The organism is Nanhaiella sioensis, assembly GCF_046557775.1.
In the GTDB taxonomy this organism is placed as follows: Bacteria; Bacillota; Bacilli; order Bacillales; family SM2101; genus Nanhaiella; species Nanhaiella sioensis.
This window is the reverse complement of the sequence record NZ_JBKAEG010000001.1, coordinates 3391102-3448772: the sequence shown is the minus strand read 5'-3', so window position 1 is coordinate 3448772 and position 57671 is coordinate 3391102. Positions and strand designations below refer to the sequence as shown.

Genomic DNA, 57671 nt, shown 5'->3' with positions numbered 1-57671 from the left:
GCCGCCAAGAAACCACCTATAAGCCCTCCTATGTGTCCTGCATTATCAATTGATGGTACGCTAAACCCAAATAATAAATTGATGCCGATCACTATAAGTATATTCATACCCATTGTTCTAAAAAATAAGTTAGGATGTATAACTCCAAAAAATAACAAAGCACCAAAGCATCCAAAGATCGCCCCGGATGCTCCTGCTGATAGTGAGGAACTTAAGGCAAAGCTTAGCAAAGTTCCTGAAAAACCAGCAAACATATAAATGATAAAAAATCTCGTGCTACCAAATATTTTTTCAACTGCGGATCCTAAATAAAATAATGCTACGGTATTCATAAGCAAATGTAAGAAGCCAATATGTAAGAACATTGGAGTAAAAAATCTCCACCACTCACCTGCCAGAATTGATGGATTGTATTTTGCCCCAAACTTCATTAATACTTGAGAACTTTGACTCCCACCACTAAATTCCAATAAAAAAAACATTCCTAATTGAATCATAATAAAAATATATGTCCATCTTGGTTTCCCATACTGAAACAATTGTTGCTCTGTTTTGACCTTTTGTTGTGCAACTGTAAATACTTCTTTTTTTAGATTTTCTAACAACAATGGCTCTGTTAAAATCTTATCAGTGTCAACACGTGGATGAAATTGCAGTAAATGTGATATATCACTTAATCCCTGTTGAATATTCTCTGAATGAATAACAAATGAATGTACTTTCGTTTCACTATTCTTGCCAGCAACTAGGGGCTCTTTAGTTCGAAATTCCCAGTCATCAACAGGGGGGAAAGTTGATATGTACAAATTTACAACTTCTAAACCTCTTCTAATCGTTTTTCTACGTAAGCTATCGACTTTTTGTAGAACTACTTGCATGTCACGCTCGAGCCAATTACTCCAATCAAGGTCATGTCTCAATATTCTGATTACTCTCTTTTTCTTTCTTGTCGGCGGCTCCAGCCAAATTTCTTGGTGGTCATTTGAGACAGTTAGGATCCTATAATTTTCTTGAACTACTAATTGATTGATGATCCCCCAGTACAAAACGTCTTGCTTAGAATTCAATTGGTAATCTCCCCTCTGAATTGTTTGAATATTAGTCACTAAAGTAATCTTTCTAATAGGCTGTATTCGCATAGATTATTGTTAATCCCACACTAACAACAAAACTCGTATACAACTTGTTATGGTGCTATCTTATCTTCTCTAAAACGACATCCAAGGAATGATAGCAAACAAAGTTTACTTAAAGGTCCTTCTATAGTAGTTTCTATATATGAAGCAATTCGGAAAGTTCATCAATTTGGCTACAAGTTCCGTATATGCAATCAGCTGTAGAAGGCTGTTGATTTCTTGTATTAAAATAAATTGCATCCCAACCTGCTTGTTTAGCACCTAACACGTCTAGTTCCCATGAATCACCTATGTATAGTGCTTTTTTCACTTCCATATTCACAACGTTTTTCGCGTGATCAAAAATCTGCTGTTGTGGTTTTTCAACACCTACATCTTCTGAAACAATCACAAATTCCTTTGGGAATATTGTTTGCAAACCCATTTGTATAACCTTTCTATATTGTATATCCATTTTACCGTTTGTGATGACAACGAGTCGAAGTTGCTTTTGCACTAATTCTGATAAAATTCTCGTAATCCCATCTATTGGTACTGTATATTTACTAACTACCCGGTCAAATTCTTCTTGAAATTCGTCTGCCATGTTTTTTGTTACAAGTAGTCCAAGCTCATTAGCTGAATGAACGAAGCGCTTACGCCTGTATTCCTTTCTAGACATGCAATTATTTTCGTATAGAGGCCAATACATGTCACAATATTTTTTGAAAACAGGAAACCATATATCTGCTTCAATTTTGTTGTGAAGATGGTTTGTGTACATATATACTTCATAACAATGTATCATTGCTCTTTGAAACGTTCTTTCATAATGAACAATTGTATTATCCAAATCAAATCCAATTAAATCCCAATACATATGTACCCTCTTTTTTTGTCTTAGGATGTTCCCTCTTTGAGTGTCGCTTTTCGTATACAATAAGAAATTCCAAATACACAGGGCGGGTGTCATTTTTTAAAACCTGTTTTCGTATAGTTTGTTGTTTTACATATAAAAAAATAAACACGTGTACAACTAGATTTGCTGTTGTGTTGAACGTATTTTAAGAACGATAGCAACAAGGTTTACGAAAAGAACCTTTCTTACTAAGACGAATAATATTAAATATTCATCTAGCTGTTCTAATTAAGTAAAGGCTGTTGTTGAATTAATGGTAGCTTACTTTTCTAACGGTATTAATACCCCAAAAACCCCTTTTAGTTATTAGCTACATCAAATAGAAAGCTCTGTCTTTTTACCATTATATCTAGTAGTACATATATTAACAAATATAAGCCTTTCGAGTCTAACTAGACTCGAAAGGCTGTGTTAATAAATTGTTCTCTTATAAAAGGAATCTTCATTGTTAATCTGACAAACATTTTGCTAACAAAAGGAATCTGTAACAAAGCATCTGCTACCCTATAACGGTAGCGATACATACAAAACCCAAGTACGATGAGTATAATAAATCGAAAAAACCTTAGTTCCATATGTGCAACCTCCTTAGATATACCTTTTATCTTTTTAAGTCATTTTATCCATAGGATATCCAAAAGGTTATATGCTTAATTTAATCATGCACATTTAATTACAGAACAAGCCTTTATAAAGGGCAGTTTTCACATACCTTATTTCTTCTTTACTAATAAGGTTTACACACTTTAAAATACTAAATTTCTTGGCAGCCTTTCTACTATAAAACGATGACTGTTGTTTAAAGTGGACATCTTAATCCTCTAGGGCAGGAACATGAGCAACAAGGTTTACGGAAAGAGTCTTATTACAACAATTATCTAGGACCGACTATCTGCTCAATAATAGCTAATCTTCACAAAACTGAAAATAAAAAAAGGGGTCTCCCCCTTTTTATTGTACATATTTAATTTCCTAGCACTGGTCCCATAGTGTCCTTCAAGACTTTGACTGAATGTGAAAACTGTTCTTGTTCAGTTTTATCAAGTTTTAATTCTACGATTTCACGTATCCCTTGTCGATTAACGATTGCCGGAACTCCAATATAAACATCCTGCTCACCGTATTCCCCATTTAAGTAAGTAGATACAGTTAAAACAGAATTTTCATTTTGTAATATAGCTTTAGTAAGTCGAACTAAGCCCATTGCTATACCATAATAGGTCGCACCTTTGCGTTCAATAATTTGGTATGCGGCATCCCGGACATTAACGAATATTTCATCCAAATCTTCCTTACTAAATTCATTTTCATCATTTACTATATCTACAATAGATCTTCCACCGATATCTGCATGGCTCCACACTGGTAACTCTGTATCTCCATGCTCACCGATTATATAACCATGAACATTTCTTGCATCTACATTAAAATAATCACCAATTAAATATCTAAAACGTGCTGTATCTAAAATAGTCCCTGAACCAATAATACGTTCTTTTGGTAAACCAGAAAGTTTCCATGTTGCATACGTTAATATATCAACTGGGTTTGCAGCGACGATGAAAATTCCATCAAAACCACTAGCCATTACTTGATCAATAATTGTTTTATAAATTTTAACGTTCTTTCCTACAAGATCCAATCGAGTTTCACCTGGTCTTTGATTTGCACCAGCACATAAAACAACGATGTCAGCCTTTTGACAATCACTATAGTCACCAAACCATATTTTCGTAGGAGATGGCGCAAAAGCAACCCCATGGTTTAAATCCATTGCATCCCCTTCTGATTTTTCTTTATTTAAATCAATTAACACTAATTCTTCCGTTACCCCCTGATTAAGAAGAGCAAACGCATAGCTAGAACCTACTGCCCCAGTTCCTACTAGTACAACACGATTAACATTATTAGCCATAAATATATACCACCTTTCTTATATATCAAAAAATTTCTTTGAAAGCATTCTGCAAATAACTTCAACAGTTCTCAATCAACAAAATTTCTCAAAACAAAGTTGTTTCCTACACGAACGAAATATAAATATATCCGCAGATTTTAAACTATAATGATATTGATTATGGTGTTTACTTTGTTCCTACATTAATAAATATACACTAATTTCTAACGTTTGAAATACTATGTAAGCGTTATATATATTGCGATATTGTTACAATTTTATTCACTGATCAGAGAATGAAAATATTCATTATAACCTAGAGTAAAATGAGCCCACCCAATAAAGCCGAAATTGTGATAGCTAATAAATTAATCATGTCATTATTTAAAAAGTGGAAGCCTTTCAAATGATCGCAAGTTATACCACAATGTTCTGTTTTTTCAGTAACTAACGAGCACTTTGGGCATTGATATACAACTTGGACAGTTGCCCCGAGTAGTGTATCAATTAAGCTCCCAATAAATCCAAATAAACCAATGAATAGTATCAATAATATCGTCAATTCATTCCAAATCAAGGATGCAAGTATTGCAATAAAATAAGCACCACCTAACGAACTAACAGTACCTAATATTGTCATCGCTCCAGACGTTCCTGGGTCCACTCTCCTCATTGTGGTAATTAAGAAAGGCTTCTTCTTACTCAAAGTACCTAACTCTGAAGCCCACGTATCTGCGTTTGCCGCTGCAATAGATATTAGGAAAAGGTATAGCCAAATATTTACTGGGTCAAAATAATATAACAAACTAGCAAAGGCGGGCACACCCCCATTCGCCAAAACCTGTACCCAATCACGCTCATCACCTTTTGCCACTTTTTCTACTACGAATGCTTTTTTTTCCAGCTTGAACTTACTCCACAGACTTGAACTTACAAAAAAACTACCTAGTATAAATAGTCCTTTCCACCCAAACCCCAAAATAACAATTACCCCAATGATGATTGTTGCAATTGCACCAGATAAAGATAGCGATTTAAGTCTTTTACCGCTAAGAGCCGCTACAAATATGATTGCAAAATAAAATAAATAATTATCATTCATTACAAATAATTTCCTCTTCATTCGTTAGAATTCTTTGCACACGCTTGTCAAATGATTCAGTTGGTAAAGCCTGCACTATTTGAATAGCGAAGGCTAACGAAACTGTATTACCTATATAATTGACTAAATATCGATCATAATATCCCCCACCAAATCCCAGACGATCTCCAGTTTTTGTAAAACACAATCCTGGTACAATTAATAAATCTATATCATGAGATGCTGTCTCTTTTGTTTGTTCCTCTATAGGTTCCTGTAAGCCATAATAAACCATTTCCAGTTGATCAAAAGAGCTAATTTCCCTAAATGTCATCTTCTTCTTTTTCGGATGACATTTTGGTACTACTACTTTTTTATTATGCTTCCATGCTTTTTCTATAATTGGAATTGTATCAACTTCCGGCCTTTTAGATATAGTAATTCCAATTGTATTTGTATTTTTCCACAGACGATGTGAAAACAGGCGTTGAGCGATTAAATGAGACCAATCATGGTAGGTGTAGTCGTCTATTTTATGTAAAGACTTTTTCACTATATTACGCAGATGATACTTTTCTTCCATTATAATCACCTTCAGTATAAATTTCTTAGTACTTGCATTTCCATCATAAACGACAAATGAATGTAATTACATTGCAATTGCTGTATTGATAAAGAATAAAACGGATGGGGCCTATTCTTTAAGTGTAGCAAAAAATCAAATACTTCTAAATGATTTTGCAAAAGGTTGTTTTCAGATAGAAATAAACACGTCCACTACTAGACTAAGAATGCGTGGCCTATTCTAAGACGATGACAAACATATAAAATTCTTCTTGCGCTTCTAATTTTATAACATAGCAACAAAGCTTACGAAAAGTGCAAAAAAAGTATTAGTTTGCGATTATGAAATTAATTTAAGCGCTATACATCATTCGTAATTTCCATAAAGTAGATAAAAGTGTTATTAGGAAAATCATAAAAAGACACTAGAATTTCATATAGAATAATGGTATTATTGTATAGTCTGATTTAAAGCTTAATGTTTGGAGGGATATGAACATGCGTGTAAATATTACATTAGCTTGCACAGAATGTGGAGAGCGTAACTATATTTCTAAAAAAAATAAACGAAACAACCCAGATCGCCTTGAGCTTAAAAAATATTGCTCAAGAGATAAAAAATCAACTCTTCATCGTGAAACTAAGTAAGTAGTAGGAATACATTCCTACTGCTTTTTTTATTCTTACCTACTTAATTTGATTCACCTCATCAGGAAATATAGTAAGTCTCCTGTTAACTTTCTTCTACCAGCAAAATGTTTCATATTACTTTATGATGTATAATTCTTTTTTTTGACTTCTTTTGAAAAGGTTAATGCTTTTCATACTATCATATAAACACATATTTATTTAAGTTTCTTATCACCCTTTCTACTTGTGAAAACCAGGTGTCCAGATAAAAACTCATCTTACTATCATTAATACGAATATCAACAAACTTATCAAAAAGAGTCTTATCTTTTTTTACATTTTACAGCTAACTATTACAAAATTATGATATAACAGTATATAGAAATAGAATATTTTGGGGTGATTTGATGGATTATGCAATTGTTATTTTATTCTCTATTGCAATTATTTTACTTATTGTTTCATTTGTTAGTAAAGATAAAGTAGGTGACTTAGAAAAACAAATAGAACAATTATCCTTATCAGTTATGCAAGACAATTATCAAGTGAAAAAGAAACTAAAGATCTTGGAAGAAGAGCTTCTTGTCAACGAAAGTGTGTTACCCAATAACACTTTTCAACAACAAGAAAACAATACGCTACGAACAAAAGCAACGCATGACGCTAAACATGAACAAATTCAATCATTATTGAACCTTGGACAAACTGTTGACGAAATAGCTAAAGAGACTTCATTAACAATAGAAGAGGTTGGAATCATTGTTAATCACCTTAGCAGAATGAGAGGAAATCATGTTGAATAAACATAGTTTACGAGCATTTTCATCTGGTTTGATTACAGCTACTACTGTGTTAGGCTCCATTTACTTTATAACATCAGGCTCAGAACAAACTATCCTTGAAACGAGAAGAACAGCTGATCATGTTGTCCCAGACTCTGAAGAGCTTAAAGCTGAAATAAAGTTATTAAAGGATCAAGTAAAAGAACAAAGCTTGATCATACAAGAATATGAATCTAGCGAAAATGTTATTAGTGAAGATAATAATTCAACAAATCAACATGAACCTCAATCAGAACCTATCCGTATATACCATTTACAAGTTAACACTGGTATGACAAGCTCAGAAATTTCTTCAATACTAGAGGAAGCTAAAATTATATCAAACGGTAAGGAACTACAACAATACTTTATGGATCAAAAGCTTACCCGCCAAATTCAGGTTGGAAAGTTTGAGGTTAGCAGTAATATGACAATTGAAAATATTGTAAGTTTACTAACAGAAAAGACGATTACTGAATAATATGAACTTAACGTTAATAAACCAACCTGAATCATATATCAGGTTGGTTTATTTTTTCAGTCGTTTTTCGAAAAGTTCATCAAATCTTTTCTTATTCTTGCTCTATTTAATCATTTAACTCGTAACGTTTTCCTTTAACAATATAAAAGATATTTTCCGCAATATTCGTAGCATGATCTGCTATGCGTTCGATATAACGACAAACAAACGATAGCTGAGTTATTTGTGACATTTGTTCACTGTTAGTCTTCGTTAACTCGAGAAGCTCTCTAATATTCTCACCATATAACTGATCAACAAAGTCATCCATCTCTACAACTTTTTTCGCTAATAGTACATCTTCTGTTTCATAAGCTTGTATTGCAAGATTTAACATTTGTATAGCATGCTCCTGCATCTTTACGATCTTATCCAAGGATTTTATGTGCCTCTTTTCACCAATTCTAATCGTAGCTTTTGCTATATTAACTGCAAAATCAGCAATTCGTTCTACATCTGTAGATACTTTTATTGCTACTATAATTCTTCGTAAATCAATAGCTACAGGTTGTTGCTTTGTAATTAATAAAATAGCAAAATCATTTATTTCTTCGTCTAAGAGATCTATTGGTGTATCGTCATCAATGACCGTTAATGCCTGATCAATATTTTGAGTAGTGAGTGCTTCTATTGACTCGTTTAATGCTTGATCTGTAAGTTGACCTAGCTCTACTAATTTATCCTTTAGTACTTGTAAATCAAGTTCAAATGCTCCTCTTACAACCATGCTTTTCTCTCCAATCATATATGGATTACCTTATATTACGGTTAAAAGTCCTGGGAAAATCTTTATTTATACAAAACTGACTAATTCAAAGTTGCAATCGGCTTCCTTCATCATGAAATACGATTTCAGCGTATACTAATAGCTTCAAAAAAGTAAATTCTCCACCAGTGGTTCTTCTCTGTCATTTTTTGACCTATTTATCCAACGCTCTTTACCCGAAGCGACCAGTTATATAATCTTCAGTTCGTTTATCATTAGGAGTTGAAAATAGTTTATCAGTATTTGAAAACTCAATTACCTCACCGCTTAAGAAAAATGCGGTTTTCTCTGAAATACGAGCTGCCTGCTGCATATTATGTGTAACAATGATAATACTGTACTGTTGCTTTAACTCCTGTATAAGCTCTTCTACTTTTAAAGTAGAGATTGGATCTAATGCTGAAGTCGGTTCGTCCATTAAAATTACATCTGGTTCAATTGCTAAGCACCTTGCAATACAAAGACGTTGCTGCTGCCCGCCTGATAAACCATATGCATTTTCATGAAGGCGGTCTTTTACCTCATCCCAAATTGCCGCTCCTCTTAGACTTTTCTCTACAATTTCATCCAGCACCTTTTTATTTTTAATCCCATGTATCTTTGGACCATATACGATATTTTCGTAAATTGATTTTGGAAACGGATTTGGTTTTTGGAAAACCATCCCTACTTGTGTACGAAGCTCCTCGACCCGATAAGACTTGTCAAAAATATTCTTACCTCTGTATGAAATTTGTCCTGATGTCTTCACAATAGGAATAAGCTCAACCATTCTGTTCAGTGTTTTAATAAATGTCGACTTTCCACACCCAGATGGCCCAATGATTGCTGTTACTTCATTTTCTGCTATATCTAGGTCAATATTTTTTAATGCATGATCTTCTCCATACCATAAATTAAGATTCGACGTTTGGTAGACAATTTCCTTGTTAGCAGATGCCTTCGAACCCGCATCTATTACACTTTTACTATCTTGTTGTTTTACCGTTGTAATGTTCATTGAAAACCCTCCATCATCATTTTATTGTTCTCTATTTTTTAGGCTGCTTTCACTTTTCATAGCTAGAACTAATAACGTTTAAAATTATACCTACGTGGATAAATCCTCGTTTTTACTGTTGTAATTTAGTTAAGAGGACACCATAATTTTTCAAAAAATTGCCCTTTTTAATAACGTTTTTCAAATCTATTTCTAATAAATACAGCTATTGAATTCATAACAATTAAGACAACCAACAACACAATAATTCCGGCTGCAGCTACATGTTGAAAATCTTCTTGTGGCCTTCCAGTCCAGTTGTATATTTGTAATGGCATGGCAGTAAATGAGTCTAATAAATTATCTGGTAAGAACATAACAAAGGTTGGAATTCCAACAACTACTAATGGAGCAGTTTCTCCAATTGCACGAGAAAGCGCTAAAATACTACCTGTTAACATACCTGGGATGGCAGCAGGTAAAACTACTCTACGAATTGTTTGCCATTTCGTTGCCCCCATACCATAAGATGCTTCTCTTAATTCATTCGGCACAGCTTTTATCGCTTCTTGTGATGCAACAACGATAACTGGCAATATTAATAAGCTCATCGTCAACCCCGCAGCCAATACACTTGTGCCTAAATGTAAAGCTCTAACAAATACTGTTAATCCTAATAAACCAAAAACGATTGATGGTACTCCCGCTAAATTTGAAATATTTGTTTGAATAAAATCATTAAAACGATTTTTCTTCGCGTATTCCTCTAGATAAATTGCGGTTCCTATACCAATAATCATTGAAACAGGAGCAACGACAGCCATTAGCCAAATCGAGCCAATTAACGCTGCTTTAATTCCTGCCCGTTCTGCTCTTGGAGCAGCATTATTTTGTAAAAAGTCTAAATCTAACCAGCTTAATCCTTGAGTCAATACCCGATACAATAACATTGCTAACACAACTAATCCAAACATTGTTGCAGCATAAAAAAGAATTTTATACAAATTATTTTTCAGTAGTCTTCTTGACATTAAGCGTTGAACACGATCTTTATCAATTAACTTCATGTTAATATTCCTCCCTGAAGCGGCGTGAAATATAACGAGCAATCAAATTCATTATTAAAGTAAATACGAATAGGGTCATCCCTACTGCATAAACACTGTAATAAATCGTTGTTCCATAGCCCGCATCACCTAAACTCACTTGTACGATGTAAGCAGTCATCGTTTGTATCGATTGCGTAACGTCTAATGAAAATGTAGGTGTTGCACCACCTGCAACAGTTACAATCATCGTTTCACCAATCGCCCTAGAAATAGCTAAGACAAATGATGCAATGATACCAGATAAAGCTGCAGGAAGAACAACTTTGATTGCCACTTCAAACTTCGTTGCACCTAAAGCTAATGCTCCCTCACGAATTTTATTAGGAACCGAGCTCATCGCATCTTCAGATAATGAGGCAACCATTGGAATAATCATTATTCCAACAACGATACCTGGACTCAAGGCGTTAAAAATTGATAAACCAGGAATAATCTTTTGAAGTATAGGTGTTACAAACGTTAATGCAAAAAAACCATAAACAATTGTCGGGATCCCAGCTAGCACTTCAAGAATCGGTTTTATAATCTTTCTAGTCTTTTCTGAAGCATATTCACTCAAAAATATAGCTGAAGCAACACCGATCGGTATTGCCACAATCATTGCAATGACTGTAATTAGCAATGTACCTGAAATCAATGCACCTATACCATATGATGGATTACTAGATGAGAATGGTTTCCAAGCTGTTGACGTAAAAAAATCTACAATTGATACTCTATTAAAGAAAGTTATCGTCTCAAATATAAGGGTAAAGATAATCCCTACCGTAGTTAATACAGAGATAAGTGCAGTAATAAATAATATTTTTGGTACTAACTTTTCAGCCATGTTTGAAATGCCCTTTTTCTGTTTGTTTTCTTGGATCATCTCTTTGACTGAATATCTATCTATATTTGGTCTTTCGATAGCCACTAATGAAAACCCCTTTCCACCCATAACAGAGTGAGAAGCATCACCCACCGCTTCTCACTACATGTTCTTTCTTTATTTTTTGTGTTCTTCAATTTTTGCCAATTGCTCATCATATTGTTCTTGAGGTAAACGTACGTAACCAACTTCTTCAGCTGCTGTAGCTGCATTTTCTAATGTGTAATGAACAAAATCATATACTTGTGCTTCACCTAAAGATTCAACATTTACATATGTGAATAATGGACGTGATAAAGGTGTATATTCACCTGTTTCAATTGTGTCCCCATTAGGTTCAACCCCGTTAATTTTTACAGCAGTTAATTTATCTTGATTTTCTAGGTAATAAGCATATCCGAAGAACCCAATAGCATAATCATCACCAGAAACACCTGTGACAAGCGTGTTATCATCTTCTGATAACGTAATGTTATCTTCTTCAATTTGTTTTTCCTCTAAAATGACTTCATCAAAGTAATCATATGTTCCTGAATCTGTGCCTGGAGCATAAAATTCTATTTCTTCTGCTGGCCAATCAGGATTTATGTCAGACCATTTTTTTGTTTCAAGAGAATCGTTTTCTAACCAAATCTTTCGTAAATCTTCAACAGTTAAATCTTTTGCAAAGTCATTAGTTTTGTTTACTACAATTGTTAAGCCATCAAATGCAAGCTCTAATTCAATATATTTAATATTATTTTCTTTAGCTATATCCGCTTCTTCTTGCTTAATCGGACGTGAAGCATTGCTTAAATCCGTTTCCCCTACGACGAATTTTTTAAAGCCTCCTCCTGAACCAGATAATCCAACTGGAACCTCTACTTCTGGTTGCACACTATAATATTCGTATGCTACTGCTTCCATAATAGGAAATACAGTAGAAGAGCCGTCTATGATGACCGATCCTTGAAGTTTATCCCCAGCTTCAGATTGAGTGTTATCATCTGATGCTTCATCGGAGCCACAAGCTGCTGAAAAAGCCATCGTTGCTCCTAACATTGTTGATAATGCTAAAACTTTAAAGTTCTTCATCTTCATTATTCCCCCTAGGAAAAATTCGTTTGTTTTGTCTTACCGTTATTAGAATAACGCTTGACTATTAATGTGGTTTTAACCATTTGTTAAACTATTGTAAAGATCGAATATTATGCTGAGCTTTGTTGAATAATAATCTTCTTTTCGTAAAAATTATTGCTAATGATAGTAAGTTAGACAAGCTAGATGTATTTTTCTCGGATTGTCGTAGTTTTATAGAAGAATAGCTGTATGAATATAGGTGTTTTTCCTTCGGAGAGCAGCAAGTCGAGTGACTAGGCAGGATTTTAAGGATCAGTTTAATTTGTATTAACATAGCAACTGACCTTTTTTGTAAACGATGTGGTATTAATTTGAATATATATATAGAAGAAAAGCAGTCATAAATGATGATAGATACCTCTCATTGTGAAACCACAAAAAAAAGCACTCAAGGTTGAAGTGCTTTTTTTATAAAATGTAAACCTTTATTCATTTTCATTTTCAATTTCATTTTCAGCTTCAGTTGTTGTATCAATTACTTCCGACTCTGTATTAGTAGCTTCTTCCGTAGATTGCTGTGTTGTACCACTTGCCCTTTGTTGTTTGAGATCAAAATATGTGTCCAAGATCCTTTTACCAATATCTTTGTTTATTTGACTTTTACCTGTTGTATCAGCGTTTGGAACAACAACAGCAAATGAGACCTCAGGATTATCGAATGGAGCATATCCAATTAATGTTAAGTTATAAGCAAGTGTTTCTCCGTCTGGATATACCTCAGCTGTTCCTGTTTTTCCAGCAGGTTTGTAAGTACTCGCTCCGAAATGACCGAAGGCTGTTCCTCCAGTTTCCTGCATAACTTGACGAAACCCTTCTTGCACTTGTTCAATATATTCTGTCTTCATGTCAATCTTATTTAACACCAAAGGTTCAAATTCTTTTAATACAGGTCCCAACCCTTCTTGGTCGGGAGATGGCTCATGAATATCCTTCACAACTTGAGGCTTAATTCTATAACCACCATTGGCTATCGTTGACACATATTGTGTTAGCTGTAGAGGCGTATATGTATCATATTGTCCAATGGCCATGTCTAGCAGTAAACCTGAAGTTGTGTCTTGTCCCACATAACCAGTTCCTTCTCCTGGCAAATCAATTCCTGTTTTTATTCCTAATCCGAATTGGTTAAAATAGTAGCGAAATAAATCAAACGCTTCTGGATTTGAAGGTATAGGTTGGTTTCTTTGATATTCTCCACCTAATAATGAAATTGCAATTTTAAACATATATACGTTTGATGACCTTTTAAGAGCATAAAGATCATTAATCCGGCCCATTACCTCCCATGATTTTTTTGGGGGAGAACCTTTAATATATAATACCTCGTCTAATTTGCTCTCACCAGGATTAACAACACCTGTTTCATACCCAGTTAACAAAGTTGCGCCTTTCACTGTTGATCCCATTTCAAAAGCTTCTTGAAACGTCCCGATAGCATAATCCCAAAGCTCTACTTCACCTTGTTCATTTGTCGTATATTGCTTTCCTGCTAACGATAGCACTTCTCCAGTTGATGGATTCATCATAACAACAAAAGCACGGTCTAAAAATGCAGATCCTGGCTTGCTTTTGGCATTTAATAATTCTTCTTCAATAATTTTTTCAACAGCAATTTGCAAATCCATATCAATAGAAAGAACAAGATCTTTACCGTTTTCACCTTCAGTAATTACTTCCTGATCAAGTGGATTGCCTGCCTTGTCTGTAATATTTTTTACCTTCTCTTTTTGTCCATGTAACACTTCTTCGTATTGCTTCTCAATATAGCTTTTACCTACACGGTCATTACGACTATATTCTTTGGCGACATAATAGTCTTCTACTTCAGAAGGTAATCCTTCCTTTGAAGATGTAATATTTCCCAATACTGTTCGAAAGGTATCACCGTATGGGTATTCACGTAACCAATCTGTGGTCGTATCCACACCAGGCAATTGAGCTAAATGTTCACTTACAACTGCATACTCTTCTTCAGTAACTTCATCATTTTCATTTTCACTTCTACTTTTGACGATTTGTGGTGTGAGTGCATATCCACTGAATTCTCTATATATTGCTAAGACTTCTAACTCTTGTCCAGTTATTGTGGCAAGTTCCTCTTCAGTGATTCTATCAAGCTGAAGCTTATATATATCTTTTGCTTCAAGTTCACCGTCATCTTCTTTATTTAATTCTTCTTTTGTTATTTTTTCTAAAGCTTCTTCAGGGTGTGTTAACAGCCAAAAGTCTTTTTTATCACGTTCAGTTACACTTTCAGTATCCTTATCAATAAATATTGCAAGATCTCTCGCAACCTCGAGACGCTCTTCCGCTGTTGTACCTTGAAAACCTGTATATGTAATCGCGTTTAACGGTATATTATCCACAATGACATTACCGTTCCTATCATATATTTTTCCTCTTGGAACGGATGCACTAACAGTCACCTCTTCCTTTTTTTCAATTTCACGTTTGTAATCTTCCCCGTAAACGATCTGAGTAAGACCAAGCTTTAAAATCAGGGTAGAAAATAGTAAAAAAACGATAAAAAATAGCACATTCAACCGAAATGGGAGATGATTCCTTTTCTTTTTACTTTTTTTCTGTTTCTTTTTCATTCATTCACCTACTACATTAATTATTTCATTAATATTTATTTTATATAATAGCAGCTGAATTTTCCATTGTTAAAATATGAAAAAGGCAATTCAACTATACAGATGAACCACCTTCTCGATTTCCAACTTGTTGAGTACATTCGTCAGCTTGTTTATTTGATTCTACATTTTTTTCATCTACAAACTCGATATTTCTTATAAAAAGATAAATGAACGCATGGCCAGTACCTATGACGGCTAACAAGATAGGAATACTTACTTGTTCATCAAAAAAAGATACTGCAATTAAAAATAATAAAATTGAGACAATCCTTCCACCATTTAAAAACAACTCACGTACAACTATATATTCAATTCTCATTTGTGCTGCATTCCACCCCTTGCCAATAACATCATAAGTTAATGAAATGTATGGAACTAAAAGCATCGGATAAGCAATTGCGATGGCGATAGCATACATGATGAGCTTTGTATAAGTGACATGAAATAATATTAAAAAAATGGACATATATAGCAACAAGCCACCTATTAAGATTGCCTTTTTTCGATATTTTTGTTTTATTAATCGCGTTGCTAAATAATATGCAACAAATGAAATTGCTGAATTTACTAATCCAAATGTCCCTAGAGCTAATTCACTATTCGTTGTAATAAATACTAAGACAGAAACAACAAAGACAAAGGTTCCTTCTCGTACACCTTGAAAAAAGTGCGCATTAGTAATATTTGCCCAATTCTTGTTATGCCTTCGTTCTTGGATGATCCTCTTTAATACAAAGTCACCTTCTGCTGCTCTTGGTTGTAAAAACAAGCTAAATATTACAGCTCCGATAAATAATGCAAGAGATATTGAAAAAATAACAGTGTATCCTGTGAATTTTTCCATCCTAGATATAATAAAACCTGCAGCTATGGGACCGATCATCCCTCCAAATGAAGTAACAATTCCTAAAAAGCCATTAAAAAAATCACGTGTTTCTGGTTCAGTTATTTCGAAGGTAAGAACATTATAAGCCAACCAATAAAACCCGTAACCAATTCCAAGCAGTCCCCCAAGAACGATTAAATACCGAGATGCTTGATCACCAAAAAAAAGAACGGCTATAAAAAATATTGCAAGAAATGTTACACCTAGCCTTAGTACGAGAACGCGATCGATCTTCTTTGCCCATCTTCCCGCTACTATAAATGTTAATGGTTGCATAATAACAATTGATAAGTTGTAAATCCCTAAATCTTTAAATTGACCTGACTGCTTCCATAAATACACATTTACGAATGTATTTGATAAAGCAATACTTAATGCATACAGCCCTCCAATTATTAATAATAATAGTAAATCCTTATTAACATCCACATCACCAATTAACTTGCGTAAAGCCGACATTGAAAAACTCCCCTTCTTTATCTACAAAGTAGTTTTCCAATTAGGCGATTTAGTTATGTATATAGAAATAGGCTTTTTAAATGTATGACATGTATGAAGCAGGAAAAAATTGTTGCCGTATTAATCATAAACACGAACACAACTATTAATATTTTGACAAATAAACGTAACATCAATTGGATTTATTAAACAACATTAGCAATGGCTTTATCCGTAAACTGTTGCTTATATATATTAATTATTAAATGTGTATGAGAAGAAAAAATGCCCCAAACGTTAGTTATATTCGTGTTTAACTTTTATTGAAAGACAATAATTTATGCCGAAAAACAACCTAAGTAAAAGTTTATAACAAAAAAACAACAGAGGTTATACCCTCTGTTGTTTTTTTGTTTCCTATTTACTTCGCAGCTGAATAAAGCTTAGCTACTTCATCCCAATTTACAACATTCCAAAAAGCTGAAATGTAATCAGGGCGACGGTTTTGATAGTTTAAGTAATATGCATGCTCCCATACATCTAATCCAAGAATTGGCGTTTTTCCATCCATAAGTGGAGTATCTTGGTTTGGTGTGCTCGTCACTTCTAGCTCACCGTTGTTAACAACTAACCATGCCCAGCCTGAACCAAATCGAGTAGCGCCAGCTTTTGCAAACGCTTCTTTGAAGCTATCAAAGCTTCCGAACTTATTGTTTATCTCATCTGCAAGCTCACCAGTAGGTGCGCCCCCACCATTTGGAGATAAAATCGTCCAGAATAAGCTATGGTTCGCATGACCACCACCATTGTTACGTACTGCAGTACGAGCAGCTTCAGGAACAGCGTCCAAGTTACTCATTACATCTTCAATGCTTTTGCTTAGAAGTTCTTCATTTCCTTCTAATGCAGCATTAAGATTTGTTACATATGCATTGTGATGTTTTGTGTGATGAATTGTCATCGTTTCTTTGTCAATGTGAGGTGCTAATGCATCATATTCATAAGGTAATTTTGGTAATTCAAATGCCATAATAATTCCTCCTCAAATTATGTAATGAACTGTGTTCAATCATAGACTTTTGAACACAAAATGTGAACTGTGCAACATTCATTTTCATAATTACTAAACATGAATGTTTCTTAAGTCCGTTGCTTATAGATTAGCAAATTTTCCACAATATTTCAATTAATTTGCTTGTAACAAACCCTAATTTACTATATGTATTTTTAACTCTTCTCATTCAATCAAACTAAAAAAAGCCTTCAATATATTCCTGAAAGGCTTGCTTAGATGGACCCTGCAGGACTCGAACCTGCGGCCGGACGGTTATGAGCCGTCAGCTCTAACCAACTGAGCTAAGGGTCCATGTCAAAAGCTCCATATAACCATACTAACATTGTAAAACTTTCTTTACAAAGCAGTAAATAAAAAATATATAATCATAATAAATTGGATGAACCCTTTTGCCACTACACCACTTAAAAATCCAAATAATGACCCTAAGCCAATTTTTGTCGCCTCTTTTACATTTTTCTTGTGAACAACTAACTCTGCTATAACAGCACCTAGAAATGGCCCGAGAATGATCCCAGCTACTGGTATTACAAAAGGTCCTACTAGTAAGCCAACTGTACTACCCCATACAGCGGCTTGGCTCCCACCTAGCTTTTTGACACCGATTAGATTTGCTGCATAATCAGCACCAAATAATAACAAAACAAAAGTTCCTTGGATCATCCAAAATAACGTTGAAAATTGCTCAAAGCTAATTAGAAACCCATAAATTAAGAACCCTGCTACGATAAAAAGTACACTTGGAATAATCGGATATATTAAACCCACAAAAGAAATGATAAAACAGCAAATCACTATTATCCAAATCAATAACTCCATCACCAAGCCTCCTGTACTTGTTAATAGCAATTTCATACTAGCACCGATTGTTTATGTAAGTCAATTAACTTACAAGGCTCTGTTGTTGCTATTTTTACTAAATATGGACGGTATATTGAGTATTGTAAGAGCAAATGTTAAAGCAGCAAAATGCCACGAACACTAGGTGTATACTTGCTTAAATCTCTGGAACGGAACAATGAATTGAAAAATAGCGTATAACAAAGAGGTATATTAAAAATCCAATTTCGATTTCCAACATACCTCTCTTGTGATTATATGATTATTTTTACTCTCCTAATACCGCTTCAGCGATATTAACAGCGTGATCACCTATACGTTCTAAATTACTTACGATGTCCACAAATACGATTCCAGCTTGTCCAGAGCATTTGCCTTCATTTAATCGTAAAATATGCTTTTTACGCAATGTTCTTTCCATCTTATCAATCTTGTCTTCTTTCTTCACAACTTCTCGTGCTAATTCTTTATCGTTTTCTTCAAGAGATTGAATTGATTCTTTCACAGTAGAAATTGTTAATTCAAACATTTCTTTTAAATCAGCTTTTGCTAAATCAGTCATCTTCACTTTATTTGATAGCTGATAATCAACTAACTCCACAATATTCTCAAAATGATCACCTATACGTTCAATATCTCGTACGGTATCCATTAACACTGAGTGCTCTTCTGATTCATTTTGTGACAATGAAGCTGAAGAGAGTAATACTAAATAATCAGTAATTTTCCGGTCTAAATTATTGATGGCACTCTCTAGTTGCATAGATAGATCAGCATGTTTCTGCAAATTGCTATTTAAATATTTATGTGACTCTTCTAAACCTAGAGTAGCAAACTCACCCATTCTAACAACTTCTTCTTTCGCTTGACCTAATGCAATAGATGGTGATTGCTCAATAAAGTTAGGATCCAAATGCTTAGCTTTATATTCCACTACCGAATCATTACCAGGTATAAGTTTTGTTACAATATATGCCAACACACCTATAAACGGTAATTGAATCAACGTATTCGTTATATTAAACGCTCCATGCGCGAATGCTATGGTCATTTCTGGGTTTAAATTAAATGCCTCTTGCAGCATAATAACCAATTGTGTATAGAGCTTCAATCCAACTAGAAATATGGTTGCTCCAACCAAATTAAATAATACGTGTGTCAGAGCAGCTCGCCTAGCTGCAACTGATGCTCCAATTGAAGCTAATATCGCAGTGATCGTTGTACCAATATTATCACCAAATAAAACAGGCAATGCAGCATTTAAACTCAACAGACCTTGACCATACAATTCCTGTAATATCCCAATGGTTGCACTCGAACTTTGCACGATGACAGTAAAGATTGTTCCAATAGCTACTCCAAGAATTGGAATTTCACTCATGTTCACTGTTAACTCAGCAAACGATTCGAGTGAACGTAGTGGCTTCATCCCCGAACTCATTAGTTTCAAACCATAAAAAAGTGCACCAAAGCCAAATACTACTTGACCTAAATTGTGAATTTTCTTATTTTTGAAGAAAAAGAGTAAGAGAGCCCCTACTGCTATAATCGGTAGAGCGTAATTTGACAATTTGATACCGATAATAAATGCAGTAACAGTCGTCCCAATATTTGCCCCCATGATTACACCAATTGCTTGCCTTAAAGTCATAAAGCCAGCACTGACTAAACCAACTGTAATAACAGTTGTACCTGAGCTACTTTGAATTAACACTGTTACAATAATACCAGCTAAGACACCCATAAATGGGTTGGTCGTAAAGCGGTCTAAAATATCTCTTAATTTGTCACCTGCGGATTTTTGCAGTCCATCTCCCATGTACTTAATCCCAAATAAGAAGATACCTAAACCACCAATAAATTCAAAAATCATCTTTTGAACATCAAGTTCCACTTTTTCTACCTCCGAAAAATTATCTGACTAGTTTCGACACAAGCTTACAAAACCCTATACAATTATTAACGAAATACATTAGAATTGTAAAGGTTTTTAATAAAGAATTTACAATAGCTTAACAATCGAATGAAAGGTGGACAATTTCTGCTAGTGCTTATCGCAAATAACTGGAAAAAGCAATATTTCAACTTATAAAATGACCATTCATATTAGACGTTGTTTTATAGTTTTCACCACGCTAAAATAATTATGATAGAGAAAAAGAAAATAAAGGGGATTATTGAGATGTCTATTTTCAGACAATTAGTTAAAAGCTTATACTCAACTAATGATATAGCTAAATTTCGTTTTCAAGGTATAGGAAAAACAATTTTATATGTGTTTTTATTAACATTCATCTCTATTATACCTACAGCATATTTTATTGCCAGTGATATTTCTAAAGGTGTTAATACTGTGAATGAGGTTTTTGAGTCAGACCTCCCTTCTTTTTACATTGAGGATGGTCAGTTATCTACCCTTGACGAAGAACCAATTCTCATTTCAAAAAATGATTTTTCGTTAATCATCGATAGTCGTGAAAATATATCAATTATTGACACTGTTAATATTATTGATGGTGATGGCTTGGCGTTGCTAAAAAACAGAGCTGTATATGTTTCTAATGACAATGAGCAATCATTTTATTATTCAAGCTTTGGGGATATATCATTTTCTAGTGATGATATGCTAAATTTCATAAACACATTAGACTCATTATTAATAATTATCATCCCTGTTTTCATTCTTATCATGTATATTTTTTCTAGCGGTATGAAATTTCTAGGCATTACGTTACTCGCGTTCATCGGGTTGATCATAAATAGTGTCTTAACAAAAAAGATTACATATCGACATTCGTGGATTTTATCTGCATATAGTGTAACAATACCGACTTTATTTTTCACCTTAATGGATGCTTTTCACATCGTACTTCCTGCACAATTTGTGTTAAATGTTATTATAAGTGTTATCATTTTGTCATTAGCCATTCAACAAATACCTAATCCGAAGAAATAAACAAAACAGAGTAGACCTACTAGGGCTTACTCTGTTTTTATTTTACCTCATTTAACAATTCATCCTAAATAAATAACGTAAGTAGAACTATTGTAAACTTAACATTATGTCTAGCTCGGACTGTTATTAATTATTACTAATATGCATTCTTTACAAATTTTTAGGAATATTTTTCTTGGACATGCATACATAGGTATAAAAGCGATGCAAACGGGGTGGAAATAATGAAGAAAAAGATGATAGGCATTATCTTATTTTTATTTGTTATTTATATCTTTTATTATGATATAAGCATTGGCACTTTACCTGTAATTAATTTACAAAATAATACAGAAGAAAATACGCCATTCGTTGATCGGGATGAATCGCCATTAAATACACAGCAAATGGAACATCAGCTTGTTAAGGTTAAAAGAGGCGATACAGTGATATCTATTGTCGAAGAGTTATATAATGGTCCCATTCCTGTTTCAATGGAGCAGCTCTTAAATGATTTTGAAGCTTTAAATAACAATTTAAAACCAGAACAATTGCAAGCAGGCCAAACATATAAATTCCCTATGTATGACTATTAAGAATTCTGTTAAATTCTTGTCAATTTTATATTTTCACTGTTACAATATTCTATGAGCAAAAAGATACTGTAATTATAGGACATAAGATCAAATATATTTAGAAGATAATCCTTGAAGGAGAGATATATACGTGAGTCAAATTATACATCGTACCAAAACTCGTCCAGTTAAAGTTGGTAATTTAACAATTGGTGGAAATAACGAACTAGTTATACAAAGTATGACCACAACAAAAACGCATGATGTCGAAGCTACCGTAGCAGAAATTAAACGGTTAGAAGAAGCTGGATGTCAAATAGTTCGTGTTGCTTGTCCAGATGAACGAGCTGCCAATGCCATTGCAGAAATAAAAAGTCGCATAGATATACCACTTGTAGTTGACATACATTTTGACTATAAGTTAGCCCTCAAAGCAATCGAAGGTGGCGCAGACAAAATTCGCATTAACCCAGGGAATATTGGAAGACGTGAAAAAGTTGAAGCTGTCGTAAATGCTGCAAAAGAAAAAAATATACCTATTCGAATTGGTGTTAACGCTGGATCTCTTGAGAAAAAGATACTCGAGAAATACGGATACCCTACTGCCGACGGTATGGTTGAGAGTGCGTTACACCATATCAAAATATTAGAAGATCTTGATTTCCGTGATATCATTGTATCCATGAAAGCTTCGGATGTAAATTTAGCAATCGAGGCTTACGAAAAAGCAGCAAAGGCATTTGATTATCCTTTACATTTAGGCATTACTGAATCAGGTACTTTATTTGCAGGAACAGTAAAAAGTGCAGCTGGCTTAGGTGTCATTTTAAGTAAAGGGATTGGAAATACACTTCGTATTTCTCTTAGTGCAGACCCCGTAGAAGAAGTAAAAGTAGCTCGAGAATTACTTAAATCTTTTGGGCTTGCCTCAAATGCAGCAACTTTAATTTCATGTCCAACTTGCGGAAGAATTGAAATAGACCTTATTAGTATTGCTAATGAAGTAGAAGACTATATTTCAACAATTAAAGCGCCGATAAAAGTAGCCGTTTTAGGATGTGCTGTGAATGGTCCCGGAGAGGCTCGAGAAGCTGATATAGGGATTGCAGGGGCTAGAGGTGAAGGACTCCTTTTCCGCCACGGTGAAATTGTTCGTAAAGTCCCTGAAGAAACCATGGTCGAAGAACTTAAGAAAGAAATTGATAAAATAGCAGCAGAGCATTACGCAAAGCAGCAAACAGAAAAAGCTTGACATATAATTGTCAAGCTTTTTTTCATCATGTTAAAAAAATGGGAGTATAAAGATGCCCAGAACAATGGATACGATACCAATTCCGATCGCCCATGCCCCCATTCCTTCTGCTCCTCTTCTGCGGGCAACAAAGCCTAATATGATACCTGCAGCTCCAAAAAGAATTGGAGCGACAAAAAGTGAAATGATCGATAGAGCCAAGGAAAGCCAACCTACCCAGTTACTTTCCACTTCCCTCGTACTACCTAAAGCTTGAATAGGTTCTGCAAACTCCGTTGATGTTTCTTCCATAAAATCCGCTTCTGGATCATTTCTATAGTTATCTCGATAACCATCATCATTTCTTTCCTGAGCCATGTTTATATACCTCACTTTCTTATGTTAAAGAGGGGCATTATTTAGTATTGTTCTCTAGGAAAGAAATATTTGTGTTAATCTTTGCTTTTATTGGAAGCATCTTTTTATAAATTATCTTGCTATTATTGAAAATGTACAGTACAATTCGTTTTTTTCGATCATCCATGATCATAAATTAGTAAAGATGCCAGGTATACGAGATGTATACGTGTTTATATCTTAGTACGAAATACAACAAATAGACATTTGCATAACTCAGAAGTCTTCAACGGATGTCCATGGGGTTTAAAAAAACTTTAAAACTTTTAAAATTCAACTTATTATAGAATTCATTTATGCATTAGCACAAATTGGACACGTCCCATATACTTCAAATTTATGCCCTGAAACATCATATCCTTGAAAATGCTCTGCCAATTGATTCATTGGACAAGAGTGAATTTCTTTCGTTTTCCCACATTGTAAACAAATAAAATGGTGGTGATGTTCTTTCGTAGCACAAGTAAAACGGAAGTGCTTTTCACCAGATAGTTCAGTCATTTCTAAAATATTTAACTTAACAAACAATGATAAATTCCTATATATTGTATCAAAGCTTAAACTAGGATAATTATCTTTCATTCTTAACAGTACTTCACGGGCAGTTAAATATTTATCTGTATTTGAGAAAAGTTGTAGCATTTCTTCGCGCTTACCCGTATATTTATACCCTTCCTTCTTTAATAAATTGATTGCACCAGCAACATTCATTTTTTCTTTCTCCCCACTCTCTTCGTGATTAGAACTAGGATTAATTCTATAACAGCAAAAAGAACAATCGTACCACCAGGTGCCACATCTAAATAATAAGCACTAAACAAACCAAAGAATACGGCTAGTTGGGCAAATACAATTGACAAAATAATCGTTTGTTTAAACCCTTTACTTATACGTATACTTGCTGCTACAGGTAATGTCATTAATGAAGAAACTAATAAGATTCCTACAATTCGCATCGATGCAGCAATCGCCAATGCTACCATAACGATAAATAACAAATGCAACCATTTTGTATTTAGACCGCTTGCAGTTGCATGCTCTTCATCAAATGAAAGTAAAAATAATTCTTTATAGAATATGAAAATGATTACACAAACGAACATTAAAATAACTAAAATGGTCCAAACGTCACTCATACTTACAGCGCTCACACTACCGAATAAATACATGAATAGATCTGTATTAAATCCATCAGCTAGTGAAATAAAAACTACACTAAGTCCGATTCCAGTTGAGTGTATGATTGGTATAGCCAACTCTTGATAATGTTTATATACCGTTCTAAGTTTTTCTATAAAAATGGAGCCTATTACAGAAAAGCCCATGCCCATATATAAAGGGTTCATTCCTTGAAAAACTCCGAGTTTTTTTTCAACAAACAGACTAGCAGCAATACCAGCAAGTGTAACATGGCTTAACGCATCTGCAATCAAAGACTGTCGTCTAACAACTATAAAAACACCAAGTAAAGGTGCTAAAAAACCAATCATCATTCCAGTAATGAAAGCGTTACGTAAAAATTCATATTGAAAAATCTCAATTAACATCATTTATCCTCCATGGTTATGAGTTAAAACGTGGAGATGATGACCATAAAACGTAGATAATGCACCCTCATCAAGGCTTTCAAATTGCTCTGTTTTACCGTGAAAATGCAAGGTCTTATTTAAACAGGCAACATGTGACACTTTATCAGTAATTGTACCAATATCATGAGTGACTAATAATAAGCTAATCCCCAAGTTCTGATTTAAGTCTTCTAACATATTGTAAAAGCTTTGAACATTTGTAGCATCTACACCTACAGTTGGTTCATCTAAAATTAATAAGGAAGGGTCACTAACTATTGCTCGTGCAATAAAAACTCTTTGTTGCTGACCTCCTGATAACTCTCCAATATTTCGATTAGTATACTGGCTCATTCCTACTGAAGCTATCGCTTTTGCTGCTGCTAATTTATGTTCCTTTGAAAAAAATCGAAGTAAACCTACCTTCGAAGTCAAGCCACTTAGAACAACTTCAAGCACTGTTGCAGGAAAACCACTGTTAAAACTGTTTGCCTTTTGGGAAACAAACCCAATTTTATGCCAATTTTTAAATTTGTGAATTTCAGTTCCAAATAACCGTATCGAACCAAATTGCGGTTTAATAAGTCCTAAAATACATTTTAATAAAGTTGATTTACCAGACCCATTTGGCCCTACTAACCCTAAAAATGCGCCTTGAGGCATTACTAAATTAATGTCCTCTAAGACATTCTCCTGCTCATAACCAAAGGTTAGATCACCAATTTCTAATATGGGTACATTATTATTTGTCATGTTATCACCATTCTGTCTTATTAGGAATCATTCCGATTTAAACAACAAAATTATACATGAAGCAAGCTCTATTGTAAAGAAAAGGCTACTTTCGTCAACCTTGTTGATCATTTCCAACATAGAACAACTTAATAAAGCTCCATGCATCTTCCACTTTTTCATAGAATAAAAGATGCTATGGAAACTCGTTATATATGATCAGCAACGATCATGCGAAAACATCCTAAAGTTATACGTCATTAATGTATAGCTGACTTAAACTTAGCTCCCCTCGTTTCTTGTGTACTCATAATTGTCAAAAATGCATTAGCATCGATTTCATGTACGATCGATTTAAGTTTAGTTACTTCAATCCTTGTTACAACAACGTAAATTACTTCTTTTTCTGCATCTGTAAATCCACCTTTTCCCTTCAACTTAGTTGTACCGCGTCCAAGCCTATGTAATATAGCATCCGATACTTCTTCATAATAATCAGAAACGATAATGACGGCCTTCGTTTCATCTAGTCCTTGAATGACAGTGTCAATTGTTTTGAAAGCAATATAATATGTCATAACAGAATACATTGCTTCTTCAGTTCCAAAAACAAATGCTGCCCAAACAAAAATAAAAATATTAATAAACATAACAAACTCGCCTACGGAAAAAGGCAGCTTTTTTGTTAATAAAATACCAAGAATTTCAGTGCCATCTAAAGATCCGCCATGTCGGATAACTAACCCTACCCCAACGCCTAATATTAAGCCTCCAAATACAGTTGCCAATATAGGTTCTGGTGTAAATGGTTCAACATTGTGCAGAAGTTGTTCAATAATAGCCAGACAAATAATTCCGAACATAGAAGATATCATAAACGTCTTACCAATTTGTTTATACCCAGAATACATAAATGGGATATTTAGTAGAACGACTAACATTGCAAAACTTATATATGAAGGCGTTAAATAATCAATAATTAAAGAGACACCAATAATTCCACCATCAATTATATTATTTGGAACTAAAAATAACTCAATAGAAACAGCTACTAATCCTGCTCCAAATAAAATCATTATGAAGCGATAAAAAAAATGTAGTTTGCTTTCTTTTTTATGTTGTCTTGTTGCCATGAGTCTCCCTCCCCAGTGTTGTTAGATGTGCGTTAAATTTTCTTTGTATCATTATACTTGTTTCTCCTTGTAAATATGAAGCACCCTTGGTTTATGGAACACAATTTTATTCTATATCATACTATGTGTAAGGGGAGGAGAATACAATGAAGCTTTTTCAACACGTGATTAATCAAAAAATAAAACATATGACCGTTAAAGATTTACTTAATTATAGTAAACAATATGACATTAAAATATCGAAGGAACAGGCAAGGCAAATTACAGAGCTTATACAAAAGAGAGATGTAGATATTTTTGAAGATAAAGAGCGAAAAAAACTCATTAAGGAAGTTGCCAAAATTACAAACCCAACTGTAGCTAAGAAAATCAATTCTTTTTTCACTAAATTTATTCAATAAAAGGCTGTCTAATATAAGTTAAGACAGCCCTTTAAATGTTTTGACACAGATCTGTAGGTACATAAATCCTTGTCATTATGATGACGTAGTGATTAAGCTAACCAGCCAAAATTTTTGTTAGTAAATTTGGATTATATTCTTTTTGATTTAACATTTCTATTTCAAATTTATAAGGCGGCTTTTTATTTTTCTTGTCTTCCCCAACATATGGAGTTTCTAAGATTTTAGGTATATCTGAAAGCTGCGGATGATGAACAATATAGCTAAGAGCATCATATCCAATATGTCCAAACCCAATGTTTTCATGTCTGTCTTTATGAGAATTAGTTGGATTTTTACTGTCATTAATATGTAATACTTTTAGACGGTCAAGTCCGATCACTTGATCGAAATGTTGAAGCACACCATCAAAATCATTCACAATATCATAGCCAGCATCATGAGTGTGACATGTGTCAAAGCATACAGATAACTTCTCGTTAAGCGTGACACCTTCGATAATTTGAGCAAGCTCTTCAAAAGTTCTACCACATTCTGAACCTTTACCTGCCATCGTTTCCAAAGCAATTTGGACATTTTGCTCGGGCGTTAAAACTTCGTTTAAACCTTCAATAATTTTGTTAATTCCTGCCTCTACTCCTGCTCCCACATGTGCACCAGGATGAAGAACAATTTGTCTTGCACCTAAAGCTTCAGTTCTTTCAATTTCTGATCGTAAAAAATTGACGCCTAATTCAAACGTTTCTGGTTTTGTCGTATTACCGATATTAATAATATACGGGGCATGAACAACTATATCTTCAATACCATGTTCTCTCATATGAACATGGCCAGCCTCAATATTTAATTCTTCAATTTTTTTTCTTCGCGTATTTTGTGGAGCACCAGTATAAATCATAAAAGTATTTGCACCGTATCCCACGGCTTCTTCACTAGCTCCAAGCAACATTTTCTTTCCACTCATAGAGACATGGGAACCTATTTTTAACATACCATTCATCTCCCTTAAAATAATATCGTCATAGGTTTGATCACTTAGTTCTCTTGTTTATACGTCGTTGACGCTTCTTGTATTGTTCCATATCGTTTTTCATTTTCTTTTTGTAACCAGGCTTTACTTTAGAAGGTTTACGGACAATTTTTTTAGCTTCAAGATCAAGCTCATTCAATTGTTTTTTACGCTTATTACGTTTATCTCTAGCTCCTAGTTCAACCCATTCGTTATTACGAAGATCCTGTTGTTTAAATGTAATTCCCATCTTTTCTAATTTTACTATTGCATCCTCATCTGATGGGTCATACAATGTAGCTGCAATCCCAGAATAACCAGCTCGCGCAGTCCTCCCTACTCGGTGAACATAAAAATCTAGATCAGAAGGTATTTCAAAATTAATGACGTGACTAACCCCTTCAATATCAATACCTCTAGCTGCTAAGTCTGTTGCTACAACATATTGAAAGTCTAAGTCCTTAATTTGCTTCATCATTTTTTTCCGATCACGTGGTGATAAGTCCCCGTGAAGTCTACCGACTTTTAAACCCTTTTTAATTAATGAGTCTGCAACTTCATCTGCCTTCACTTTAGTATTGGTAAAGACAATTGCTAAATATGGATTATACTTCAACAAGATATCATGTAAAATTTGAACTTTGTCCCGATGACGTGATGGGATCAAAATTTGCTCAACACTCGTAACAGTTACTTGATTAGGAGCTACATGCGAATATTTTGGGTTGTCCATATATTTACGCAAAAACTGCTTTAATTTTTCTGGTATTGTAGCAGAAAAAACTAATATCTGTAATTTTTCTGCCATCCTAGCTGCAATTTGATCTACTTCATTAATGAACCCCATATCAAGCATTAAATCTGCTTCATCGACGACTAATGAATTAGAAGTATATACATGCAGCGCCTGTTCCTTTATTAAATCCAGTATTCTTCCTGGTGTTCCTACAACGATGTGTGGTTGTACCTTTAGCTTTTCAAGCGTACGTTGTTTATCTGTCCCACCCACATAACATCGTGCCGTTATTTGTTCGCTTCCATCATAAAATTGTGTGACCTTTAATACTTCCTGATAAATTTGATTAGCTAATTCACGCGTCGGTGCTGTAATAACCGCTTGTACTTCTTGTTTTGCAGGGTCTATATTGTTAATAACCGGCAACAAGTAAGCATGTGTTTTACCTGTTCCTGTTTGTGATTGACCTATTACACTTTCACCTTTTAAAATCGAGGGAATCAAACGCTCTTGTATGTCAGTAGGTTTATAAAATTGCAAGCTATCAATCGCTTTGATTATAAAAGGCTCTAATCCAAATCGTTCAAATTGTGAGTTCATCGTATCTATACTCCTTATGAAACTATCCCAAATGAATTGTAAATCACTCTGGAATACTCAATATAATTTCTACTATCCAAAACATATCATCATTAGATTATAATGGATTTTATAAGAAAAGTGCAAGCTTGTCAGCAATTCACTTAAGCGATCGGGCTTTATTGAATACTGCTAATGCTTTTAGAAAGGCAAAGTTAAACCGCGTCACACTAGAATGTATAGCACCATATTTATTAAGTATAGGCTGTTTTCATACTAAAAAATAAAGGGCATTTTTTCTTCTACGACGACTGTTGAATAAAACAGCGTAGTTATTTTCAAAGTTTACGAATAGAGCCTACATTAAAATATAATTCCAGATGCTAAATGTAAACTATGTTAACAGTAATAGCGATACAAAAATCAACCTAAGACTCAATCAAGTACTTATTTTGTTGAAGTATAGAACGATTAGTTACACCTCAAAGACACTTAAAATAACAACAAAGTGTTATTCATGCAATCCTTTGAAAACCATATAAACACCTTCCTAATCAGTTTAACATTATTCCCTTTTCTGATAAAAGTTTTGTTTGGTTTAAGCACTACAATCTTATATCATCAAATTTCTATGCTATGTTTGCTTTTTACTATAGCTGTTTTCACAGTTTATTGTTTAATAAATAAACATAAATACAACTAGATCAGGGTATCTTTACTTTAGTAAAACAATTATTTTTGAGGTAAACGTTATTTTTATTTATTAGTTAAGATACTATAGTAAGAAATTTATTCGAAAAGTACCTTTACTAACACTAGAGCTGCTAGGATGGGGTTATATTCCTCAGTCATCACCGTTTAAGATGGAATTATCCACTTGTACAAAAAATAACCGTTAATAGGTAGAAAATGTCGATCTAAACATAAGTTTTTCAGAAAACAGGCTACAACCCCACAACATAACAACTTGATCCCACATAAAATAATCTATAATTACTAGCACAATGGACAAATGAAAGGAGAATGAAATTGAATCACCAAAACTCTCTTAACCAAATGCTTTCTAACAGTCAATGGTTCCAAAATCCATTTTCTTCAATCATGCATTCAAACAAAGGGTTAGATAATTATTTGTCAACGATGCTGCACTCACCAAATTCGTTAAAAGGCTTAATGAATCCAAAAGATTTCCAAAAATCATTAAGCAGTGTTCAACAATGGTTTAAAACTGCCGAATCGGTAGCCCCAACATTAAAGGAACTGTCCCCTATCGCAAATAAAATTCCTTCTATGTTTAATATGTTTAACGAACCATCAAACCAGACAAAAAATTCAACCCGTCCGAGAGACCTACCAAGAATAGCGAAATCTCCACCTGTTGATCGGAGTCGAGAATCAAAACCAAAGCTCTATATTTAGCTCATAACTTTAATTCTTATCTCCACTTCGCTATAATAAAGAGAAATAAGAAAAGCATAACAACTTTTTACCACCCACAGCTAAAGTGAGACATTTCATAGATGCTTGACAAGTCTATGAAGAAACTTTTCTTATTTTTTGTAAGCTCTTTTCGTAAATTTTATTACTTTTTACAAATTACTACATCATATGAGGGTTTTCTGCCATGTTTTATATAAGGGAATACGAAACCCTAGTTTTTTATGTGTTTGTTTCATCATACGAATAATATCAATCAATGCGAAAAAAGCTTATTTCATCCGATGAACAAATGATTGTTAGGCATTTACTAATATAGATAAAAAATTCTCATTTAGGGATAAATGGAGGAGATTCGAATGGAAGTAGTCAAAATTAATCCTAGAGGTTATTGTTATGGTGTTGTAGATGCCATGGTAATTGCTAGAAATGCAGCTCTAGATAAAACCTTACCAAGACCAATATACATTTTAGGAATGATTGTTCATAATAAACATGTAACTGATGCATTTGAAGAAGACGGGATCATCACTTTAGATGGAGAAAACAGACTTGATATTTTAAGCAAAGTAGATAATGGTACGGTTATCTTTACCGCTCATGGCGTTTCACCTGAAGTAGTAAAACTTGCAAAAGAAAAGGGGCTTGTGACAATTGATGCAACATGCCCAGACGTAACAATAACTCACGACTTAATAAGAGCTAAAGAAAGTGAAGGCTATGACATCATCTATATAGGGAAGAAAGGACATCCTGAACCCGAAGGAGCTATTGGTGTTGCTCCTCAAGCTGTTCACCTCGTAGCGAACGAAGAAGATGTGCAAAACCTTTCTTTAAATAACGAAAAAATTATTGTCACAAATCAAACGACGATGAGTCAATGGGATGTTGGCCATATTATGGAACAAGTAAAGGAAAAATACCCACAGGTAGAATTTCATAAAGAGATTTGTTTAGCTACACAGGTTCGACAAGAAGCAGTTGCAGATCAAGCAGGACAGGCAGATGTTACTATCGTTGTAGGTGATCCAAAGAGTAACAATTCTAATAGGTTAGCACAGGTTTCCATGGAAATAGCAGGAACAAAGGCTTACCGTGTCGCGGATGTGACTGACATAAATATCGATTGGATTAAAGATGCGAACAAAGTAGCAGTTACTGCAGGTGCATCGACACCAACACCTATAACTAAAGAAGTTATTGCATTTTTAGAAAACTTTAATAGCTCAGATGAATCAACATGGACGAGAGAAAGAAAAGTGCCATTGCACAAAATATTACCTAAAGTAAAAACTTCCAAAAATTAAGAACGTTCATTTTAAATAACCGACAAAATACATTAATGGGACTAAATAAATTACTATTTAGTCCCATTTTATAGTTAGCCTTTTTAATGTAAACTCTGTACAATTCTTCATCCCTATGTATCATTATTATTGGATACTATACTTTTTTACATAAATGTAAAAGGGTCTGTATTTATTTCAGAAGCAATAATATTCACTTTAAAGTTTTTAGAGGCAACTTGCTTACGCATCATTTCTACAACACCCTTTTTCATCACTTTTTCGACGTTATGACCTGGATCCACAATATTTAACCCAGCCTGCATTGCATCATGGGCAACATGATAATATATATCACCAGATACATATACATCTGCACCTCTCATCTTTGCTTGGCTAATATATTTATTACCGTCTCCTCCCAAGACAGCAACTTTCTTAACCTTGTCTTGTAAATTACCCACTACTCTTAAACCTTCCACATCTAATTTGCTCTTTACAAAAGCTGCAAAACCTCCAAGTGTGAGCTCACTTTGTAAGTAACCTATCCTACCTAACCCTTTCATTTCTCCCTTATTATCAAGGGGATAAATGTCAAAGGCTACTTCTTCATAAGGGTGTGCCTTAAACATTGCAGATAGTACTTTTTTTTCTAGGTTTTCTGGGAAAACCGTTTCTATCCGCTGTTCTTTTACTGTTTCCAGTTTTCCAGCTGTTCCTATATAAGGGTTAGCATTTTCCTTAGGTAGAAATGTGCCTACACCTTCTGAACTGAAGGTACAGTGACTATAATTACCGATAAATCCAGCGCCGGCATTGCCGATTGCCTCTTTAATTTGATCAGCATGGGCCACTGGGACGGTTACAACTAATTTTTTTAAATTCAACTCAAAAGTAGGAACTAACAATTCTACTTTTGTAAGCTCAAGTGCTTTAGCTAATAAATCATTTACCCCACCTTGTGCAACATCTAAATTTGTGTGAGCAGCATAGATGGTAATATTATTTTTTATACATTTTTCGATAATCCTTCCATCAGGTCGATCGGTAACGATATTTTTTAATGGTCTAAAAATGAGTGGATGGTGAGCAATAATTAAATCAACACTATTTTCTATCGCTTCATCGATAACTGTTTCTAAAACATCTAATGCAACCATTACATGACGAATAGGCTTATTCAATGTCCCTATTTGAAGCCCAATTTTGTCACCCTCCATTGCAAGATGCTTAGGAGAAAACTGCTCAAATAATTGAATAACTTCAAATCCATTTGGTGTTTTCATGTTAAAGCCTCCGTTACTAATGTAATTTTTTGTTCAAGTTCCTTTTTCTTACTTAGATTATCGTAGGAGTGAGAAGCATGATCTAATTTTGCTAAAATCATTCGCCAATGCTTTAATTCATTTGTCCATTTTCGCTTGAATGAATCATTATTCTCCTTTACTAAAAATGGACCTACGAGTAGACCCTTTTCAATGTCCTCTTCATAAGGCTCATACGGTGCTCCTCTTTCAGCTACTAAAATTTCATATATTTTCTCATCTTCCTCTAAAATGTTTTCAGCAATTAACTCCCACCCATTTAAGATAAACCATTGTCTTACATGCTTTGCTCCCACATTAGGTTGTAGAATTAACCGCTTGACCCCAGAGAGCTTTTCTTTGCCTGTTTCTAGAATGTCACGGATAAGCAGTCCACCCATTCCTGCAATGGTTATACAATCGACTTCTCCTCGTTGGATTACGGACAAGCCATCACCTTTTCTTACATCTATCACATTATTTAAATGACAAGAGGTCACTTGGTCATTTGCAGATTGAAACGGTCCTTCAGTTATCTCTCCTGCAATTGCAAAAGTTATCTTTTTTTGTAAAAAAGCATAGCAAGGTAAATATGCGTGATCTGATCCAATATCAGCTAGCTTTGATCCCATTGGAATGTACTCTGCTACAGCTTCTAATCTTTTGGACAGCTTTAATTCGTTCATCTTTTCACCACTATCTTTATTTTGTATTCGATTATGAATGATCTAAATGAAAAAGTCCATTACCGAAGTATGGACTTTGCATCATGTATAAGGTTTAGCCTATTTTAATGTTGTTAGCCATTCAGCCATTGCATCCAATTGATCAGCTGGAACTAATCCTGGTGGCATTGTGCCTTTTCCGTTTGCTAAAATATCTTTAATTTGATCCAAATCTAACTTGTCACCAACACCTAGAAGCGCTGGACCAGCTACGCCTTCATAATTTCCTCCATGACAGCCAATACAGCTCCCATTATAAATTTCTTCTGGAGATTGTACGACTTCTTCTTGTGGTTCCTCTTCACCTAGTGCAATCTTTTCAGCGTCTCCTAAACCTTTGAAAGAAAGGAATAACATAAGACCAATACCTAAAACCGCGATTAGTGCATAAGGCACTAGTGGATTTCTGTTCATTTCATTTACCCCCTTATGTAAAAAATGAAGTCAAGTAGTAATTATATTTTACAAACAACTTCTATTTTACTTTAAAATAAATAGAAGGAAAAGTCCTAATTCAAAGTTCTTATACATTTTGAAATTTTATTACGAAAATATACACATATTATTGATTAAAACATAAGGGGTTATACGAGTTAACAACCAATTTGTCTTGCAATGACTAATCTTTGAATTTCTGAAGTGCCTTCACCAATTTCTAACAGCTTAGCATCTCTCATCAAACGTTCAACTTGATACTCTTTCATGTACCCGTAGCCACCATGAATTTGTACAGCTTGACTTGTAACTTCCATACATATTTCAGAAGCATATAGCTTACACATAGCGGCCTCTTTCGTAAATGATTTTTTATGGTCTTTCAGCCACGCGGCTTTGTATACCATATTTCTAGCAAGCTCAATCTTTAAGGCCATATCAGCAAGCTTAAATTGAATGGCCGACATTTTTGAGAGGGGTTTACCGAACTGAACTCTTTCATTTGCATATGCATGTGCCTTTTCAAATGCTGCTTGCGCAATTCCTACTGCCATAGCACCAATACCAATTCTTCCTCCATCTAGCGTGATTAAAAACTGTTTTAAGCCATTTCCTCTTGTTCCTAAAATGTTTTCTTTTGGAACCCTTACATTACTTAATACAAGTTCTGTAGTATTTGACGCATTTAACCCCATTTTTTCATAATTATCAATGATTGAAAAGCCTTCCACATTTGTTGGAACTATTATGGAGCTTATTTCTTTTTCATCCCCATTTCTACTTGTAACTGCAGTTAATGCTAAGAATTTAGCAAAGCTAGCATTAGTTATAAAACACTTATTACCGTTAATCACAAAATCTTCACCATCTTCTACCGCCTCAGTCATCGTTCCACCAGCATCAGATCCAGCATTTGGCTCAGTTAGCCCAAATGCCCCTAACGATTCACCATTACATATAGGAGCCAAGTACAGTTCCTTCTGTTCATCAGAACCAAATAAATTAATAGGTGCCCCACCTAAAGAAATATGTGCTGAATAGGTTATTCCTGTAGAGGCACATGCTTTACTTAATTCCTCAACTACGATTGCAAAACTAATTGTATCTGCACCTGCACCCCCATATTCTTCTGGAAATGGAAGACCCATTAATCCTAGCTTTGCCAATTTGTTAAATATCTCTCGAGGAAACATTTTATTTTTATCACGTTGAATTGCTTCTGGAGCAACTTCCTCCTGAGCGAATTCCTTTATGGTTTTTTGCAAAACTTGTTGTTCCATTGTTAAGTCAAAATTCATATATTTTCTCCTCTCAACAAAATGTATACGCTTACATTCCATTATAAGGTTAATTAATGAATTTTCTCAACATTTTAAAATATTTAAAAACTTATTTCTATAACCATTTGCAAAACACCTAACAATTCAGTACAATAAATTACAAGAAATGTTATAAAAAAAAATAGTTCACTCCAACTTTTTAGTTGAAGTAAACTATTGTGATGGAAAAATAATCGAAGACAAGATTATTCTAGAAAATCTTTTAGTCGCTTACTACGACTAGGATGTCTTAATTTACGCAGTGCTTTTGCTTCAATTTGTCGTATACGTTCACGTGTTACTCCAAAAACTTTGCCAACCTCTTCTAGAGTTCGCGTTCTACCGTCATCTAAACCAAATCGAAGGCGAAGTACATTTTCTTCACGGTCAGTTAACGTATCTAAGACATCTTCTAATTGTTCTTTCAATAATTCATACGCTGCATGTTCAGAAGGTGATGTAGCATCTTGGTCTTCAATAAAATCTCCTAGGTGCGAATCATCTTCTTCCCCAATCGGTGTTTCAAGTGATACGGGCTCTTGTGCAATTTTTTGAATTTCCCTAACTTTATCTGGTGTTAAGTCCATATCTTCAGCAATTTCTTCTGGAGTAGGTTCTCGACCTAAATCTTGTAATAATTGTCTTTGAACACGAATTAATTTATTTATCGTTTCGACCATATGAACAGGAATACGTATTGTTCTCGCTTGATCTGCAATAGCACGAGTAATTGCTTGACGAATCCACCAGGTTGCATACGTACTAAATTTATATCCTTTTTCATAGTCAAATTTTTCAACCGCTTTGATTAAACCCATGTTGCCTTCTTGAATCAAGTCAAGAAACAACATACCACGACCAACATAACGCTTAGCAATACTTACTACTAATCGTAGGTTTGCCTCAGCAAGACGACGTTTTGCTTCTTCATCACCTTGTTCAATGCGCTTTGCTAGTGATATTTCATCTTTAGCAGATAACAAATCAACACGGCCAATTTCTTTTAAATACATCCGAACTGGATCATTAATTTTTACTCCTGGAGGTACACTTAGGTCATTAAGGTCAAATTCTTCTTCTTTCGCTAGATCTTGGACGTTGGGGTCTTTATCTTCATCACCGTCACCAATTAATTCTACACCTTGTTCACCTAAAAATTCATAATATTCATCCATTTGGTCTGATTCAATTTCAAACCCTGACATACGTTCGGCGATCTCTTCATAAGTAAGTACCCCGCGTTTTTTCCCTACCTCTGTTAATTGTTCTTTTATTTGGTCAAGTGTTAATTCAGTATCAATATCTTTAGAACGAGCTGACTTTTCAGCCATCTGTCCCCCTCCTTCCAAGCTTTTCACGAGGAACTAGTTATACAATAAGTCCCTATTTAAGAGATCTTGATATTTGTATAATTTCGTTCGCAATGGTTGCAGCCTTCACAAAATCTTTTTGCTGTTCGGCATTTTGTTTTTCTAGCTCTTTTTCCTTTAGTTTCAAAAGTTTTGGATATGTTAATACATGGTTTATATAATCAGTAAGCTCTTGCTCTGATACATCATCATTAATAGCCAACATTGCAATTTCTGATACTGTTTTTTGAAGGTTTCCATCTTGGACATGTTGGATGAACGAGCTAACGTCAGCGTCATTTCCTTCCTCATAAAATGCATACAGATAAGTAATTATTGCCCTATGTTCCTCAATGTTAAAGTCGCCTTGTATTGTTTGTTGAACTTTAAATGCAATGTCCTTATTACGAAGCATATGTGCAATTAGGAAACGTTCTGCATTTTGATATGCAGGTAATAGTTTTGTCTGAGTATGGGGTCTAAATGATATTTTATTACTATTCCATGTATGATTATCCTTTTTACGATGTCCCTGTTTTTGAAGTTGGCTTAATTGTTGCTGCAATGCGTCTAATGATATAGAAAACTCACTAGATAGCTGCCTTATATAGTGGTCACGTTCAACCGCCTTATCTACAATGCTTATTTCCTTAAGTGCTTCATCTATATAACGCATGCGCTCCCCTTCATCTTGAAGGTTTTTGCCTCTTCTTAAATATTGCATTTTAAATGACATTAACGAAACACTTGCCCCTATTACATCGGTATTAAATTTTTCTGCACCATATTGTTGAATGTAGTCATCAGGGTCAAAGCCTTCAGGCATTTGCGCAATTTTCACAAAGCATCCTTCATCAGATAATAGCTTTGAAGCACGAAAGGATGCTTCGATTCCTGCATTATCAGAATCATAGCAAATGGTAATTGATTCAACATTTCTTCTTATTATCCTTGCTTGCTCATCAGTTAAAGATGTTCCCATCGTTGCAATTGAATGTTCAATGCCACACTTATTTGCAGCTATTACATCTCCAAATCCTTCAAAAAGAATAACATGCTGTTGCTTTCTAATGTGCAACCTTGATTGATGAAAGTTATACAATAGTTTTCTTTTGTTAAAGATAGAGCTTTCTGGACTATTTAAATACTTTGGTTTTTCATTTCCAAGCACCCTTCCAGAGAATGCTACTACACGTCCCTGATGATCATATATCGGAAACATAATACGGTTACGGAACCTGTCATAAAATGAACCATCCGCGTCCTTTTTAACAATTAATCCTGCTTTTTCTAATAGTATGGCGGAAAATCCTCTTTTCATCAGAAACTTTGAAATGAAATCCCAAGAATCCAGGGCATACCCAATCTCAAATTTTTCTATCATCTCTTTCGTAATGCCTCTATTAAGCAAATAATCCAAGGCGTCTTGGCCTTCTTTTGTATTGACAAGTAAATGATGATAGAATTTTTTCAATAAGTCATGCGCTTCAAGCATCTTAGAGCTCTCATTAGATTTTGCCACTTCAATAGGAGCAGTTGTGTATTTGCTTACATCAACATCTACCTTTGCTGCAAGGCGTTCTGCTGCCTCTACAAAAGAAAGGCCTTCAAGTTCCATTAAAAAAGAAAAAGCATTTCCTCCAGCTCCACATCCAAAACAATGGTAAATTTGCTTTTCTGGAGAGACCGAAAAAGAAGGCGATTTTTCTCCATGGAATGGGCAAAGTCCGAAATAGTTTCTCCCTTGCTTCTTCAATTGTACATATTCACTTATTAAATCAACGATGTCTGTTGAGTGATGTAATTGTTGGATAACTTCTTCGGGAATTCGATTTCCCATAACTAACATCTCCGTGTGATAAAGTTATTCTCTATTTATGATTTAATTCCTGCAAGTTTCGACAAAATTTTTTTAAAAGATTTGATAAAATAGTTACGATCATTTGATGAAAACGCTTTTGGACCTTTTGAATGGTGTCCAGCTCTCCGTTCTTTTGCTGAAATATACCGAAGCTGTAGCATTAAATCCATGTTGTTTTCATGATATATTTTTCCACGTGGAGATATGACAACGACACCTTTCGGTAGGAGAATACTCGCCAATCCATGATCTTGTGTAACGACAACATCATTTGCACATACTTTGTTCATGATATGTAAATCCACTGCCTCTTTAGCTGAATCAACAAAGATCCACTTAGCTCCAAGGTCAGTTTCTGAGACATGTGCATACGATGCGATAAAGGTTACATCTGCGACATAATCTTTTGCAACTTCAACAATTTCTGATTTTACTGGACAAGAATCAGCATCTACAAAGATCCTTACAACTTTTTTACTATATCTCTCTATTCTACATCACTCCGAGGATTCCTTCTTTTCATAGATACTCCTTATCATAAATACAAAAGTAACAAATTTGTTACTTTTCTTTGTCGAATTATTTTTAAGTTTACCCCTTGACAACTTACAATAAATAGTTTATTCGTAATAACCAAACTCTAAACCTTTTTTATCACAATTTTTTATTATAATATAAAGTTCAATGATTGGCTATACAAATAAAATAAATATAAATCAAGTTTAAGCATGAAAAAAATAACAACAAACTTTATTGCTACTTTAGTCTTTATTGTTGTTTTTATATTCAAAACTAAGCTCATATTCAATAACATATAGTGATATCATTTGTAAAACAAACAGTTAGCACCTAAAACTACGTGTAGTTAGTCTATATCATCGCTGTTTTCGTATTTATTATTGTTTTTCGTCCTTAAGGTTTACACGAATATACAACTAGAGGTAGTCGCTTCTGTTCTATAACGATCACAAACATATAAAAACACATGTTGCGATTCCATAAAAGTTTGCGAAAAGACGATTTATATAAATTCACCAACCCATTGGGCTGAATGCTGAATATACTAAAGCACATATCACTGAAAAGTGTATGCGCTAAATTGTACGATTATTATAGATGTTTAAAATTGTATTTGCTGTTTCCTCTACCGCTTTATTCGTTACATCAATAACATCACAACCAATCTTGGTAATAATATTATCGAAATAACTTAACTCTTCATTTATTCTATCTATATTTGCGTATATCGCTTTATCATTCAGCCCTAGAGACTTCAAACGCTCTTTTCTTATATAGTTTAATTTTTCAGAGCTTATTTTTAACCCAAAGCATTTATTAGCAGGTACTTGAAATAGTTCGTCAGGAGGGTCAACTTCTGGTACGATTGGTACATTTGCCACCTTTAGACGTTTATGAGCTAAATATTGTGATAATGGAGTTTTGGAAGTGCGTGACACACCAACTAAGACAATGTCAGCTCTTAAAATCCCTCGAGGGTCCCTTCCATCATCATACTTTACAGCAAACTCAATAGCCTCAACTTTCTTAAAGTACTCGTCATCTAACTTTCTAACCATACCTGGTTCTTGGCGAGGTTTCGTATCATAAGCAATTTGCATTTTATCTATAAGTGGACCAATAATATCATAAATTACAACACCTTCACGCGCTGCTTCTTCAATCAAAAACGTACGCATTTCTGGAATGACTAACGTATAAGCAATAATTGCATTATTCATTTTTGCTAGTGAAACTACTTCGGTAAGTGTAGAAGTATCCTCTACATATGGCACTCGCTTAATTTCAATGTTCGTGTTGCTAAACTGACATATTGCCGCTTTTACAACAAGTTCTGCTGTTTCTCCTACAGAATCAGATACTACGTATATTTGTGGGTTATTCATCCTATTCCCCCATTTCAGTATATTAATAGACTTACAAATTGTTTATATTAATTCATCTTCCTCTATTGCTACAAGTACCTTTGTCATATTTGTTTTCGTAATTCTACCGATTACTTCATATCCTTTGTCTGTTTCTTTTATGACTGGTAATGCATCAATTTGTTTTTCAATTAATATTCTAGCAACATCAATCATTAAGTCATCTCTTTTACACATCGTTATATTCGGCATTCTTGTCATAATAATATTAACAGGAATTGTTGTCAACTCTTGTTTACCGATACTAGCTCTAAGTAAATCTTTCCTTGATAAAACCCCAACGAGTGAAGTGTTATCATCTACTACGAACAGTGTACCAACATCTTCTAAAAACATTGTACAAATAGCATCATATACCGACACACCTTCATTAACTACAACAGGAATTGATTGGTAATCTTTAACTAAGATTTTCTTTATTTTATCGCTCAACAGTTGTGAACCAGTCTTTCCTGTATAAAAATAGCCAACACGGGGTCTTGCTTCTAAGTAGCCTGCCATTGTTAATATAGCTAAGTCAGGCCGTAAAGTCGCTCTTGTTAAATTTAATTGGTCTGCAATATGTTCACCGGTGATAGGTCCATTGTCCTTAACAATTCGTAGTATTTGCTCCTGTCGTTTACTTAATTCGATTGTAATCACCACCTTTAATTTTAGCCATTGTGATATATACTCCTATGTAGTTTGTTACTACAAGATATTATATACTAAGTTGGTAGCTTTGAAAAAACCTACTGTATGTTTTAATACAATAGGCTGATGTTAAATACATTATAGTTTATTTTTCAAGTTGTCTAATTGATTTAAAAATCTTTTTGATTTTAACGCTAACCCTGAGTATTCATCATAATATGCAGCTATGATTGTCTTTAATTGTTGCTTTGTTTCAGTTTTAACAGAAATCCTGCCTAATCTACTTAGATCATAATAGTAAAAAAGTCGTAATAATCTTACTGTAGCCTGCGATATCTTCAAATGATGAGCATCTTTTCCATAACACCTATGACAGATTAAACCACCTTCTTTTATAGAAAAAGCAAACTGTCCTTCACTATTATGGCAAATGGCACAATGATCTAACACCGGATGTAACCCTAATACTTGTAAAATTTTCATTTCATAAATGAAGGTTAATATTTCTAAATCTTCTCCCTCATTCATATAGTTGAGTGTTTGATAAAGTAATTCGAATAAAAAAGGGTTTGCTTTTAGGTCTTCCGTACTTTTATCGGTCAGCTCTACAATATATGACGCGTATGCAGTACGAAATATGTCTTCACGAATAGCTCGTAATGATGAGCTCGCTTCTCCTTGTTGAAGGTTGCCTAGTCCACTCCCTTTTTGTATTAAGAAATGGCCATAAGTAAATAGTTGAGTAATTGAGGCTAGACGACTATTAGGCTTCTTTGCTCCTCTAGCCATTACTCCAATTTTACCTGCTTCCCTAGTAAATAGAGTAACAATTTTGTTTGTTTCACCATATTCATTTGTTCGGATAACAATTCCTTCATACTTTTGTAACAAGTTTTGTCCACCACCAAAAAATCAGGCAGATCACGACATTGGAAAATCTAGTTTTGCTAGGTCATTCTCTTTGTCTTCGGGTCCTCCATCGTTTTCCTTCTCTAATTCCTTAAAAAGAAGGTACGTATCAATGTTACCTGTTCGACTAAATATATTCCAGGTAAAATCTAACATAAGAATCCCACCTTTCTGATGATACACGCTAGCATATAACTTCCAATCCCTATGTTTAGGGTGAGCACTCCTGCCAATATCATGTTACACAAATTTTGTTAAAAGGTGTTTCTTAAACGTCTACCCTTATATTTTATGGGAAAAAGTCCAGGATGACAACTTGTCCAAATCGATATCATTAATAATCTTCTTCATTAAAACCAAAGTCTCGAATATGTGTCAATTTGTTGCGCCAATCTTTTTGAACTTTAACCCAGAGTTCTAAAAACACTTTCGTTCCTAATAATGTTTCAATGTCATGTCGTGCCCTTTTTCCAATTTCTTTTAGCATCTTTCCTTGCTTTCCAATAACTATCCCTTTTTGAGAGCTTCTTTCCACTATTATCGTTGCACTAATATAAATGGCATTATTATTCTCTCTTCGTTTAATACCGTCTATTACCACTGCAATAGAATGCGGAATCTCTTCTCTTGTTAGATGTAGTGCCTTTTCTCTAATTAACTCAGCAATAATAAATCTTTCAGGATGATCAGTTACCTGATCTTCCGGATAATACTGAGGCCCTTCAGGTAAATATTTTTTTATTTGGTCTATCAGCGTTTCGACATTACTGCCTTGTAACGCAGAAATCGGAACAATTTCTTTAAACGCATATTTCGTTTCATATTGCTTAATTAACGGCAACAAGTCATCAGGATGGATTTCATCTATTTTGTTTACAACAAGGAAGACTGGCGTATTCACCGCTTGTAATCTTTCAATAATATATTCATCACCACGGCCAATTCCTTCAACAGCATTTACCATAAATAGGACGATATCAACTTCTCTTAAAGTATCCTGCGCTACCTTCATCATGAAATCGCCAAGCTTGTGTTTCGGTTTATGTATTCCTGGTGTATCAATAAAAATAATTTGACTGTGGTCTTCCGTATAAACCCCTTGGATTTTATTTCGTGTCGTCTGAGGTTTATCACTCATAATTGCTATCTTTTGACCAATTACATGATTTAAAAAAGTTGATTTTCCAACATTCGGCCTACCAATGATTGATACAAAGCCTGAATGATATTTTGTAGTATTCATCAAAATCCTCCAAGATGTCGTAAAATAGTAAGAAACATACAAAACGATAGCCCTTGAGTGCATCAAATGTGACTGAAGGGGAATGCACAAAGCGCCTTGTTTATCCCCGATAAGCACTGGAGTCATTTCATTTGAAGGCGCATTTGGCCTTCTAGTGCAATGACGAAGTGACTCGAGGGGATACGCTGGTGCTAGACAATCCGAAATGCAGAAGCGCCTTGTTTATCCCTGATAAGCACTGGAGTCATTTCATTTGAAGGCGCTTTTGGCCTTCTAGTGCAATGACGAAGTGACTCGAGGGGATAGGCGCTGGTGCTAGACAATTCGAAATGCAGAAGCGCCTCGATTATAAAAACAATATAAGTTTTGGCAGAAAAATAAGTATTCCAATCATAACGGAAATAATCGCAAAAAGCAAAACTGCTCCAGCTGAAATATCCTTGGCAAGTTTAGCTAATGGATGGTAATCATTTGTAATTAAGTCAACTGTTCTTTCAATAGCTGTATTTATCATTTCCAGACTCAACATTATGCCTATTGTAATGATGATTGCCACCCATTCTATTGGAGAAAGTCCAACAAATAGTCCTAAAAATAACACAACAATGGCGATATTAATATGAATTTTAAAATTTCTTTCCTTACTAGCTACATGTTTAATTCCATTTATCGCAAACAACAAACTGTTTCTAAATTTATTATTATTTCTATCTCGATAGCCCATATTGTTCAAGTAATTCCTTTTGTTTAGTAAACATAATTACTTCTTCTTCTTCGGTCTCGTGATCATAGCCAAGCAAATGCAATAATCCGTGAACTGATAAAAAAGCGAGCTCCCTCTCAAATGAATGTCCATATTCTTCTGCCTGTTCTTCTGCTTTGGTTGTAGAAATGATAATATCTCCTAGCACTACAGGAAGCTCTATCCCTGTAATTTCGATTTCATCCTCCCCCATTTCTTCCATAGCAAATGAAATAACGTCAGTCGGTTGATCTTTATTTCTATACTCTCGATTAATTTCTTGTATGCGCTCATTGCTAACAAATGTAATTGATATTTCTGCACCGTCATCAATATTTTCTCTTTTTGCTACAAATTGTAAGATGTCTTCCACCAAGTTTTGATGTCCATCTCTCACATTTTTTGTTTCGTCAATAAAATCGATAATTAAACTCATGCCTCTTTCACCTTCTGTCTCGTTGCTTCTGGATATTCAATTCTTGAGTGGAATATCCCTTTTAAAGTTTCACATAGAGATGATGAAACAACATCAAGCTCTTTCAAAGTTAAATCGCAATTGTTCAGCTGCCCATCTTGTAATCGATCTGCAATGATATTCTTAATGAGCTTTTGAATTTCTGCTGAACTAGGATTTGTTAGCGAGCGTACTGCTGCTTCTACACTATCTGCAATTCCTATAATGGCAGCTTCCTTCGTTTGTGGTTTTGGCCCTGGATAGCGAAACTCTTCTTCTGATATAGGAATTTCAGATTGCTGTTGAGCTTTATGATAAAAATACTTTATTAATGATGTTCCATGATGCTGTGCTGCTATATCCACAATTTCAGTTGGCAACTTGTGTTTCCTTAACATTTCTGCCCCTTCTGTTGCATGTGCAATGATTATATTTTTACTTAGCTGCGGGGCAATATTGTTATGAGGATTTTCGATATTCATTTGATTTTCAATAAAAAATTGAGGCCTCTTCGTCTTTCCTATGTCATGGTAATATGAACCGACTCTTGCTAATAAACCATTGGCACCAATGGCTTCACATGCAGCTTCAGATAGATTTGCAACCATTACGCTATGATGATATGTCCCTGGAGTCTCCACTAGTATTTTCCTTAACAAAGGATGGTTTGGATTTGACAGTTCTATAAGTTTTATCGTCGAAAGTATGCCAAAACCTGCTTCTAAAAATGGCATAATCCCGATTGTGAGAACAGCTGCTGAGAGACCTGAAAATATCGCCATTGCTACGTAAATTCCTATTTCCAATAAAGAATATTGTCCGTTTTTCAGTAACATGATTGATGTAATTACAATAATATTAATTACCGAAATGAATAGACCAGATTGAAGAATTTTTGCACGACGGTTAATTCGATCTAAGAAAAACACACCTACTAAGCCACTACATAAAAAGTAAACACCAATCGAAAAGTTAAAAGAACCAATAACTCCTTCGTTAAACATAATACTACCGCACACAGCAAATATCGTACTAGTTAATACCGCTAAGCGATCATTTATGAACACCTTGATTAACAAAGGGCCTACAGCAATTGGAGTTAAATACCCAATATCTGACCATCCAAACTGATGCAGTAAACTAGTTCCTTTCATCAACAAAATCGTTATAGTGAATATGATTGTATATAACAATAAGTCCACATTCTTATTTGACCTTTTACTTTCATCTCTAGAGAAATGGTATGCAACTGCTGCTAACATCAAACCTATCATTAAGCCAAGTCCTATAAAAGGCTGAAAAGAACGTTTATTTTGTACTAAATCAATTACTTCGAGCTTTCTAATGATATCTTGAGTTATCAGCTCTCCTTCCTCTACAATAATTTGACCTTGAATAATCATCACGGGCTCCACAGCGTTCCTTGCCTGTTCCCGTTTTTCCTCGGTAGCTTCTACATCATAAATCATGTTAGGAATAATGACGAATTTCACTAACTTAGATATCGTATTCCTTAACGAAGATTTAACATTGAGGTACTGTAATTCATTCTCTGCTTGTCTTTTTGCACTTTCTATTTCATTAGTACGGAGTTCTTCACTCATAATATTTTGGACTACTGTAATAGCTTTCTCTTGAGCACTTGTTAATTGCTCAGGTGTAGCTTGAAATAGAACTTCGATCTCCTGATCTGTGAATAGATTAACTATATCTTCTGGCATCTTTGTTTTGAGTAACTCTATTTTTTCTTCATCAGTCGGTTCTAAGCGTTGTGCCTCTAATTCAGCTTCTTCATTTTCTATGCCTTCTTCGTTTTCAATAACCGCTCTTATATTTGCATATTTTTCGTTCAATTCTCCATTGACTTCATCAATCCAAGAAAAAAAGTCAGAAATTACATCTACGCTATTTTCTTCATATTCTTTCTTTTGTAAGAATACATCCTGTACCTCTCCAGCAGCTTCCTTTCTTTTTCGCTCAGTCATTTCTTTATCTTCTATCGTTTTTGGGGAGTATATCGTTTGTTCTGCATCATTGTGTAATTGGATATTGTACTTCTTTGGCTCTACGTTACTATATAAAGCAAAAAATATAACCGCTGCTATAACAACATAAAAACCGATATGAACAAACTTATATTCTTTTAGCAATGTTAAAAGTTTTTTCATATATTCGATTAGTTTCATGAATTTTGCTCCCCTCCTTTGTTAGAAAAGCTGCTTTTGCCGCAATGTTATTTTTCATACTAGGCTCTTTTCGTAAACTCTGTTGCTATCGTTCCTGAACTAGAATATAAAGAAGACGTTTCAATATACAGTCATCGTTTTACAAACGAAATGATGACACGATATCTAGTTGTATCCGTGATTATGTTTCTGCACGAAAAACAAATAATCTATGCGAAAACAGCCTTATCCTTAGGCTAAAACACGATACAACTAGCGTACCTTAGCTTCTTATCCTTAACTAAGCGATGAAAACCTCTTAGAACCTCGTATGGCTGTTGTATGTCTTTAAAAGAGCAACAATGTTACCGAACAATAACCGTAACAAACATTAGCATAGAATATATATAGGAAATTGACCCATACAATCATTTGCAAGGGTCATAAGCTTTATAAATTGGCTTTGTCATATGCTGTAATAATTCTACTCACTAAAGGGTGTCGTACTACATCTGATTGTTCTAGAAAAACAAAAGAAACGCCTTTAATGTTCTCCAAAATTTCCTTTGCAATAGCCAACCCTGAAGTTACTCCTTTAGGTAAATCTACTTGAGAAATATCTCCAGTAATCACCATTTTTGAATCGAAGCCTAATCTAGTTAAGAACATTTTCATTTGTGCAGGTGTTGTATTTTGAGCTTCATCCAATATAATAAATGCATCGTCTAATGTTCTACCTCTCATATACGCTAATGGGGCGATTTCAATAATCCCTCGCTCAATTAATCTAACGGTATGTTCAACTCCTAAAACATCATGGAGGGCATCATACAATGGACGTAAATATGGATCTACCTTCTCTTGTAAATCTCCAGGTAAAAATCCAAGATTCTCCCCTGCTTCTACAGCAGGTCGAGTAAGAATGATTCTTTTGACATGTCCATTTTTTAATGCGTTCACTGCCATTATTACTGCTAAATACGTTTTCCCTGTCCCTGCTGGTCCAATACCAAACACCATATCATTATTCTTAATTGATGAGATATAGTGACGCTGTCCGAGAGTTTTCACGCGAATTGATTTGCCTTTTACTGTTACAGCAATTTCCTCTTTAAAAAGTTCATCAAAATATTCTAGCGTGCCTTTTTTACTTAGTTGGATGGCATATAAAACATCTCGTTCACCAATTTGAATACCCTTTCTAATTAGCTTCAATAACTGTGTTAGTATCTCATCAGCTTGCTGTACATTCTCATTGTCACCAGATACACTTACTGTTTCACCACGGGTTACAATCGTTACTTGTAGTTCTTCTTCAATACGCTTTAAGTTAGTATCATGAATACCAAATAATGAAATGGCTTCATTTGCGTTTTTTACCTGTTGTTTTATCGTTACTAACGCTTCTGACATTATTTAATCTCCTTGAATGATTGGCTTCTCAATTGCGATATTCTCTATTACTGTGTAAATAATTTCTACCTTTAATTTACCATTCTCATTCGTTTCGTGCAAAACTTTTTCTTCTTTTATAGTTGCATCTTCGTCAAGTTTAGTTTGCAATTCTGTTCGTGCAGATTCAATTGCCAGTTCTTTTGCTTGCTTCACTGAATAGACTCTTTCAACTGTCTCTGTTTCCCTTATCACATTTTTCATATATGATACTGGCAGCTTCCAATTTAATAAATGAAGATCTTTTATTGTTTCGTATGTTTCATAATTCCTATAGTCATTTTTTGCAAATCCCCAAAATGGAAGAGTTATACCCCCAAATGATAATAGATGCTTTGACTTTGAATTACCAGTAAGTACATGTATTGTTTGGGATAGTGGTGTTTTCACTGTTGCCCGATACCATGTTTCACCATATACCTTTCCACGTGCAGCGACTATTTGAGTATTATCTTCTTTTCCAATCATTCCACTTACTAGTAATTCTCCTTTATTGACATGTTGATTGATTTCAACAATAGCCTGACCTTCTTCTACAAACATCTCAGTAATTACTGATTCTTTTTTTGCTACTAAGTGTTGAGGTCCAATTTGTTCTGGTTCTTCTGGTTCTTCCTTCTCAACTACTTGAAAATGATATGTAGTTCCCCTTAGTTCTACACCAATCCAAGTAATTGAATCAATATTGTTCGTTAACTGCTGTTGAATAACATCGACATCTTCAAGGAGAAATTGTAATTTCCCTTTTTTAACACCCATTTCATCTAAATGTTGATATATTTGATGCTCAGTTTGAGGTTGTGCACCATCAATTTCAATCTGCCAGACGATATTCGATAACAGAATCATAATGACAAAAAAAAGTAATACCCCAAGTAAAAAACCACTATTCGTAAGTACTTTTTTCATTAGGAAAGGTAGTCCAACTTTTTGGATAAAAAAAAGCTTACAGTCAAATGTTCTTACAACTCTTCTTACCTTACTAACATCTTTCAGTAACATAAAAAAAGTAACTGATTCTGTTCCCTGTCTCTTAACATTCCATATATTTATATCATTTTGAATACATTGATTTATAAATCGTTCAATACCTTTACCTTTAGCATTTACCTGAATAACACCAGTCATAAAGTTCAACCACTGATTTTTCATTTCTTCCCCCTTAATTAGTCATTAATATATGTAACTTGTTCGATTTTCCCTTCCAATAAGAGCTCCTCTGGTTGAATCATTTTGATCACAAAGGACTCCCCTTTTATGAGCAGTTGACCTTGCTTTAACAATAATCGCAGTTCATCATCAGAAAATGAAAGCAATCCCCGGTGGTTTTCAATATATATGTGTAATTGCCCAATCATTGTTATGCGGGGAAGGTCCATCGTCACATCTGCGGGTAGTTCTAATTTATTTGTAAGCCAATTTCTCATTTGGTGCCGCAATTTCTTCATAATAAAAGAACCCCCTTTCAACTCATGTTTATGAGTTAAAAGGGGGTTCTATCACTATAATTTCTTATCTAGATTGACCCATTTTCGACTGTGAACGGTGTGAGATTGGCTGATATGGTTTTTTTCCTCGTGGAGCTCCAAGAATTTCGCTAAAAATAACTCCTTGGACAACACTCTTTTTCGTTATAGACAGCTTATTTTCCTTCTGCACCTGTTTAGAGCTTTTCTTCTGCATTGGTTCAGTTTTTTCTATTGATTGATTGTTCCGTTCCCTAACAACTTCTTTTAATTGATGATATAAATCTACTTTTGACTCAACAACTTCATTTTCGTGTTCCACAGTACTTGTTTGAGGAATATGCATGTCTTCCACTTCATTAAAAATTACAGGCTTTTCTTCATTTGTTGTTGAAGTTCTTCTTGAATTAGAAGCCCCTGATGAAAAACCTTTAAATATTCTAGAAAACACACCAAACAAAATCACTAATAAAACTATATTTGATATGAAGAAATCTATAATTTGCTCCATTAGGAGTCACCCCCATCATGAATGCTACGATTGTTCATCTTCATCTTGATCGTCAGTAAGCTTTCCTATAGAGTCTCTCATATTTGTATCAGCATCTATATTTTTCAGGCTCATGTAATCCATGACTCCTAGCTTACCTGTCCGTAATGCATCTGCCATAGCGAGAGGAACCTCGGCTTCGGCTTCAACAACTTTAGCTTGCATTTCTTGAACACGAGCCGTCATCTCTTGCTCCTTGGCAACAGCCATAGCTCTTCGTTCTTCCGCCTTAGCTTGGGCAATATTTTTATCTGCTTCAGCTTGGTCTATTTGCAACTCAGCCCCAATATTTTTACCGATATCAATATCGGCAATATCAATCGACAAGATTTCAAATGCCGTTCCTGAATCTAGACCTTTCGCTAACACTGTTTGAGAAATTAAATCTGGGTTTTCTAAAACTTTTTTATGATTACCTGAAGAACCAATTGTACTTACAATCCCTTCACCTACACGGGCTATAACTGTATCTTCTCCAGCACCACCGACTAAGCGATCAATGTTTGCACGCACTGTAATACGTGCTTTCGCTTTTACCTCTATTCCATCCATTGCAACACCCGCAATAAATGGTGTTTCAATTACTTTAGGGTTAACACTCATTTGAACTGCTTCTAATACGTCACGACCAGCTAAATCTATCGCAGCACAACGTTCAAATGACAGCTCTATATTCGCACGCTGTGCGGCAATAAGAGCGTTCACAACTCTATCTACGTTACCTCCTGCTAAATAGTGGCTCTCCAATTGATTTGTACTAACATTTAAGCCAGCTTTTACTGCTTTAATTAACGGATTGATGACCCTTGACGGAATAACTCGACGTAACCTCATTCCGATTAAAGTGAAAATACTTACTCTTACACCTGCAGCTAGAGCAGATATCCAGAGCATAATTGGAACAAACGTAAATAATACGGCTAAAACAATTATGACAAGTGCTACAGCTAACAATACTAAAATAGTTCCAGTGTCAAATTGCATAAACATATTCCTCCTTGATATATTATAGTTCTTATTACTTTCTACAACATTTTATAATTGCATTCTATACTATTTCTCTAACTACAATACGAGCTCCTTCTGTTTTAATCACTTTAATTTTTTTATTATTATCGATATAACCACCTTCAGTGACAACATCTAGGCGTTCATTATCGATCACAACAGTTCCAGATGGACGAAGTGCAGTAGTTGTATAACCTTCTTTTCCAATCAAATCATTTCTATTCTTATTCGTTATATAGCCTTCTTCACTATTTGTAGAATCCCTTAGAATTATTCTGTTAAATATACGTATTTTTTTGCCAAACACTTTAAATAATAGAATTGAGGCTAATATTGTAACAAAAATAGCAATTAGTAACGATACCGCCATGTGACCGACATCGTCTGTCGCTAAAAATAAGCTAGTAAGAATTGACCCAAAGCCAATCATCCCTAATATTCCCCCCGGGACAAAAAATTCTAAAATAATGAGCACAACGCCAGCAAAAAAGAAGATAATAGCTTCCATTCCTGCAAGGCCTGCTACAAAATGGCCGTAGAAGAACAATAATAGACTCGACGCCCCCATTAAGCCTGGCACACCAAATCCTGGTGAGTATAACTCAACCAATAAGCCTATGCTGCCAATTGATAATAAAATGGGTACAACAACCGGGTTTGTAATAAATCTCGCGATATTTTCTGCCAAACTCACTTTTGTTTCCACAATCTCTGGATTGTCAAAACCGAGTAATTGCGTTAGCTCTGAGCGATTATTTACGATACCTTCAGCATACTTCACTTCATAGGCTTGATCAGCTGTTAAAGTTAACAGCTTTCCTTTCTCTGCATTATACTCTGGAAGATCAACCTCTTTATCAGCCATAGCGATCGCGTATATAGGGTCACGACCGTTCAAAGCCGCAGCTCCTTCCATCGATGTATTCCATGATGATTGAGCCTTTTCGTCTGCTGCATTACCATCACTTGTTATGACCGCTGCAGCCCCCATAGAGGCAGTTGGTCTCATATAAATTTCATCTGCATTTAATGCAATATATGCACCTGCTGATAGAGCATGAATATTAATATATGCCACAATCGGAACATCTGTAGAGCTAATTCGCTTTCCAATTTCTCCAGCAGCAGCCACCGCTCCACCAGGGGTATTTATTTCTAATATGATTAAATCTGCTCCAGCTTCCTCTGCTTCAGAAATTGAACGATCAATGAACGCATATAAACCTTTCTCTACAGTGTCTTCCAAAGGAATCACATAGACCAGTTCCCCACTAGTGGAGCCTTTCATAGGGATAAAAGATAGTATAACTGCTGTAAATAACATCATAACAAAGAATTGTAAACGTATTCTTCTCATTTTATAGACCCTCCTTTCTAATTTTAGAAATTGCCTATGTATCCTTATACGTTTACAATTTAAAAAAGTTTCAGTAACAGAAAAGAATTTAAAAAACAGCACCTATCATTGGGTGCTGTTTTATTAAGAAAGAAATTGTTGTACAACTTTATTCACGAGAGAACCATCGGCCTTACCTTTGACCTTTGGCATCAACGCTCCCATTACTTTACCCATGTCAGCTTTGGAAGAAGCATTCACTGCAGCAATGGTTTCTTTCACTATTTCTTTAATTTCATCTTCTGAAAGTTGCTTTGGCATATAAATTTCTAATAATGAAATTTCATCTTTCAGTTTATCTACCAGGTCTGAACGACCAGCTTTTTCAAATTCTTGGAGGGAGTCTTTACGTTGTTTTAATTCGCGAGAAAGTACAGTTAACTCCTCGTCTTCAGATAGTTGGCTACTGCCTATTTTAATGGCTTCATTTTGAAGTGAAGACTTAACCATCCTAATGACGGAAAGTTTTTCTTTTTCTTTATTTTTCATCGCTTGCTTCATATCAGTATTTAAACGTTCAAGAAGACCCATAACTACACCCTCTTTTAGAATTTACGCTTTCTAGCGGCTTCAGACTTCTTCTTACGTTTTACGCTTGGCTTTTCATAGAATTCACGCTTTCTAGCTTCCTGTAACGTACCTGTTTTAGAAACCGAACGTTTGAAACGACGAAGAGCATCTTCAAGCGATTCGTTTTTACGAACGACAGTTTTTGACATTCTATTTCCCTCCCTCCGAAAACAACCACTCACAATCTAAACAACATGTAATTAAACATGTACTTTGCAATTATAGTATAATCGGTATTAAAGGTCAACCAAAATTGGTGTCATGTAATGTTACCCTTGTCCATACAATGTGATAGGAGAGGTGATTTACATGGCAATGGCAAAAATCATTTCATTATTTGCTGTTTATTTATCAATATTTCTATTTGGAATGACCGTGATGCGGATAGGTTTATTTAATATTTCACACGAAAAGATGAAACATGTTATCAAAAGACTTACAATAAATCCGTTTAGCGGTTTTCTAGTCGGGATTGTTGTTACTGCATTATTGCAAAGTAGTTCTGCAGTTATGATTATAACAATCGGCTTAGTAGCAACAGGCTACATAAATTTTAAACAGTCTATTGGAATAATCCTAGGAACAAATATCGGAACAACATTTACTACAGAATTCATAACCATTGATTTAGAAGCAGCAATTTTGCCACTCATTATCATAGGATTTTTGTTTTTATTTACAAACAATATTAAGCTTTTTAGTACAGGAGCCATCGCATTTGGATTAGGCTGCTTATTCGTCGCAATGAATGGCTTTGAGCAATTAGCAGAACCCCTATCGCTCATACCTTCTGTGCACTCTTTTTTAGAGATTACAAATAAGAGTGGTATTTTTGGCGTAGGTTTAGGAACGTTTTTGACAGCAATTATACAATCTAGTACTGCTACAACAGGAATTGTTATGGGCTTTATGAATGAAAATGTCTTAAGTTTACAGGCCGGAATCGCCATTATTTTAGGGTCAAATATCGGAACATGCATAACTGCATTCTTAGCTAGTATCGGTGCTAGTCATGAGGCAAAATTAACTGCGTATGCACATATTTGGTTAAATGTATTAGGTGTAGCCATTTTCTACCCTTTTATAAAAAGCCTAGGTACAATAGCTGAACTCCTCACCACTATTCCTGATGTTCAGTTAGCTCATGTTAGCGTTATTTTTAATGTTATTTGCTCTCTTATCGCCCTGCCACTTACTGGCTTAATTGCTTCATTTATTATTCGAATCCATAGCACAAAAAAAATAGCTTAACTAAAGTTTACTTTTATTGTAGTTTGTTACCATCATATGGCATAGATATAACTGAATACGCAATCAAGCTACATAATGAGCAAAATCGTGCACACTTGAACAGCGTCATCAAAGGTTAAGTTAATGACCATAAAGTCATATTATGATGACGCTGTGTTAGCCCATTAAAAAAGCTCCATTCACATTGTTTGTTGTTTTTCGTAGGCTGCAACGATAGTTTCTTGGCATCTTTGCTGTTTTTAAAATGCTGATTAATTAATTCACAACATTAATGAGAGAATGGGCCTAAACAAAAAAAGTCCAGCGTAATCTGGACTTTTAAGACGAAAGCTTAATATTGTTAATAACATTGTCATCTTCAATTACTTTAACGAATTGGCCTTCATTATAAGGATAACCGGCTTTTGTAATTTTTACTTTGACTATTTTGCCAATCATTTCATCATTTGCAGGCAAAATGACTTTTAAATAATTATCTGTATAGCCCACATATAATTCACCACTAGGATCATCCTTTAACCGCTCTTCAGGAATAACCTCAAGTACTTCTCCTTCAAAATCAGAAGCATACTCTTTTGCCAATTGATCTGATAATGCTATTAATTGATGGACTCTGTCATTTTTTATTTGTTCGTTTACTTGGTCTTCCATACGAGCTGCTGGTGTTCCAGTTCGCTTAGAATATGGAAACACATGAAGTTCTGAGAAACGATGTTCTTTAACAAAATTATATGTCTCCATAAATTCTTCAGATGTTTCTCCTGGGAATCCTACAATCACATCTGATGTAATTGCAAGACCTGGAAGGGCTTCTTTAAGTTTTGTCAACCTTTCCCCAAAATGCTCCATCGTATATTTTCTACGCATACGTTTTAAGACAGTATCAGAACCTGATTGTAATGGAACGTGCAGGTGACGAACTATTTTATCTGATTTATTTAGAACATCTATCACTTCATCCGTAATTTGGCTTGCTTCAATCGACGATATACGAATACGCTTTAAGCCTATTACTTGTTCATCAAGCTCACGTAAAAGCATTGCCAAATTATAATCTTTCATATCTTCGCCATACCCACCCGTATGAATACCTGTTAATACAATCTCTTTATATCCAGCATCAACGAGCTGCTGTGCCTGTTTAATTACTTCCTGTGGATCTCGTGAACGCATGAGTCCACGTGCCCAAGGAATGATACAAAATGTACAAAAATTATTGCAACCTTCTTGTATTTTTAAAGATGCTCTAGTCCGATCTGTAAATGTTGGAACTTCGAGCTCTTCATAAGTACGGGCTTTCATAATGTTTCCAACACCATTAATCGGTTGACGTTCCGCTTGATATTGCTCAATATAATCCAGCATTTTTATACGATCCTGTGTCCCGACAACAATATCGACTCCAGGAATAGCCATTACTTCTGCTGGAGAGGTTTGCGCATAACAACCCGTTACACAAATGACCGCATCTGGATTTCTTCTAACAGCACGACGAATCACCTGTCTGCTTTTTTTATCACCTGTATTTGTTACAGTACAAGTATTTATTACATAAACATCAGCAGTTTGATCGTATTCAATACGTTCATAGCCTGCTTCTTTAAATAATTGCCAAATAGCTTCTGTTTCATAATGGTTAACTTTACAACCAAGAGTGTGAAACGCAACTGAAGGCATCTTCATCACCTCGATAGTTCAAAATGATAAGAAACAGCAGATAATAAATATATCGGCGCTGTTTCTGTCCGTAAAATTCTTGGACCTAGGCCACAAGATTTAAAACCGTGGGAACGTAATTCTTCTACTTCTTTTTCTGAAAGTCCACCTTCTGGACCAAATACTACTAACAGAGATTGATTAGCGACCATTTTGCTTAAGGTAGCAGCAAGTACCGATTGTTCTCCTATTTTTGCTTCTTCCTCATATGCAATCAGCTTGTAATCATAATTAGCACTATTTTCAAGTAACTTCTTAAAGGTCATTGGGTGGTATATATCTGGAATTTTATTTCGATGAGACTGCTCCGCCGCTTCTTTAGCAATTTTCTGCCAGCGTTTAATTTTTTTTAAGCCTTTTTGTTCATCCCATTTCACGATTGAACGAGCAGCATTAAAAGGGATAAACGAATTGGCACCTAATTCAGTTCCCTTTTGAATCACTAATTCAAGCTTATCCCCTTTAGGCAACCCACTCGCTATTGTTACTTTAATAGGTAGTTCATTTGAGCTCTCTACCCATTCTACAATATTTGTTAATACTTCTTCATTGGTAATTTCCACTATTTCACAACACGCAGTCCTTTGTCCGACTATTACGTATATACTATCTCCTACGTTCATCCTCATCACACGGGTAATATGATGGTGATCATCATTAGTTATTATTATTTGGTCATTTTGCTCGTATTTTTTGTCATCTATGAAATAGCGCTGCATATTGAACACCTTCTATCCACAAAAGGGTAGTAAATTACTATTACAGGGGCTTTTTGACAATCATAGCAACCCAGTCTTCCATCGTGATTGTTTCTTCAATAACAAACCCAGTATTTTGCAATGTCTCTTTCACCAAGGCTTTTTTTGTATTAATAA

The 57671-nt window shown here is 34.7% G+C and carries 59 protein-coding genes and 1 tRNA gene (2 of these 60 only partly in view); 10 read left to right on the top strand and 50 right to left on the bottom strand.

Annotated features, from left to right (window positions below; genetic code table 11):
* The 6 genes from V1503_RS15970 to V1503_RS15945 form a co-directional block, all read right to left on the bottom strand.
* Positions 1-1067: the 5' portion of a rhomboid family intramembrane serine protease gene (locus V1503_RS15970; protein WP_410628160.1), read on the bottom strand. The gene continues 481 nt to the left of window position 1, outside the view; the window shows 1067 of its 1548 coding nt (coding positions 1-1067); its start codon is at positions 1065-1067; its stop codon lies off the left edge, out of view.
* Between the two features lie 205 nt (positions 1068-1272).
* Complete coding sequence (locus V1503_RS15965; RefSeq protein WP_410628157.1) at positions 1273-1995, bottom strand: HAD family hydrolase; 723 nt, start codon at positions 1993-1995, stop codon at positions 1273-1275.
* Between the two features lie 431 nt (positions 1996-2426).
* Positions 2427-2609: a protein YqgO gene (gene yqgO, locus V1503_RS15960; protein WP_214480260.1), complete on the bottom strand. Its 183-nt coding sequence runs from the start codon at positions 2607-2609 to the stop codon at positions 2427-2429.
* A gap of 389 nt (positions 2610-2998) precedes the next feature.
* Positions 2999-3949 (bottom strand): L-lactate dehydrogenase, encoded by a 951-nt coding sequence (locus tag V1503_RS15955; protein WP_214480261.1) that lies wholly within the window; start codon positions 3947-3949, stop codon positions 2999-3001.
* Positions 3950-4247: 298 nt separating this feature from the next.
* Positions 4248-5033: a DUF92 domain-containing protein gene (locus V1503_RS15950; RefSeq protein ID WP_214480262.1), complete on the bottom strand. Its 786-nt coding sequence runs from the start codon at positions 5031-5033 to the stop codon at positions 4248-4250.
* On the bottom strand, positions 5026-5595 hold the full coding sequence (locus V1503_RS15945) for a 5-formyltetrahydrofolate cyclo-ligase (RefSeq protein ID WP_410628154.1): 570 nt from the start codon (positions 5593-5595) through the stop codon (positions 5026-5028). Before V1503_RS15945 ends, V1503_RS15950 begins: the two co-directional genes overlap by 8 nt.
* 479 nt (positions 5596-6074) lie before the next feature.
* Between V1503_RS15945 and rpmG the strand changes: the two genes are divergently transcribed.
* From rpmG to V1503_RS15930, 3 genes are all read left to right on the top strand, one after another.
* Positions 6075-6224: a 50S ribosomal protein L33 gene (gene rpmG / locus V1503_RS15940; protein ID WP_214480264.1), complete on the top strand. Its 150-nt coding sequence runs from the start codon at positions 6075-6077 to the stop codon at positions 6222-6224.
* A gap of 389 nt (positions 6225-6613) precedes the next feature.
* A complete protein-coding gene (locus tag V1503_RS15935) occupies positions 6614-7009 on the top strand; it encodes a hypothetical protein (RefSeq protein WP_214480265.1) in 396 nt (131 codons plus the stop codon).
* Positions 7002-7508, top strand: coding sequence for a hypothetical protein (locus tag V1503_RS15930; protein ID WP_410628152.1), 507 nt, complete (start codon positions 7002-7004; stop codon positions 7506-7508). Before V1503_RS15935 ends, V1503_RS15930 begins: the two co-directional genes overlap by 8 nt.
* Positions 7509-7614: 106 nt before the next feature.
* Here the strand turns inward: V1503_RS15930 and phoU are convergent, their stop codons facing one another.
* From phoU to V1503_RS15875, 11 genes are all read right to left on the bottom strand, one after another.
* Positions 7615-8274 (bottom strand): phosphate signaling complex protein PhoU, encoded by a 660-nt coding sequence (phoU, locus tag V1503_RS15925; RefSeq protein ID WP_214480267.1) that lies wholly within the window; start codon positions 8272-8274, stop codon positions 7615-7617.
* A 211-nt stretch (positions 8275-8485) separates the two neighbouring features.
* On the bottom strand, positions 8486-9313 hold the full coding sequence (gene pstB / locus V1503_RS15920; RefSeq protein WP_214480268.1) for a phosphate ABC transporter ATP-binding protein PstB: 828 nt from the start codon (positions 9311-9313) through the stop codon (positions 8486-8488).
* 167 nt (positions 9314-9480) lie between these two features.
* Positions 9481-10323, bottom strand: a complete 843-nt coding sequence (gene pstA, locus V1503_RS15915; RefSeq protein ID WP_410629452.1) for a phosphate ABC transporter permease PstA — start codon at positions 10321-10323, stop codon at positions 9481-9483.
* Positions 10324-10360: 37 nt separating this feature from the next.
* A complete protein-coding gene (gene pstC, locus V1503_RS15910; protein ID WP_410629451.1) occupies positions 10361-11269 on the bottom strand; it encodes a phosphate ABC transporter permease subunit PstC in 909 nt (302 codons plus the stop codon).
* 117 nt (positions 11270-11386) lie between these two features.
* Positions 11387-12343: a PstS family phosphate ABC transporter substrate-binding protein gene (locus V1503_RS15905; protein ID WP_410628140.1), complete on the bottom strand. Its 957-nt coding sequence runs from the start codon at positions 12341-12343 to the stop codon at positions 11387-11389.
* 470 nt (positions 12344-12813) lie between these two features.
* Positions 12814-14985: a peptidoglycan D,D-transpeptidase FtsI family protein gene (locus tag V1503_RS15900; protein WP_410628138.1), complete on the bottom strand. Its 2172-nt coding sequence runs from the start codon at positions 14983-14985 to the stop codon at positions 12814-12816.
* A 94-nt stretch (positions 14986-15079) separates the two neighbouring features.
* The gene (locus tag V1503_RS15895) at positions 15080-16372 is read right to left on the bottom strand and encodes an MFS transporter (protein ID WP_410628136.1); all 1293 of its coding nucleotides are present in this window, start codon (positions 16370-16372) and stop codon (positions 15080-15082) included.
* Between the two features lie 400 nt (positions 16373-16772).
* Positions 16773-17381: a superoxide dismutase SodA gene (gene sodA, locus V1503_RS15890; RefSeq protein WP_214480273.1), complete on the bottom strand. Its 609-nt coding sequence runs from the start codon at positions 17379-17381 to the stop codon at positions 16773-16775.
* 262 nt (positions 17382-17643) lie between these two features.
* Positions 17644-17717: transfer RNA gene (locus tag V1503_RS15885), tRNA-Ile, on the bottom strand.
* 45 nt (positions 17718-17762) lie between these two features.
* Positions 17763-18245 (bottom strand): DUF456 domain-containing protein, encoded by a 483-nt coding sequence (locus V1503_RS15880; protein WP_410628133.1) that lies wholly within the window; start codon positions 18243-18245, stop codon positions 17763-17765.
* A gap of 289 nt (positions 18246-18534) precedes the next feature.
* The gene (locus tag V1503_RS15875; RefSeq protein WP_410628131.1) at positions 18535-20160 is read right to left on the bottom strand and encodes a Na/Pi cotransporter family protein; all 1626 of its coding nucleotides are present in this window, start codon (positions 20158-20160) and stop codon (positions 18535-18537) included.
* Between the two features lie 288 nt (positions 20161-20448).
* Here V1503_RS15875 and V1503_RS15870 point away from each other — a divergent pair, with 288 nt between their 5' ends.
* The 3 genes from V1503_RS15870 (at position 20449) to ispG (ending at position 23028) form a co-directional block, all read left to right on the top strand.
* Positions 20449-21222 (top strand): DUF1189 domain-containing protein, encoded by a 774-nt coding sequence (locus V1503_RS15870; protein WP_410628129.1) that lies wholly within the window; start codon positions 20449-20451, stop codon positions 21220-21222.
* Between the two features lie 224 nt (positions 21223-21446).
* On the top strand, positions 21447-21797 hold the full coding sequence (gene yqfZ / locus V1503_RS15865; protein WP_410628127.1) for a protein YqfZ: 351 nt from the start codon (positions 21447-21449) through the stop codon (positions 21795-21797).
* Positions 21798-21921: 124 nt separating this feature from the next.
* Positions 21922-23028: a flavodoxin-dependent (E)-4-hydroxy-3-methylbut-2-enyl-diphosphate synthase gene (ispG, locus tag V1503_RS15860; protein WP_410629450.1), complete on the top strand. Its 1107-nt coding sequence runs from the start codon at positions 21922-21924 to the stop codon at positions 23026-23028.
* A 30-nt stretch (positions 23029-23058) separates the two neighbouring features.
* Here the strand turns inward: ispG and V1503_RS15855 are convergent, their stop codons facing one another.
* The 5 genes from V1503_RS15855 to V1503_RS15835 form a co-directional block, all read right to left on the bottom strand.
* Positions 23059-23385, bottom strand: a complete 327-nt coding sequence (locus V1503_RS15855) for a DUF4190 domain-containing protein (protein WP_214480278.1) — start codon at positions 23383-23385, stop codon at positions 23059-23061.
* Positions 23386-23718: 333 nt separating this feature from the next.
* Positions 23719-24135: a Fur family transcriptional regulator gene (locus V1503_RS15850; RefSeq protein ID WP_410628124.1), complete on the bottom strand. Its 417-nt coding sequence runs from the start codon at positions 24133-24135 to the stop codon at positions 23719-23721.
* Positions 24132-24971 carry a metal ABC transporter permease gene (locus tag V1503_RS15845; protein ID WP_410628122.1) on the bottom strand — a complete coding sequence of 280 codons (840 nt, stop codon included), beginning with the start codon at positions 24969-24971 and terminating at the stop codon, positions 24132-24134. The genes V1503_RS15850 and V1503_RS15845 overlap by 4 nt, the downstream gene beginning before the upstream one ends.
* Before the next feature lie 3 nt (positions 24972-24974).
* Positions 24975-25745, bottom strand: coding sequence for a metal ABC transporter ATP-binding protein (locus V1503_RS15840; RefSeq protein WP_214480281.1), 771 nt, complete (start codon positions 25743-25745; stop codon positions 24975-24977).
* Positions 25746-25984: 239 nt separating this feature from the next.
* Entirely contained in the window at positions 25985-26857 is an 873-nt protein-coding gene (locus tag V1503_RS15835) for a YitT family protein (protein ID WP_214480282.1), read from the bottom strand.
* Between the two features lie 146 nt (positions 26858-27003).
* Here V1503_RS15835 and V1503_RS15830 point away from each other — a divergent pair, with 146 nt between their 5' ends.
* Positions 27004-27258 (top strand): DUF2624 domain-containing protein, encoded by a 255-nt coding sequence (locus V1503_RS15830; protein ID WP_214480283.1) that lies wholly within the window; start codon positions 27004-27006, stop codon positions 27256-27258.
* A 97-nt stretch (positions 27259-27355) separates the two neighbouring features.
* Here the strand turns inward: V1503_RS15830 and V1503_RS15825 are convergent, their stop codons facing one another.
* On the bottom strand, positions 27356-28249 hold the full coding sequence (locus V1503_RS15825; RefSeq protein WP_214480284.1) for a deoxyribonuclease IV: 894 nt from the start codon (positions 28247-28249) through the stop codon (positions 27356-27358).
* Positions 28250-28289: 40 nt separating this feature from the next.
* Positions 28290-29603 (bottom strand): DEAD/DEAH box helicase, encoded by a 1314-nt coding sequence (locus V1503_RS15820; RefSeq protein ID WP_214480285.1) that lies wholly within the window; start codon positions 29601-29603, stop codon positions 28290-28292.
* 1008 nt (positions 29604-30611) lie between these two features.
* On the opposite strand from V1503_RS15820, the gene V1503_RS15815 reads away from it, so the two are divergent.
* Both V1503_RS15815 and V1503_RS15810 read left to right on the top strand, forming a co-directional pair.
* On the top strand, positions 30612-31001 hold the full coding sequence (locus V1503_RS15815; RefSeq protein WP_410628118.1) for a hypothetical protein: 390 nt from the start codon (positions 30612-30614) through the stop codon (positions 30999-31001).
* Between the two features lie 377 nt (positions 31002-31378).
* Positions 31379-32326, top strand: coding sequence for a 4-hydroxy-3-methylbut-2-enyl diphosphate reductase (locus tag V1503_RS15810; protein WP_320256831.1), 948 nt, complete (start codon positions 31379-31381; stop codon positions 32324-32326).
* Positions 32327-32472: 146 nt separating this feature from the next.
* Here V1503_RS15810 and V1503_RS15805 read toward each other — a convergent pair whose 3' ends face one another.
* The 23 genes from V1503_RS15805 to rpsU all read right to left on the bottom strand — a co-directional run bounded on the left by V1503_RS15805 (position 32473) and on the right by rpsU (position 53978).
* Positions 32473-33591, bottom strand: a complete 1119-nt coding sequence (locus V1503_RS15805) for a Nif3-like dinuclear metal center hexameric protein (protein WP_410628116.1) — start codon at positions 33589-33591, stop codon at positions 32473-32475.
* Positions 33588-34295 (bottom strand): tRNA (adenine(22)-N(1))-methyltransferase, encoded by a 708-nt coding sequence (locus V1503_RS15800; RefSeq protein WP_410628113.1) that lies wholly within the window; start codon positions 34293-34295, stop codon positions 33588-33590. The genes V1503_RS15805 and V1503_RS15800 overlap by 4 nt, the downstream gene beginning before the upstream one ends.
* A 99-nt stretch (positions 34296-34394) precedes the next feature.
* Positions 34395-34748, bottom strand: a complete 354-nt coding sequence (cccA, locus tag V1503_RS15795) for a cytochrome c550 (RefSeq protein WP_410628110.1) — start codon at positions 34746-34748, stop codon at positions 34395-34397.
* A gap of 179 nt (positions 34749-34927) precedes the next feature.
* Positions 34928-36067, bottom strand: coding sequence for an acyl-CoA dehydrogenase family protein (locus V1503_RS15790; protein WP_410628108.1), 1140 nt, complete (start codon positions 36065-36067; stop codon positions 34928-34930).
* Positions 36068-36294: 227 nt separating this feature from the next.
* A complete protein-coding gene (gene rpoD / locus V1503_RS15785; RefSeq protein ID WP_214480295.1) occupies positions 36295-37419 on the bottom strand; it encodes an RNA polymerase sigma factor RpoD in 1125 nt (374 codons plus the stop codon).
* Between the two features lie 52 nt (positions 37420-37471).
* Positions 37472-39277: a DNA primase gene (gene dnaG, locus V1503_RS15780; RefSeq protein ID WP_214480296.1), complete on the bottom strand. Its 1806-nt coding sequence runs from the start codon at positions 39275-39277 to the stop codon at positions 37472-37474.
* A 35-nt stretch (positions 39278-39312) separates the two neighbouring features.
* A complete protein-coding gene (locus V1503_RS15775) occupies positions 39313-39759 on the bottom strand; it encodes a YaiI/YqxD family protein (protein ID WP_320257146.1) in 447 nt (148 codons plus the stop codon).
* Between the two features lie 633 nt (positions 39760-40392).
* Positions 40393-41202 (bottom strand): pyruvate, water dikinase regulatory protein, encoded by an 810-nt coding sequence (locus tag V1503_RS15770; protein WP_214480298.1) that lies wholly within the window; start codon positions 41200-41202, stop codon positions 40393-40395.
* 42 nt (positions 41203-41244) lie between these two features.
* Positions 41245-41886 carry a transcriptional regulator CcpN gene (gene ccpN, locus V1503_RS15765; protein ID WP_320208054.1) on the bottom strand — a complete coding sequence of 214 codons (642 nt, stop codon included), beginning with the start codon at positions 41884-41886 and terminating at the stop codon, positions 41245-41247.
* Positions 41887-42012: 126 nt separating this feature from the next.
* Positions 42013-42765 (bottom strand): DNA repair protein RecO, encoded by a 753-nt coding sequence (recO, locus tag V1503_RS15760; RefSeq protein WP_214480302.1) that lies wholly within the window; start codon positions 42763-42765, stop codon positions 42013-42015.
* A gap of 30 nt (positions 42766-42795) precedes the next feature.
* A complete protein-coding gene (locus V1503_RS15755; RefSeq protein WP_214480303.1) occupies positions 42796-42939 on the bottom strand; it encodes a YqzL family protein in 144 nt (47 codons plus the stop codon).
* A 178-nt stretch (positions 42940-43117) separates the two neighbouring features.
* Complete coding sequence (gene era, locus V1503_RS15750; protein WP_410628104.1) at positions 43118-44026, bottom strand: GTPase Era; 909 nt, start codon at positions 44024-44026, stop codon at positions 43118-43120.
* Positions 44027-44372: 346 nt separating this feature from the next.
* The gene (locus tag V1503_RS15745; protein ID WP_214480305.1) at positions 44373-44750 is read right to left on the bottom strand and encodes a diacylglycerol kinase family protein; all 378 of its coding nucleotides are present in this window, start codon (positions 44748-44750) and stop codon (positions 44373-44375) included.
* Positions 44734-45204, bottom strand: a complete 471-nt coding sequence (ybeY, locus tag V1503_RS15740; protein WP_214480306.1) for an rRNA maturation RNase YbeY — start codon at positions 45202-45204, stop codon at positions 44734-44736. The genes V1503_RS15745 and ybeY overlap by 17 nt, the downstream gene beginning before the upstream one ends.
* Positions 45201-47408 (bottom strand): HD family phosphohydrolase, encoded by a 2208-nt coding sequence (locus tag V1503_RS15735; RefSeq protein ID WP_320256823.1) that lies wholly within the window; start codon positions 47406-47408, stop codon positions 45201-45203. Before V1503_RS15735 ends, ybeY begins: the two co-directional genes overlap by 4 nt.
* A gap of 429 nt (positions 47409-47837) precedes the next feature.
* Positions 47838-48800 (bottom strand): PhoH family protein, encoded by a 963-nt coding sequence (locus V1503_RS15730; protein ID WP_214480308.1) that lies wholly within the window; start codon positions 48798-48800, stop codon positions 47838-47840.
* Between the two features lie 3 nt (positions 48801-48803).
* On the bottom strand, positions 48804-49991 hold the full coding sequence (gene yqfD / locus V1503_RS15725; protein ID WP_410628100.1) for a sporulation protein YqfD: 1188 nt from the start codon (positions 49989-49991) through the stop codon (positions 48804-48806).
* Positions 49992-50005: 14 nt separating this feature from the next.
* A complete protein-coding gene (gene yqfC, locus V1503_RS15720) occupies positions 50006-50290 on the bottom strand; it encodes a sporulation protein YqfC (RefSeq protein ID WP_214480450.1) in 285 nt (94 codons plus the stop codon).
* Positions 50291-50351: 61 nt separating this feature from the next.
* On the bottom strand, positions 50352-50816 hold the full coding sequence (locus V1503_RS15715; RefSeq protein WP_410628098.1) for a YqfB family membrane protein: 465 nt from the start codon (positions 50814-50816) through the stop codon (positions 50352-50354).
* A 24-nt stretch (positions 50817-50840) separates the two neighbouring features.
* Complete coding sequence (gene floA, locus V1503_RS15710) at positions 50841-51839, bottom strand: flotillin-like protein FloA (protein ID WP_214480313.1); 999 nt, start codon at positions 51837-51839, stop codon at positions 50841-50843.
* Between the two features lie 64 nt (positions 51840-51903).
* On the bottom strand, positions 51904-53220 hold the full coding sequence (locus V1503_RS15705) for an NfeD family protein (protein ID WP_410628095.1): 1317 nt from the start codon (positions 53218-53220) through the stop codon (positions 51904-51906).
* 123 nt (positions 53221-53343) lie between these two features.
* Positions 53344-53790, bottom strand: a complete 447-nt coding sequence (locus tag V1503_RS15700; RefSeq protein WP_214480315.1) for a GatB/YqeY domain-containing protein — start codon at positions 53788-53790, stop codon at positions 53344-53346.
* A 14-nt stretch (positions 53791-53804) separates the two neighbouring features.
* Positions 53805-53978 carry a 30S ribosomal protein S21 gene (gene rpsU / locus V1503_RS15695; protein WP_003152957.1) on the bottom strand — a complete coding sequence of 58 codons (174 nt, stop codon included), beginning with the start codon at positions 53976-53978 and terminating at the stop codon, positions 53805-53807.
* A 160-nt stretch (positions 53979-54138) separates the two neighbouring features.
* Here rpsU and V1503_RS15690 point away from each other — a divergent pair, with 160 nt between their 5' ends.
* Entirely contained in the window at positions 54139-55080 is a 942-nt protein-coding gene (locus tag V1503_RS15690) for a Na/Pi symporter (RefSeq protein WP_320256819.1), read from the top strand.
* A gap of 318 nt (positions 55081-55398) precedes the next feature.
* On the opposite strand, the gene mtaB is transcribed toward V1503_RS15690, so the two are convergent.
* The 3 genes in view from mtaB to prmA are tightly spaced (at most 40 nt apart) and all read right to left on the bottom strand, a layout consistent with a single transcriptional unit that may run on beyond the window.
* Entirely contained in the window at positions 55399-56757 is a 1359-nt protein-coding gene (gene mtaB, locus V1503_RS15685; RefSeq protein WP_214480316.1) for a tRNA (N(6)-L-threonylcarbamoyladenosine(37)-C(2))-methylthiotransferase MtaB, read from the bottom strand.
* Between the two features lie 5 nt (positions 56758-56762).
* On the bottom strand, positions 56763-57515 hold the full coding sequence (locus V1503_RS15680) for a 16S rRNA (uracil(1498)-N(3))-methyltransferase (protein ID WP_410628092.1): 753 nt from the start codon (positions 57513-57515) through the stop codon (positions 56763-56765).
* 40 nt (positions 57516-57555) lie between these two features.
* Positions 57556-57671, bottom strand: partial view of a 50S ribosomal protein L11 methyltransferase gene (prmA, locus tag V1503_RS15675; protein ID WP_410628090.1) — the 3' end only. 826 nt of this gene lie beyond the right edge of the window; 116 of the gene's 942 nt are visible here — the last part of the coding sequence; its start codon lies off the right edge, out of view; its stop codon occupies positions 57556-57558.

Coding starts and splice junctions, on each gene's coding strand:
- V1503_RS15965 (WP_410628157.1), bottom strand. CDS start 1,995: ATGTATTGGGATTTAATTGGATTTGATTTGGATAATACAATTGTTCAT.
- yqgO (WP_214480260.1), bottom strand. CDS start 2,609: ATGGAACTAAGGTTTTTTCGATTTATTATACTCATCGTACTTGGGTTT.
- V1503_RS15955 (WP_214480261.1), bottom strand. CDS start 3,949: ATGGCTAATAATGTTAATCGTGTTGTACTAGTAGGAACTGGGGCAGTA.
- V1503_RS15950 (WP_214480262.1), bottom strand. CDS start 5,033: ATGAATGATAATTATTTATTTTATTTTGCAATCATATTTGTAGCGGCT.
- V1503_RS15945 (WP_410628154.1), bottom strand. CDS start 5,595: ATGGAAGAAAAGTATCATCTGCGTAATATAGTGAAAAAGTCTTTACAT.
- rpmG (WP_214480264.1), top strand. CDS start 6,075: ATGCGTGTAAATATTACATTAGCTTGCACAGAATGTGGAGAGCGTAAC.
- V1503_RS15935 (WP_214480265.1), top strand. CDS start 6,614: ATGGATTATGCAATTGTTATTTTATTCTCTATTGCAATTATTTTACTT.
- phoU (WP_214480267.1), bottom strand. CDS start 8,274: ATGGTTGTAAGAGGAGCATTTGAACTTGATTTACAAGTACTAAAGGAT.
- pstB (WP_214480268.1), bottom strand. CDS start 9,313: ATGAACATTACAACGGTAAAACAACAAGATAGTAAAAGTGTAATAGAT.
- pstA (WP_410629452.1), bottom strand. CDS start 10,323: ATGTCAAGAAGACTACTGAAAAATAATTTGTATAAAATTCTTTTTTAT.
- pstC (WP_410629451.1), bottom strand. CDS start 11,269: ATGATCCAAGAAAACAAACAGAAAAAGGGCATTTCAAACATGGCTGAA.
- V1503_RS15905 (WP_410628140.1), bottom strand. CDS start 12,343: ATGAAGAACTTTAAAGTTTTAGCATTATCAACAATGTTAGGAGCAACG.
- V1503_RS15900 (WP_410628138.1), bottom strand. CDS start 14,985: ATGAAAAAGAAACAGAAAAAAAGTAAAAAGAAAAGGAATCATCTCCCA.
- V1503_RS15895 (WP_410628136.1), bottom strand. CDS start 16,372: ATGTCGGCTTTACGCAAGTTAATTGGTGATGTGGATGTTAATAAGGAT.
- sodA (WP_214480273.1), bottom strand. CDS start 17,381: ATGGCATTTGAATTACCAAAATTACCTTATGAATATGATGCATTAGCA.
- V1503_RS15880 (WP_410628133.1), bottom strand. CDS start 18,245: ATGGAGTTATTGATTTGGATAATAGTGATTTGCTGTTTTATCATTTCT.
- V1503_RS15870 (WP_410628129.1), top strand. CDS start 20,449: ATGTCTATTTTCAGACAATTAGTTAAAAGCTTATACTCAACTAATGAT.
- yqfZ (WP_410628127.1), top strand. CDS start 21,447: ATGAAGAAAAAGATGATAGGCATTATCTTATTTTTATTTGTTATTTAT.
- V1503_RS15855 (WP_214480278.1), bottom strand. CDS start 23,385: ATGGCTCAGGAAAGAAATGATGATGGTTATCGAGATAACTATAGAAAT.
- V1503_RS15850 (WP_410628124.1), bottom strand. CDS start 24,135: ATGAATGTTGCTGGTGCAATCAATTTATTAAAGAAGGAAGGGTATAAA.
- V1503_RS15845 (WP_410628122.1), bottom strand. CDS start 24,971: ATGTTAATTGAGATTTTTCAATATGAATTTTTACGTAACGCTTTCATT.
- V1503_RS15840 (WP_214480281.1), bottom strand. CDS start 25,745: ATGACAAATAATAATGTACCCATATTAGAAATTGGTGATCTAACCTTT.
- V1503_RS15835 (WP_214480282.1), bottom strand. CDS start 26,857: ATGGCAACAAGACAACATAAAAAAGAAAGCAAACTACATTTTTTTTAT.
- V1503_RS15830 (WP_214480283.1), top strand. CDS start 27,004: ATGAAGCTTTTTCAACACGTGATTAATCAAAAAATAAAACATATGACC.
- V1503_RS15825 (WP_214480284.1), bottom strand. CDS start 28,249: ATGTTAAAAATAGGTTCCCATGTCTCTATGAGTGGAAAGAAAATGTTG.
- V1503_RS15820 (WP_214480285.1), bottom strand. CDS start 29,603: ATGAACTCACAATTTGAACGATTTGGATTAGAGCCTTTTATAATCAAA.
- V1503_RS15810 (WP_320256831.1), top strand. CDS start 31,379: ATGGAAGTAGTCAAAATTAATCCTAGAGGTTATTGTTATGGTGTTGTA.
- V1503_RS15805 (WP_410628116.1), bottom strand. CDS start 33,591: ATGAAAACACCAAATGGATTTGAAGTTATTCAATTATTTGAGCAGTTT.
- V1503_RS15800 (WP_410628113.1), bottom strand. CDS start 34,295: ATGAACGAATTAAAGCTGTCCAAAAGATTAGAAGCTGTAGCAGAGTAC.
- cccA (WP_410628110.1), bottom strand. CDS start 34,748: ATGAACAGAAATCCACTAGTGCCTTATGCACTAATCGCGGTTTTAGGT.
- V1503_RS15790 (WP_410628108.1), bottom strand. CDS start 36,067: ATGAATTTTGACTTAACAATGGAACAACAAGTTTTGCAAAAAACCATA.
- rpoD (WP_214480295.1), bottom strand. CDS start 37,419: ATGGCTGAAAAGTCAGCTCGTTCTAAAGATATTGATACTGAATTAACA.
- dnaG (WP_214480296.1), bottom strand. CDS start 39,277: ATGGGAAATCGAATTCCCGAAGAAGTTATCCAACAATTACATCACTCA.
- V1503_RS15770 (WP_214480298.1), bottom strand. CDS start 41,202: ATGAATAACCCACAAATATACGTAGTATCTGATTCTGTAGGAGAAACA.
- V1503_RS15755 (WP_214480303.1), bottom strand. CDS start 42,939: ATGTTAGATTTTACCTGGAATATATTTAGTCGAACAGGTAACATTGAT.
- era (WP_410628104.1), bottom strand. CDS start 44,026: ATGAATACTACAAAATATCATTCAGGCTTTGTATCAATCATTGGTAGG.
- V1503_RS15745 (WP_214480305.1), bottom strand. CDS start 44,750: ATGGGCTATCGAGATAGAAATAATAATAAATTTAGAAACAGTTTGTTG.
- ybeY (WP_214480306.1), bottom strand. CDS start 45,204: ATGAGTTTAATTATCGATTTTATTGACGAAACAAAAAATGTGAGAGAT.
- V1503_RS15735 (WP_320256823.1), bottom strand. CDS start 47,408: ATGAAACTAATCGAATATATGAAAAAACTTTTAACATTGCTAAAAGAA.
- V1503_RS15730 (WP_214480308.1), bottom strand. CDS start 48,800: ATGTCAGAAGCGTTAGTAACGATAAAACAACAGGTAAAAAACGCAAAT.
- yqfD (WP_410628100.1), bottom strand. CDS start 49,991: ATGAAAAATCAGTGGTTGAACTTTATGACTGGTGTTATTCAGGTAAAT.
- V1503_RS15715 (WP_410628098.1), bottom strand. CDS start 50,816: ATGGAGCAAATTATAGATTTCTTCATATCAAATATAGTTTTATTAGTG.
- floA (WP_214480313.1), bottom strand. CDS start 51,839: ATGCAATTTGACACTGGAACTATTTTAGTATTGTTAGCTGTAGCACTT.
- V1503_RS15705 (WP_410628095.1), bottom strand. CDS start 53,220: ATGAGAAGAATACGTTTACAATTCTTTGTTATGATGTTATTTACAGCA.
- V1503_RS15700 (WP_214480315.1), bottom strand. CDS start 53,790: ATGGGTCTTCTTGAACGTTTAAATACTGATATGAAGCAAGCGATGAAA.
- rpsU (WP_003152957.1), bottom strand. CDS start 53,978: ATGTCAAAAACTGTCGTTCGTAAAAACGAATCGCTTGAAGATGCTCTT.
- V1503_RS15690 (WP_320256819.1), top strand. CDS start 54,139: ATGGCAATGGCAAAAATCATTTCATTATTTGCTGTTTATTTATCAATA.
- mtaB (WP_214480316.1), bottom strand. CDS start 56,757: ATGCCTTCAGTTGCGTTTCACACTCTTGGTTGTAAAGTTAACCATTAT.
- V1503_RS15680 (WP_410628092.1), bottom strand. CDS start 57,515: ATGCAGCGCTATTTCATAGATGACAAAAAATACGAGCAAAATGACCAA.